The 57,671-nt window shown below is 30.4% G+C and carries 66 protein-coding genes (1 of these 66 running past the window's edge); 15 read left to right on the top strand and 51 right to left on the bottom strand.

The features are described 5' to 3' along the window. The 14 genes in view from sdhD to ffh are tightly spaced (at most 26 nt apart) and all read right to left on the bottom strand, a layout consistent with a single transcriptional unit that may run on beyond the window. On the bottom strand, positions 1-270 hold the 5' portion of the coding sequence (gene sdhD, locus ACTT83_RS01925) for a succinate dehydrogenase, hydrophobic membrane anchor protein (protein WP_440918512.1). 54 nt of this gene lie to the left of the window's left edge; 270 of the gene's 324 nt are visible here — the first part of the coding sequence; its start codon is at positions 268-270; its stop codon lies off the left edge, out of view. 1 nt (position 271) lies between these two features. Further along, the gene (gene sdhC / locus ACTT83_RS01920) at positions 272-655 is read right to left on the bottom strand and encodes a succinate dehydrogenase, cytochrome b556 subunit (protein ID WP_440918511.1); all 384 of its coding nucleotides are present in this window, start codon (positions 653-655) and stop codon (positions 272-274) included. Beyond that, complete coding sequence (locus ACTT83_RS01915) at positions 645-1,652, bottom strand: aspartate-semialdehyde dehydrogenase (protein WP_440918510.1); 1,008 nt, start codon at positions 1,650-1,652, stop codon at positions 645-647. The genes sdhC and ACTT83_RS01915 overlap by 11 nt, the downstream gene beginning before the upstream one ends. A 15-nt stretch (positions 1,653-1,667) precedes the next feature. Then, complete coding sequence (locus ACTT83_RS01910) at positions 1,668-2,777, bottom strand: dimethylsulfoniopropionate demethylase (protein ID WP_440918509.1); 1,110 nt, start codon at positions 2,775-2,777, stop codon at positions 1,668-1,670. Then, on the bottom strand, positions 2,774-3,550 hold the full coding sequence (locus ACTT83_RS01905; RefSeq protein ID WP_440918508.1) for an alpha/beta fold hydrolase: 777 nt from the start codon (positions 3,548-3,550) through the stop codon (positions 2,774-2,776). The genes ACTT83_RS01910 and ACTT83_RS01905 overlap by 4 nt, the downstream gene beginning before the upstream one ends. An 8-nt stretch (positions 3,551-3,558) precedes the next feature. Further along, positions 3,559-5,175: an acyl-CoA synthetase gene (locus ACTT83_RS01900; RefSeq protein ID WP_440918507.1), complete on the bottom strand. Its 1,617-nt coding sequence runs from the start codon at positions 5,173-5,175 to the stop codon at positions 3,559-3,561. Next, a complete protein-coding gene (locus ACTT83_RS01895; protein ID WP_440918506.1) occupies positions 5,176-6,939 on the bottom strand; it encodes an acyl-CoA dehydrogenase family protein in 1,764 nt (587 codons plus the stop codon). It abuts the gene before it with no gap. Between the two features lie 26 nt (positions 6,940-6,965). Further along, a complete protein-coding gene (gene leuB / locus ACTT83_RS01890) occupies positions 6,966-8,072 on the bottom strand; it encodes a 3-isopropylmalate dehydrogenase (protein WP_440918505.1) in 1,107 nt (368 codons plus the stop codon). Continuing rightward, on the bottom strand, positions 8,065-8,670 hold the full coding sequence (gene leuD, locus ACTT83_RS01885; RefSeq protein ID WP_440918504.1) for a 3-isopropylmalate dehydratase small subunit: 606 nt from the start codon (positions 8,668-8,670) through the stop codon (positions 8,065-8,067). The genes leuB and leuD overlap by 8 nt, the downstream gene beginning before the upstream one ends. After that, on the bottom strand, positions 8,670-10,073 hold the full coding sequence (gene leuC, locus ACTT83_RS01880) for a 3-isopropylmalate dehydratase large subunit (RefSeq protein WP_440918503.1): 1,404 nt from the start codon (positions 10,071-10,073) through the stop codon (positions 8,670-8,672). The genes leuD and leuC overlap by 1 nt, the downstream gene beginning before the upstream one ends. Positions 10,074-10,084: 11 nt before the next feature. Further along, on the bottom strand, positions 10,085-10,663 hold the full coding sequence (gene rplS / locus ACTT83_RS01875; protein ID WP_440918502.1) for a 50S ribosomal protein L19: 579 nt from the start codon (positions 10,661-10,663) through the stop codon (positions 10,085-10,087). Between the two features lie 16 nt (positions 10,664-10,679). Further along, entirely contained in the window at positions 10,680-11,366 is a 687-nt protein-coding gene (gene trmD, locus ACTT83_RS01870) for a tRNA (guanosine(37)-N1)-methyltransferase TrmD (protein WP_440918501.1), read from the bottom strand. Positions 11,367-11,380: 14 nt separating this feature from the next. Next, positions 11,381-11,863 (bottom strand): 30S ribosomal protein S16, encoded by a 483-nt coding sequence (rpsP, locus tag ACTT83_RS01865; RefSeq protein WP_440918500.1) that lies wholly within the window; start codon positions 11,861-11,863, stop codon positions 11,381-11,383. A gap of 13 nt (positions 11,864-11,876) precedes the next feature. Further along, positions 11,877-13,235, bottom strand: coding sequence for a signal recognition particle protein (gene ffh, locus ACTT83_RS01860; protein ID WP_440918499.1), 1,359 nt, complete (start codon positions 13,233-13,235; stop codon positions 11,877-11,879). Between the two features lie 182 nt (positions 13,236-13,417). Between ffh and dapF the strand changes: the two genes are divergently transcribed. Continuing rightward, entirely contained in the window at positions 13,418-14,221 is an 804-nt protein-coding gene (gene dapF / locus ACTT83_RS01855; protein ID WP_440918498.1) for a diaminopimelate epimerase, read from the top strand. Further along, complete coding sequence (ftsY, locus tag ACTT83_RS01850) at positions 14,221-15,138, top strand: signal recognition particle-docking protein FtsY (protein WP_440916694.1); 918 nt, start codon at positions 14,221-14,223, stop codon at positions 15,136-15,138. Before dapF ends, ftsY begins: the two co-directional genes overlap by 1 nt. Here the strand turns inward: ftsY and ACTT83_RS01845 are convergent. The 21 genes from ACTT83_RS01845 to hspQ form a co-directional block, all read right to left on the bottom strand. Continuing rightward, positions 15,131-15,694, bottom strand: a complete 564-nt coding sequence (locus ACTT83_RS01845) for a hypothetical protein (RefSeq protein ID WP_440917695.1) — start codon at positions 15,692-15,694, stop codon at positions 15,131-15,133. The genes ftsY and ACTT83_RS01845 overlap by 8 nt on opposite strands. 49 nt (positions 15,695-15,743) lie before the next feature. Then, positions 15,744-16,460 (bottom strand): alpha/beta hydrolase, encoded by a 717-nt coding sequence (locus ACTT83_RS01840; RefSeq protein ID WP_440916692.1) that lies wholly within the window; start codon positions 16,458-16,460, stop codon positions 15,744-15,746. Between the two features lie 85 nt (positions 16,461-16,545). Then, a complete protein-coding gene (locus ACTT83_RS01835) occupies positions 16,546-17,451 on the bottom strand; it encodes a DMT family transporter (protein WP_440916691.1) in 906 nt (301 codons plus the stop codon). A gap of 11 nt (positions 17,452-17,462) precedes the next feature. Beyond that, positions 17,463-17,639, bottom strand: a complete 177-nt coding sequence (locus ACTT83_RS01830) for a hypothetical protein (RefSeq protein WP_440916690.1) — start codon at positions 17,637-17,639, stop codon at positions 17,463-17,465. Position 17,640: 1 nt separating this feature from the next. Next, positions 17,641-18,969 carry an amidase gene (locus ACTT83_RS01825; RefSeq protein ID WP_440918497.1) on the bottom strand — a complete coding sequence of 443 codons (1,329 nt, stop codon included), beginning with the start codon at positions 18,967-18,969 and terminating at the stop codon, positions 17,641-17,643. Between the two features lie 6 nt (positions 18,970-18,975). Further along, complete coding sequence (locus tag ACTT83_RS01820; RefSeq protein WP_440916688.1) at positions 18,976-20,337, bottom strand: TRAP transporter large permease; 1,362 nt, start codon at positions 20,335-20,337, stop codon at positions 18,976-18,978. Continuing rightward, entirely contained in the window at positions 20,327-20,917 is a 591-nt protein-coding gene (locus ACTT83_RS01815; protein ID WP_440918572.1) for a TRAP transporter small permease subunit, read from the bottom strand. The genes ACTT83_RS01820 and ACTT83_RS01815 overlap by 11 nt, the downstream gene beginning before the upstream one ends. An 88-nt stretch (positions 20,918-21,005) precedes the next feature. Then, on the bottom strand, positions 21,006-22,160 hold the full coding sequence (locus tag ACTT83_RS01810; RefSeq protein WP_440916686.1) for a TRAP transporter substrate-binding protein: 1,155 nt from the start codon (positions 22,158-22,160) through the stop codon (positions 21,006-21,008). Between the two features lie 118 nt (positions 22,161-22,278). Then, positions 22,279-23,232 (bottom strand): 2-hydroxyacid dehydrogenase, encoded by a 954-nt coding sequence (locus tag ACTT83_RS01805; protein ID WP_440918496.1) that lies wholly within the window; start codon positions 23,230-23,232, stop codon positions 22,279-22,281. A 16-nt stretch (positions 23,233-23,248) separates the two neighbouring features. Beyond that, positions 23,249-24,622: an FAD-binding oxidoreductase gene (locus ACTT83_RS01800; protein ID WP_440917690.1), complete on the bottom strand. Its 1,374-nt coding sequence runs from the start codon at positions 24,620-24,622 to the stop codon at positions 23,249-23,251. A 38-nt stretch (positions 24,623-24,660) separates the two neighbouring features. After that, complete coding sequence (locus ACTT83_RS01795) at positions 24,661-25,827, bottom strand: pyridoxal phosphate-dependent aminotransferase (protein WP_440916683.1); 1,167 nt, start codon at positions 25,825-25,827, stop codon at positions 24,661-24,663. 5 nt (positions 25,828-25,832) lie between these two features. After that, complete coding sequence (locus tag ACTT83_RS01790; RefSeq protein WP_440918495.1) at positions 25,833-26,996, bottom strand: alpha-hydroxy acid oxidase; 1,164 nt, start codon at positions 26,994-26,996, stop codon at positions 25,833-25,835. Beyond that, on the bottom strand, positions 26,996-28,147 hold the full coding sequence (locus ACTT83_RS01785; protein WP_440916681.1) for an alpha-hydroxy acid oxidase: 1,152 nt from the start codon (positions 28,145-28,147) through the stop codon (positions 26,996-26,998). The genes ACTT83_RS01790 and ACTT83_RS01785 overlap by 1 nt, the downstream gene beginning before the upstream one ends. 17 nt (positions 28,148-28,164) lie before the next feature. Then, the gene (locus ACTT83_RS01780; RefSeq protein ID WP_440918494.1) at positions 28,165-28,680 is read right to left on the bottom strand and encodes an acyloxyacyl hydrolase; all 516 of its coding nucleotides are present in this window, start codon (positions 28,678-28,680) and stop codon (positions 28,165-28,167) included. Next, positions 28,677-29,048 carry a cytochrome c-type biogenesis protein gene (locus ACTT83_RS01775; protein ID WP_440918493.1) on the bottom strand — a complete coding sequence of 124 codons (372 nt, stop codon included), beginning with the start codon at positions 29,046-29,048 and terminating at the stop codon, positions 28,677-28,679. Before ACTT83_RS01775 ends, ACTT83_RS01780 begins: the two co-directional genes overlap by 4 nt. After that, on the bottom strand, positions 29,045-29,563 hold the full coding sequence (locus ACTT83_RS01770; protein ID WP_440918492.1) for a DsbE family thiol:disulfide interchange protein: 519 nt from the start codon (positions 29,561-29,563) through the stop codon (positions 29,045-29,047). Before ACTT83_RS01770 ends, ACTT83_RS01775 begins: the two co-directional genes overlap by 4 nt. Further along, on the bottom strand, positions 29,553-31,430 hold the full coding sequence (locus ACTT83_RS01765; RefSeq protein WP_440918491.1) for a heme lyase CcmF/NrfE family subunit: 1,878 nt from the start codon (positions 31,428-31,430) through the stop codon (positions 29,553-29,555). Before ACTT83_RS01765 ends, ACTT83_RS01770 begins: the two co-directional genes overlap by 11 nt. 1 nt (position 31,431) lies before the next feature. Further along, on the bottom strand, positions 31,432-31,851 hold the full coding sequence (gene ccmE, locus ACTT83_RS01760; RefSeq protein WP_440918490.1) for a cytochrome c maturation protein CcmE: 420 nt from the start codon (positions 31,849-31,851) through the stop codon (positions 31,432-31,434). Positions 31,852-31,861: 10 nt separating this feature from the next. Then, the gene (ccmD, locus tag ACTT83_RS01755; RefSeq protein ID WP_440917682.1) at positions 31,862-32,089 is read right to left on the bottom strand and encodes a heme exporter protein CcmD; all 228 of its coding nucleotides are present in this window, start codon (positions 32,087-32,089) and stop codon (positions 31,862-31,864) included. Continuing rightward, a complete protein-coding gene (ccmC, locus tag ACTT83_RS01750; protein WP_440917681.1) occupies positions 32,086-32,793 on the bottom strand; it encodes a heme ABC transporter permease CcmC in 708 nt (235 codons plus the stop codon). Before ccmC ends, ccmD begins: the two co-directional genes overlap by 4 nt. Positions 32,794-32,972: 179 nt before the next feature. Further along, a complete protein-coding gene (gene hspQ / locus ACTT83_RS01745; protein ID WP_440916673.1) occupies positions 32,973-33,293 on the bottom strand; it encodes a heat shock protein HspQ in 321 nt (106 codons plus the stop codon). A gap of 88 nt (positions 33,294-33,381) precedes the next feature. Between hspQ and ACTT83_RS01740 the strand changes: the two genes are divergently transcribed. Then, entirely contained in the window at positions 33,382-33,936 is a 555-nt protein-coding gene (locus ACTT83_RS01740) for a septation protein A (protein ID WP_440916672.1), read from the top strand. Continuing rightward, the gene (locus ACTT83_RS01735) at positions 33,926-34,267 is read left to right on the top strand and encodes a DUF2794 domain-containing protein (protein ID WP_440918489.1); all 342 of its coding nucleotides are present in this window, start codon (positions 33,926-33,928) and stop codon (positions 34,265-34,267) included. The genes ACTT83_RS01740 and ACTT83_RS01735 overlap by 11 nt, the downstream gene beginning before the upstream one ends. A gap of 7 nt (positions 34,268-34,274) precedes the next feature. Here ACTT83_RS01735 and ACTT83_RS01730 read toward each other — a convergent pair whose 3' ends face one another. Then, entirely contained in the window at positions 34,275-35,039 is a 765-nt protein-coding gene (locus tag ACTT83_RS01730; protein ID WP_440917679.1) for a Bax inhibitor-1/YccA family protein, read from the bottom strand. Between the two features lie 82 nt (positions 35,040-35,121). On the opposite strand from ACTT83_RS01730, the gene ACTT83_RS01725 reads away from it, so the two are divergent. Genes ACTT83_RS01725 through ACTT83_RS01700 form a run of 6 tightly spaced genes read left to right on the top strand, consistent with a single transcriptional unit; the run spans position 35,122 to position 39,901 of the window. Beyond that, positions 35,122-36,162 (top strand): aldo/keto reductase, encoded by a 1,041-nt coding sequence (locus ACTT83_RS01725; RefSeq protein ID WP_440917678.1) that lies wholly within the window; start codon positions 35,122-35,124, stop codon positions 36,160-36,162. Then, on the top strand, positions 36,153-36,665 hold the full coding sequence (locus ACTT83_RS01720; protein WP_440918488.1) for an invasion associated locus B family protein: 513 nt from the start codon (positions 36,153-36,155) through the stop codon (positions 36,663-36,665). The genes ACTT83_RS01725 and ACTT83_RS01720 overlap by 10 nt, the downstream gene beginning before the upstream one ends. Positions 36,666-36,668: 3 nt before the next feature. Further along, positions 36,669-37,856 carry an argininosuccinate synthase gene (locus ACTT83_RS01715; RefSeq protein ID WP_440918487.1) on the top strand — a complete coding sequence of 396 codons (1,188 nt, stop codon included), beginning with the start codon at positions 36,669-36,671 and terminating at the stop codon, positions 37,854-37,856. A gap of 60 nt (positions 37,857-37,916) precedes the next feature. Then, positions 37,917-38,375 carry a hypothetical protein gene (locus ACTT83_RS01710; RefSeq protein WP_440916666.1) on the top strand — a complete coding sequence of 153 codons (459 nt, stop codon included), beginning with the start codon at positions 37,917-37,919 and terminating at the stop codon, positions 38,373-38,375. Further along, positions 38,375-38,755 carry a phosphate-starvation-inducible PsiE family protein gene (locus ACTT83_RS01705; protein ID WP_440916665.1) on the top strand — a complete coding sequence of 127 codons (381 nt, stop codon included), beginning with the start codon at positions 38,375-38,377 and terminating at the stop codon, positions 38,753-38,755. Before ACTT83_RS01710 ends, ACTT83_RS01705 begins: the two co-directional genes overlap by 1 nt. 6 nt (positions 38,756-38,761) lie before the next feature. Next, complete coding sequence (locus ACTT83_RS01700; protein ID WP_440918486.1) at positions 38,762-39,901, top strand: FAD-binding domain-containing protein; 1,140 nt, start codon at positions 38,762-38,764, stop codon at positions 39,899-39,901. Here ACTT83_RS01700 and ACTT83_RS01695 read toward each other — a convergent pair. From ACTT83_RS01695 to ACTT83_RS01675, 5 genes are read right to left on the bottom strand one after another with little or no spacing between them, the layout of a single operon-like run. Beyond that, a complete protein-coding gene (locus ACTT83_RS01695; RefSeq protein WP_075519603.1) occupies positions 39,898-40,119 on the bottom strand; it encodes a hypothetical protein in 222 nt (73 codons plus the stop codon). The genes ACTT83_RS01700 and ACTT83_RS01695 overlap by 4 nt on opposite strands. A 6-nt stretch (positions 40,120-40,125) precedes the next feature. Further along, positions 40,126-40,815, bottom strand: a complete 690-nt coding sequence (locus tag ACTT83_RS01690) for a hypothetical protein (RefSeq protein WP_440918485.1) — start codon at positions 40,813-40,815, stop codon at positions 40,126-40,128. Beyond that, positions 40,812-42,257, bottom strand: coding sequence for a CRTAC1 family protein (locus ACTT83_RS01685; protein ID WP_440918484.1), 1,446 nt, complete (start codon positions 42,255-42,257; stop codon positions 40,812-40,814). The genes ACTT83_RS01690 and ACTT83_RS01685 overlap by 4 nt, the downstream gene beginning before the upstream one ends. Then, positions 42,239-42,367 (bottom strand): DUF2256 domain-containing protein, encoded by a 129-nt coding sequence (locus ACTT83_RS01680; protein ID WP_440916661.1) that lies wholly within the window; start codon positions 42,365-42,367, stop codon positions 42,239-42,241. Before ACTT83_RS01680 ends, ACTT83_RS01685 begins: the two co-directional genes overlap by 19 nt. Beyond that, positions 42,367-43,857, bottom strand: a complete 1,491-nt coding sequence (locus ACTT83_RS01675) for a cryptochrome/photolyase family protein (RefSeq protein WP_440918483.1) — start codon at positions 43,855-43,857, stop codon at positions 42,367-42,369. Before ACTT83_RS01675 ends, ACTT83_RS01680 begins: the two co-directional genes overlap by 1 nt. A gap of 27 nt (positions 43,858-43,884) precedes the next feature. Here ACTT83_RS01675 and ACTT83_RS01670 point away from each other — a divergent pair, with 27 nt between their 5' ends. Both ACTT83_RS01670 and ACTT83_RS01665 read left to right on the top strand, forming a co-directional pair. Continuing rightward, entirely contained in the window at positions 43,885-44,595 is a 711-nt protein-coding gene (locus ACTT83_RS01670; protein ID WP_440916659.1) for an SDR family NAD(P)-dependent oxidoreductase, read from the top strand. Continuing rightward, on the top strand, positions 44,570-45,664 hold the full coding sequence (locus tag ACTT83_RS01665) for a PQQ-dependent sugar dehydrogenase (protein ID WP_440918482.1): 1,095 nt from the start codon (positions 44,570-44,572) through the stop codon (positions 45,662-45,664). The genes ACTT83_RS01670 and ACTT83_RS01665 overlap by 26 nt, the downstream gene beginning before the upstream one ends. Before the next feature lie 10 nt (positions 45,665-45,674). Here ACTT83_RS01665 and ACTT83_RS01660 read toward each other — a convergent pair whose 3' ends face one another. Further along, on the bottom strand, positions 45,675-48,212 hold the full coding sequence (locus ACTT83_RS01660) for an ABC transporter permease (protein ID WP_440918481.1): 2,538 nt from the start codon (positions 48,210-48,212) through the stop codon (positions 45,675-45,677). Then, a complete protein-coding gene (locus ACTT83_RS01655; protein WP_440917666.1) occupies positions 48,196-48,861 on the bottom strand; it encodes an ABC transporter ATP-binding protein in 666 nt (221 codons plus the stop codon). The genes ACTT83_RS01660 and ACTT83_RS01655 overlap by 17 nt, the downstream gene beginning before the upstream one ends. Here ACTT83_RS01655 and ACTT83_RS01650 point away from each other — a divergent pair. Beyond that, positions 48,860-49,480, top strand: a complete 621-nt coding sequence (locus tag ACTT83_RS01650) for an arylesterase (protein WP_440916655.1) — start codon at positions 48,860-48,862, stop codon at positions 49,478-49,480. The genes ACTT83_RS01655 and ACTT83_RS01650 overlap by 2 nt on opposite strands. Before the next feature lie 5 nt (positions 49,481-49,485). Continuing rightward, complete coding sequence (locus tag ACTT83_RS01645) at positions 49,486-50,490, top strand: MBL fold metallo-hydrolase (RefSeq protein WP_440918480.1); 1,005 nt, start codon at positions 49,486-49,488, stop codon at positions 50,488-50,490. Here ACTT83_RS01645 and ACTT83_RS01640 read toward each other — a convergent pair. Genes ACTT83_RS01640 through hemC form a run of 7 tightly spaced genes read right to left on the bottom strand, consistent with a single transcriptional unit; the run spans position 50,487 to position 54,841 of the window. Beyond that, entirely contained in the window at positions 50,487-50,753 is a 267-nt protein-coding gene (locus ACTT83_RS01640) for an SHOCT domain-containing protein (RefSeq protein ID WP_440916653.1), read from the bottom strand. The two genes, ACTT83_RS01645 and ACTT83_RS01640, sit on opposite strands and share 4 nt — an antisense overlap. A gap of 3 nt (positions 50,754-50,756) precedes the next feature. Next, positions 50,757-50,960 (bottom strand): hypothetical protein, encoded by a 204-nt coding sequence (locus ACTT83_RS01635; protein ID WP_440918479.1) that lies wholly within the window; start codon positions 50,958-50,960, stop codon positions 50,757-50,759. 37 nt (positions 50,961-50,997) lie between these two features. Then, positions 50,998-51,843, bottom strand: coding sequence for a bifunctional 5,10-methylenetetrahydrofolate dehydrogenase/5,10-methenyltetrahydrofolate cyclohydrolase (locus ACTT83_RS01630; protein WP_440916651.1), 846 nt, complete (start codon positions 51,841-51,843; stop codon positions 50,998-51,000). A 5-nt stretch (positions 51,844-51,848) separates the two neighbouring features. Further along, positions 51,849-52,139, bottom strand: a complete 291-nt coding sequence (locus ACTT83_RS01625) for a YggT family protein (RefSeq protein WP_440916650.1) — start codon at positions 52,137-52,139, stop codon at positions 51,849-51,851. After that, positions 52,136-53,221 (bottom strand): mechanosensitive ion channel family protein, encoded by a 1,086-nt coding sequence (locus ACTT83_RS01620; protein WP_440916649.1) that lies wholly within the window; start codon positions 53,219-53,221, stop codon positions 52,136-52,138. Before ACTT83_RS01620 ends, ACTT83_RS01625 begins: the two co-directional genes overlap by 4 nt. A gap of 2 nt (positions 53,222-53,223) precedes the next feature. Continuing rightward, entirely contained in the window at positions 53,224-53,922 is a 699-nt protein-coding gene (locus tag ACTT83_RS01615) for a uroporphyrinogen-III synthase (protein ID WP_440918478.1), read from the bottom strand. A gap of 1 nt (position 53,923) precedes the next feature. Then, positions 53,924-54,841 carry a hydroxymethylbilane synthase gene (hemC, locus tag ACTT83_RS01610; RefSeq protein WP_440918477.1) on the bottom strand — a complete coding sequence of 306 codons (918 nt, stop codon included), beginning with the start codon at positions 54,839-54,841 and terminating at the stop codon, positions 53,924-53,926. Positions 54,842-54,897: 56 nt separating this feature from the next. Here hemC and tsaD point away from each other — a divergent pair, with 56 nt between their 5' ends. Further along, positions 54,898-55,971, top strand: a complete 1,074-nt coding sequence (gene tsaD, locus ACTT83_RS01605; RefSeq protein ID WP_440918476.1) for a tRNA (adenosine(37)-N6)-threonylcarbamoyltransferase complex transferase subunit TsaD — start codon at positions 54,898-54,900, stop codon at positions 55,969-55,971. A gap of 89 nt (positions 55,972-56,060) precedes the next feature. On the opposite strand, the gene ACTT83_RS01600 is transcribed toward tsaD, so the two are convergent. Further along, on the bottom strand, positions 56,061-57,479 hold the full coding sequence (locus ACTT83_RS01600; RefSeq protein ID WP_440918475.1) for a hypothetical protein: 1,419 nt from the start codon (positions 57,477-57,479) through the stop codon (positions 56,061-56,063). Positions 57,480-57,671: the final 192 nt, after the last annotated feature.

Raw genomic sequence — 57,671 nt, 5'->3', positions numbered from 1 at the left:
GTACAAAAAACCATTTGCGACATTTTTGATTTTATAATCTTTTATATAATCCTCAAAAACCTCACTAATACTTAATGCTGAAAAGAAATATGCAGTAATAATAAATAAACTAAATAAAAACTTAGATAATGGATTCGTAAAAAATTCCAATATTTCTGAATAACTCTGATCATAAATACTAATAAAACTTAGAATAAACCAGGCCATTAATGGAACTAATATTGCTCCACTTATTTTTAAAAAAATCCATTTTTTTGTTGCAGCAATCATCTTAAAATAAATTTTTTCCAATCAAATAAAAAATTATAGTTAAAAAGATTGACCCTATAATTACTAAAAGACCAGTTATTTTAGTTGTCTTAAGTTCAAATCCATAACCTAAATCCATTATTAAATGTCTTATCTCACTTAAAATTTGAAAACAAAAAGACCAGGTCAAACCTAAAGTAATAAATTTTCCAATTTGAGAATTTAATAGTAGATTAACAGCCTCATAACTATTTTCACCTAATAATAATAAAGATGCCCACAAACAAATTAACGTTATTCCAATTATATTTATTATGCCTGTAATTCTGTGTGAAATGGATACTAAAGACGAAATATGCCATTTATAAACTTGTATGTGAGGAGATAATGGTTTTTTATTTTCCATGATAATTGTTTTTAATTACTGTTTCTGCAATTTCTACTGCATTCAAAGCCGCGCCTCTCAAAAGATTATCTGAAACGATCCATAAATTTAATCCATTTTTAATTGTTTTGTCTTCTCTTATCCTTGAAATAAAAGTTTCATCCATTCCCTCTGCTTCAACTGGAGTTGAATAACCGCCATCATTTCTTTCATCAATAACTTTACAACTTTCAAAATTATTCAAAGCATCTCTTACCTTTTCCAGAGTAAAAGGTTTTTCAAATTGTAAGTTGACTGACTCAGAATGAGAAACAGAGATTGGTAATCTCACACATGTTGCTGTTAAATCAATTTTGGTATCTAAAATTTTTTTAGTTTCGTTCATCATTTTTAACTCTTCCTTAGTATAACCATCATCTGCAAATTGATCGATATGAGGGATGGCATTAAAAGCTATTTGTTTTGTAAAATTTTTAGATGATACTTTTTTACCATCTAAAACTAGTTTAGTTTGCTCAATAAGTTCATCCATGGGAGCTTTTCCACCTCCAGAAACTGATTGATAAGTAGACACAACAATTCTTTTGATAATAAATAGATCGTGTAAAGGTTTAAGAGCAATCACTAATTGAGCTGTTGAACAATTCGGATTTGCAATAATATTTTTTTTAATTTTTTTTAGATCATCTGAATTTACTTGTGGAACTATCAAAGGTACTTCTGGATCCATTCTAAAAAAACTAGAGTTATCAATTACCAAGCAATTTTTGGCTGCTCTTTCAGCAAATTTTTCAGAAATTTTTCCACCAGCTGCAAAAAAAGCAATATTAACTTTTGAGAAATCAAAATTTTCTAAATCAAGGACATCCATTTCCTTACCTCTAAAACCAATTTTTTTTCCAACACTTTTTGAGGACGCAACTAAATATAAATTATCTATAGAAAATTCTTTTCTCTCCAAAATTTCCAATGTTTTCCTACCAACATTTCCTGTTGCTCCTACAATTGCAATATTCATGATCTAAGTTTTATACTAGATGAAAGGTAAATCGCAAACTTTAAGAGCCAAAGAATTTCCATCAATTTCTATTGTTCCAGACGAAGATGCTTTGCAATATGGTTCTTTTATCATTGCAATACCAATAACTTTTTTAAAATGTGGCGAGTAACAAGCGGATCTTAGTTCTCCAATTATATTCCCTTCATTATTCTTGATATCTAAAGAACTAGTTAAAAGAATCTTGGTTAAATCTATTTGAACACCCATTAGCTTTCTATCAATTCCTTTTTCTTTGATTTTTTTAAGTTTATCTTTACCTAAAAAGTTTATATCGGTCTCTAAATCGATATATTTATCAAAACCGCATTGAAATGGATTATCATTGTTATCAAAATCATTCCCATAAGAAAGTAAACCACTCTCAATCCTTTCGATTAAATTTGGACATCCAGGTCTAACATTGAATTCTTTACCGATTTCAAAAAGATGATCGTATAACTTCAAACCTGAGTCGGTGTTTTCAACATAAATTTCAAAACCACCTTGTTTTGACCAACCAGATCTAGCTATTAAATGTTTTGCCCCATTAAAAGTGAAATAATCAAATCCAAAAAATTTTAACTCTTTTATTTTTTCACCAAAAACTTTTTCCATTAAATCAAAAGATTTGGGACCTTGAACTGCTAAGATATCTACGATTGGTTCAAAAATTTTAACATCAAATTTATTTCCTGAAGCAAGACCTTTTGCAAAAAAAATTACATCAGAGTCAGCAATTGAAATCCACCATTTATCTTCAGCTAATTTCAAAATAACTGGATCATTTACCAAATTTCCATTTTCATCGATCAAAGGGCAATAATAACATCTTCCTACTTTGGATTTCGATAAATCTCTACAAGTCATGAGTTGTACAAGTTTGGCAGCATCTTTGCCTGAAATTTCAACCTGTCTTTCTGCAGCTACATCCCATATCTGAACATTCTTTTTTAAATGATCACAAGACTCTTCCAAGGAACCGAAAGCTGCTGGTAAAAGCATATGATTATAAACAGTATAAGCGGTAACACCTTGATTCTCTATTCTAGAAGTATAGGGTGTACTTCTAACTCTTCTTGATTTTGCTATCGGATAACTTTTCATTTAATTAAAAATTCTAAAATCTTTTCTCTCATTTCAAATGCTTTTTCAATCATTATCATATGGCCACAACCTTTAATTACATGAGTAGATGAGTTTTTTACTAAATTTGAAAATTTTTTCCCTGCATCTAAATTGATCATTTTATCTAACTCTCCAAAAATAAGTAATGTGGGAAAGTCTAAAACTTTTGTTGCCTCTAACCCATTTGAGTAATTATTACACGCATTTAAATCGACTGCTAAAACTTCACTAATATCTCTCGGAGACTGAATTATTTTTTCTACTGGATTCCCACCAATAAATTTTTTTGAGCCTTCATAACCCCATTTCATCATTAATTTTACAGCATCAGGGTCGCCATTTTTTGCAAGTTCTATTAAATCAGGATGAACTGGCATTCTATTTGAGCCTCCAACAAAAACTAATTTATTTAACCTGCTTTTATATTTGAAAGCATATTCAAGTATTTCTAAACATCCTTGAGAATGACCAACTAAAATCAAATTTTTTAATTGTAATTTTTTAAATACACTTTCTAACCAATCAGCAATTTTTTCTATGGTATCTAAGCATGGTCCATCTGAATTTCCATGACCAGGAAGATCGATAGACAATACATTAAAATTCTTATTCGAAAAAAATTGTTCAGTTAATGACCAAACTATGTGTGAAAGGCCACTTCCATGAAGAAATACAATTGTTTGTTTTTTCGGATCTATGCCTTGACCTGCATCAGATGCATGAATAGTTTTATTTTCTATTTCAAATATCAATCAATTACCTAAAATTTTTTTCTCAATTCAAATTTTTGAATTTTTCCTGTCGATGTTTTAGGTAGTTCACAAAAAACAACTTGTTTTGGCACCTTGAAACCTGCGAGGGTTTCTTTACAAAAACCAATTAATTCTTTCTCGGTTGTTGGTTTATCCTTTACCATCTCAATAAATGCACAAGGTACCTCTCCCCATTTTTCATCTGGTTTAGCTACAACGGCTGCAATAGATACTGAAGGATGTTTTGCAAGAGTATTTTCTATTTCTATAGAGGATATGTTTTCACCTCCAGAAATTATTATATCTTTAGATCTATCCTGGATTTTTACATATCCATCTGGATGCATGACAGCTAAGTCACCAGAATGAAACCAGCCACCAGCCATCGCTTTATTTGTAGCATCCTTATCCTTAAAATAACCCTTCATGACTACATTTCCTTTAATCATTATTTCACCAATCGTCTTTCCATCTTTTGGAACTTCAGTCATTGTTTCTGGATCCATCACAGCAATCCCTTCTGTATTTGGGTATCTAACTCCTTGTCTTGCTTTAATTTCGTTCTGCTTTTCCTCATCGAAGTCATTCCAAGCATCATTCCACGCACATTGAGTTACATGCCCATAAGTTTCAGTTAATCCATAAACATGCATAACTTCAAAACCAAGTTCTTTCATTTTTTTGAAAATTATACTTGGCGGTGGGGCTCCTGCAGTAAGGACGTATACTTTTTGCTTTAATTTTTTTCTATCAGTCTCTGGTGCACCAGTTATCATATTTAGTACAATAGGCGCACCACCAAAGTGAGTAACATTATGTTTATCTATTAATTCAAATATTTTTTTTACGTCTATATTTCTCAAACAAATTGTTCTTCCATTTAACATGGGTATAGTCCAAGGATAACCCCATCCATTGCAATGAAACATTGGGACAATAGTTAAAAAATTAAGTCTGTTTGGCATGTTCCAGGCAACTGCACTACCCGTGGACATTAAATATGATCCCCGATGATGGTAAACAACGCCTTTAGGGTTTCCAGTAGTTCCGGATGTATAGCTCAATGATATTGCTTGCCACTCGTCCTCTGGCATTTTCCAATCAAAATTTTCATCACCAGTATTTAAAAAACTTTCGTATTCTAGATCACCAATTTTTCCACACTTTGATTGGTCTGCAAACTTATCAACTATATCAATAATTGTGATCTTCTTTTTTAAAGTGCTTAACGCTTTTTTAACTTCTATGTGTAATTGTCTATCAACAACAAGAACTTTAGCATCACTATGTTCTAAAATATAAGCAATAGTTTTGGCATCTAATCTTATGTTAATTGTATTTAATACTGCACCAGACATAGGAACAGAGTAATGTCCCTCGAAAATTTCAGGTGTGTTGAAAGCTAAAAATGAGACAGTATCTCCTTTTTTAATTCCAATTTTATTAAGGGCGCTTGAAAATTTAAGAGTACGTTTGTAAACATCAGCCCAGGTGTATTTACGATCTTCATAGATAATTGCTTCATAATCAGGATAAATCTCTTTTGCTCTCTTCAAAAAAGTCAAAGGAGTTAAAGGAACATAATTTGCACTATTCTTATCTAAATTAGTATCGTAATGACTCATTTAATTGAATTTAAAATTCATAATATTGGAGCTTCCAGAAATTGCTGATTTGTAATGTTGTTCAGCTCTTGGTAGAACTTTATCAAAATAAAACCTAGCGGTATCAATTTTGTCATCATAAAAATTTTTATTTTCATTATAATCTTTAAAGCTTACCTCTAGTACTTTTATCCATGCGTAAGCAATCGAAACAAATCCGAGAGTTTTAAGATAATCATTAGCAGCAGCACTTACATCATCTTTATCTGTTTTAGATTTCTCAATCATCCAACCACTAAATTTTTTTAATACATCTAAATAATTATTAAAATCTGAGAGGAATGGTCTTATTTTTTCGTTGTTAGAATTACATTCATTTTTAACCTGATCTAAAAATTTATAAATTACATTCCCATTCTTATTTGATAATTTTCTAAAAACTAAATCAGCAGCTTGTACAGAATTCGTGCCCTCGTAAATTGGTGTGATTCTATTATCTCGATACAACTGCTCTATTCCTTGATCTTTAGTATAACCATATCCACCATAAATTTGCATTGCATCACTAGTGATTTCCATTGCTAAATCTGTAAACAAGGATTTAACTACTGGAGTCATTAACGAGACATAATCAGATGCCTCCTGCCGAGCTTTTTCATCTGGATGATATAGGCTTACCTCAGTTTGTTGAGATAACCAAAAACATAAGGCTCTCTCGCCCTCAATAATAGATTTCATATTTAACAACGATCTTCTAATATCTGCATGCTCAATTATAAAATCAGCACCATTTTTAGATTTTGAATTATTCGACTTACCTTGCTTTCTCTCTTTTGCGTATGAAAGTGAATTTTGATAAGCAATCTCTGATATACCCAAACCCTGTATCCCAACAACGATCCTTTCAAGATTCATCATCGTAAACATTGCACTCAAACCTTTTTCCTTATCACCAATCATGTAACCAGTTGCTTCATCAAAATTAAGAACACAAGTTGCTGATCCTTTAATTCCCATTTTTGTTTCGATAGAACCAGTTGAAATTCCATTTCTTGGACCAACATTCCCATCTTCTTTTACAATAAACTTTGGAACTAAAAACAGACTGATACCTTTCGTGCCAGCCGGAGAGTCATCCACTCTTGCTAAAACCAAATGAATAATATTTTCAGTTAAATCGTGATCACCAGAGGTAATAAAAATTTTCTGTCCAGTTAATTTGAATGTACCATCAGATTGTTTTTTAGCCTTTGTTTTTAGTAGCCCTAAATCAGTACCGCATACTGGCTCAGTTAAGCACATTGTTCCACTCCACTTACCCTCTACAATTTTTGGTAAATATTTATTTTTTATTTCATCACTAGCATGATGATTAATACAATTATAAGCACCAATACTAAGTTCACTATAGAGTTTAAAAGAAAGGCTAGCAGAAGATAGCATTTCATCAAAAAATGCGCTCACTGTTTTTGGCATACCTTGACCCCCATATTTTGGATCACATGATAAAGATGTCCAACCATCCTCAATATATTTTTTATAAGCCTCTTTGTAACCTGGAGGCGTTCTAACAACTCCATTTTCTAAAATTGCAGGATTTTCATCTCCAACTTTAGCTAATGGTAAAATTAAATTTTGATTTATTTTTGCTGCTTCCTGTAAAATGTCTTTTACTAAATCTGGAGTAACTTCTTTATATTTTTCCAATTCATTATACTCTTTGTTGTTTCTTAGTTTTTCAAAAAGAAACATCATATCTTCAACGGGTGCAGTATAAATTGGCATAATTTGATTCTAAAATAATTAATTAATTATTGCAATTTTGAAATGATCGCATCACCCATTTGTGATGTAGTCACCTCTTTTGTGCCTTTTGATAAAATGTCTTTAGTTCTTAAACCATCATTTAATACATCCTGTACAGCTTTTTCCAGAGCTTCTGCCTCTTTATCTAAATCTAATGAATATCTCAAAGCCATAGCAAAACTTAAAATTGTAGCTATTGGATTAGCAATATTTTTACCAGCTATATCTGGAGCCGAACCATGAATAGGTTCATACATAGCCCTCATCTCTCCATCTTTATTTTTTGCACCTAAAGATGCAGAAGGTAAAAGACCTAATGATCCAGTCAACATTGAGGCTTGGTCAGATAACATATCTCCAAACAAATTATCTGTTACAATTACATCAAATTGCTTTGGATTTCTCAACAACTGCATAGCACAATTGTCTGCAAGCATATGACTTAGTTCAACGTCTTTAAATTCTTTATCGTGTAATGTCTGAACTTCTTCTTTCCAAAGTTGGCCTGCCTCCATAACATTTGATTTTTCACAAGAAGTTACTTTGTTTGATCTTTTTTTTGCTAAATCAAAGGCAACTCTAGCAACTCTTATAATCTCATTGCTTGTGTAAGTGTGAGTATTAATCCCTTTTCTTTCCCCGTTTTCTATTGGTTTAATTCCTCTAGGCTCACCAAAATATATTCCTCCCGTTAACTCTCTTACAATCATAATATCTAAACCTGAAACAATTTCAGGTTTTAATGTTGAGGCATCAACTAATTGTTTAAAACATATCGCTGGTCTCAAATTAGCAAATAATTTTAATTCTTTTCTTAGTTTTAAAAGTGCTCTCTCAGGTTTTTTGGAAAACTCAACATTATCCCACTTTGGTCCACCTACAGCGCCTAACATAACAACTGCACTTTCTAATGCTTTATAAAAAACCTCATCTGTAATCGGTGTACCATGCTTATCGTAAGAACATCCTCCCGCTAAATCCTCATCCATCTCAAAATCTAGAGACTTTTTATCATTGAACCAACTGATAATTTTTTTTACCTCACCAATAACTTCGGGACCAATACCATCTCCAGGAAGTAGTAGTATCTTTCTCTTTTTTACCTTAATCACTTATAATCCATGGCTTAGAGCTTTTTAATTTTTGCTCAAAACTTTTTATCTTATCAGACTTATTTAAAGATAGCGCAATGTCATCTAAACCTTCGAGAAGACATTTCTTTTTAAAGGAGTCTATTTTAAATTTAATTTCATTATTACCATAAACTATTTTTTCTTCTTTAAGGTCTACTGAAATTTCTTCTTTTCTATTAGCATATTCAGACAACTCTTTTATTTTTTCCTCATCAACAATAATTGGTAAAATTCCATTTTTAAAACAATTGCTATAAAAAATATCAGCAAAACTGGAGCTAATTACACATGTAATACCAAAATCTAATAATGCCCAAGGAGCGTGTTCTCTTGAGGATCCACAACCAAAGTTTTTTCCTGCTATCAGAATTTTTGAATTTGTAAATGGATCTTTATTTAATATAAAATCCACTATTTTATTTCCATTATCATCATACCTCATTTCAAAAAACAAATTTTTTCCAAGTCCAGTTCTTTTAATTGTTTTTAAAAACTGTTTTGGGATAATCATATCAGTATCGATATTTACTATTGGTAAATATGCTGGAATACTTTTTAATGTGGAAAATTTTTGCATTAATTTTGATACTTTCTTACATCATCCAAATTTCCAGAAATTGCTGCTGCAGCTGCCATTCCTGGGCTCACAAGGTGTGTTCTTCCACCTCTACCTTGTCTTCCCTCAAAGTTTCTGTTTGATGTAGATGCACATCTTTGCTCTGGTTTTAATTTATCAGCATTCATTGCTAAACACATAGAACATCCTGGTTCTCTCCATTCAAAACCAGACTCTTCAAATATTTTATGTAAACCTTCTTGCTCTGCTTGTTCTTTCACTAAACCAGATCCTGGAACAACCATTGCATGCACATGAGAAGCAATTTTTTTATCTTTTAAAATCTTTGCTGCTTCTCGTAAATCCTCAATTCTTCCATTTGTACAACTACCTATAAAGACCTTATCTATCTTAATATCTTTAGCAGCCATATCAGGTTTTAAACCCATATATTTTAGAGCTCTTTCAATAGAATTTTTTCTATCCTCATCCTTTTCATTGTCTGGGTTTGGTACTTTATCCTCAATAGTAATGACATCTTGAGGTGAAGTACCCCAGGTAATCATCGGTGAAATTTCATTAGCTTGAAGACTTATTTCTTTATCAAAATTTGCACCATCATCAGATTTTAAATTTCTCCAGTACGCTAAAGCTTTATCCCATTTTTCACCTTTGGGTGACATAGGTTTTCCCTCCAAATACTTGAAAATTTTTTCGTCTGGTGCAATCAAACCTGCTCTTGCTCCACCCTCTATAGTCATGTTGCATATAGTCATTCTTTGCTCAACACTCAATGATCTGATTAAATCACCAGCATACTCAATAACACATCCTGTTCCACCTGCTGTTCCTATTTTTCCAATTATTTGTAAAATTACATCTTTTGAAGTAACACCTAACGGAAGTTTTCCATTAACATTAATTCTGAAATTTTTTGCTTTTTTTTGCACTAAAGTTTGCGTTGCTAGTACGTGTTCAACTTCTGAGGTGCCTATACCAAATGCTAAAGCACCAAACGCTCCATGTGTAGCTGTATGACTATCTCCACAAACTATAACTGTTCCAGGTTGAGTAAATCCTTGTTCAGGACCAATTATATGAACTATGCCTTGACGCTTATCCTCCATTCCAAAGAGTTGGATATCAAATTCCTTACAATTCTTTTCTAATGTATCAACTTGAATTTTAGATTCTTTATCTGAAATACCATTTGTTCTATCAGTAGTTGGGACGTTGTGATCTGCAACGGCCAATGTAAGCTTTGGATGTCTTACTTTTCTTTTAGAATTTCGTAAACCTTCAAATGCTTGTGGACTGGTCACTTCATGAACGAGATGCCTATCAACAAATAATAAAGCTGTTCCATCATCTTGCTGATCAACTAAGTGTTCTTTCCAAATTTTGTCGTAAAGAGTATTAGGCATTGAAAAAAAAATTATTTTTTTTCTGGAGAAGTTTCAAGTTTTTCTTCAGTTTTAGGTTTTGTTTCAATTTTGGCTGTTTCTTCTTTTTTTGGCTCTTCCTTAGGAGTTTCTTCTTTCCTAGCCTCTGCCTTAGTTAAATCTTCTTTATTATCAGATGCTTCTGTTGAAACAGGAGCTAAATTTTCTTCAGTTACTGTTTCTGGTTTTACATCTATATCAATACCAATCTTCTTTCTTATTTTTTCAGCAATTCTAGCTGATTTACCAGTTCTATCTCTTAAGTAATATAGTTTAGCTCTTCTAACTTTTCCTGAACGAATAACTTTAATTGAGTCAATTACTGTACCAAATAGTGGGAATGTTCTCTCAACACCTTCACCAAAAGAAATCTTTCTAACCGTAAAAGAAGAATTTAAATCTCTGCTTTTTTTGGCAATACATACTCCTTCAAAATACTGAATTCTCTCTTTTTTTCCCTCTGTAATTCTTACACCAACTTTAACAACATCACCTGGAAAGAATTCTGGAATCTTTTTTTCCGAAAGAATTTTTTTTACATTATGTTGATTTATTTCTTCAATCGTTTTCATTTTAATATTTATCAAGTTAATCTTTCTTATATTTTTGCCACAAATCTGGTCTTCGGACGCGTGTTATAGCCTCAGATTGAGATAAACGCCAGTCTTTAATTTTGCTATGATCCCCTGATAATAAGACATCTGGTACTGATTTTTCCTCCCAAATTTGAGGTTTTGTATATTGAGGATACTCTAAAAGACCATTTTCAAAAGTTTCCTCCGAAGATGATTTATCATTACCTAAAACTCCAGGCAAAAGTCTTAACACACTATCAAGAACTACAAGAGCAGCTGTTTCCCCTCCAGAAAGTACATAATCTCCTATACTAATTTCCTCAATATTTCTTGTGGATAGTACTCTTTCATCAACACCTTCGAAATGTCCACAAATTAAACTGAATGATTTTTCTTTTGATAAATCTTGTGCAAGTCTTTGATCAAATTTTTTTCCTTTTGGCGAAAGATAAAAAATTCTTTCTCCCTTATGGATATTTTTATCAATTGATTTTGCTAGTATGTCTGCTTTTAACAGCATACCTGATCCACCACCATATGGAGTGTCATCGACAGTTTTGTGTTTATCTGTTGCTGCATCTCTTATGTTTACTACATTAAGACTCCATAGCTTTTTAGCCATTGCTTTTCCATATAATCCTTTGTTTAACGGACCAGGGAAAATTTCTGGATAAAGTGTTAACACTTGTGTCTTTAACATAAGTAAACCTTAAATTACTTTTTTTCCTCTTTTGGAGCGTCTGCTTTTGGAGCTTCCTCTTTTTTAGCTTCTGCTTTTGGAGCCTCCTCTTTTTTAGCTTCTGCTTTTGGAGCTTCTTCTTTTTTTGCTCCATCTGTCGGTGCTGCGTCTGCTTTTGCTGCTTCCTCCTTTTTAGCATCATCAGACCCTTCTTTTTTTCTATCTTTTTTTGGAATAGCTTTTTGAGGATTATTACCATTAGCAGGCATTGGCATTAACTCATTTTCACCTAAGATTCTTGCTACTCTTGTAGTTGGTTGTGCACCTTGGCCTAACCAATATTTAATTCTTTCAGCCTCTAATCCTATTCTCTCTTTTTTTTCTTTAGGTAATAGAGGATTAAAAAAACCAACTTTTTCTATGAAACGTCCATCTCTTGCAAAACGACTATCAGCTACAACAACTTTGTAAACTGGTCTTTTCTTTGTTCCACCTCTTGATAATCTAAGTTTTAACATTTACTCTCCTTTTTTATTTTAATTGATTAAATAATTCTGGTGGTATTCCTTTGTCAGACATACCTTTCAGATTTCCTTTAGACATCTTTCTCATCATTTCAGACATCATTTTAAATTGTTTTAACAATTTATTGATAGTGGCTGGATCAGTTCCAGAACCATTAGCGATTCTTTTTTTTCTAGAACCATCAATTATTTTTGGGTTCTCTCTTTCTTTTTTTGTCATCGATAAAATTATAGCCTCGTTCTTAGTGATAACACTCTCGTCAATACCAGCAGAATCCATTTGTGATTTAACTTTAGAAATACCTGGCATAAAAGACATGATTCCCTCTATTCCACCCATTTTTTTCATCTGTCTAAGTTGAGTTAAATAATCTTGCATTGAAAATTGTCCCTTTTTTAAATTCTCTTCTGTCTTTTTAATATTTTCTTCACCTAAATCTTGTGCTGCTTTTTCAACTAGAGATACAATATCTCCCATTCCAAGAATTCGGTTAGCAATCCTATCAGGATGAAACACCTCAAAATTTTCAATTTTTTCTCCTACCCCTAAAAACTTAATTGGAACCTCTGATACAAATTTCATACTTACCGCGGCCCCACCTCTGGCATCACCATCAGCTCTTGTTAAAATAATTCCTGATAAACCTACAGTATTTTTAAATTCTTTTGCAACTGATGCTGCTACTTGACCTGTTAAAGAATCTGCAACTAAAAAAGTTTCAGCGGGATTGATTATATTTTCAATCTGCTTTATTTCACTCATCATTTGAAGATCTATTTGTGTTCTGCCAGCTGTATCAAATAAGATAATGTCGGCACCATTTAAGTTTGCAGCACTTATTGCTCTCTGACAAATATCTGCTGGTTGTTGACCCTCTATAATTGGTAAAGTTAAGATATCATTGTGCTCACCTAAAGATTTCAATTGTTCTTGTGCAGCTGGTCTATAAATATCTAAGCTGACCATCATTACCTTCTTTTTCTTTGTATTTTCTAAATATCTTGCAAGTTTTGCAGTAGTGGTAGTTTTACCTGAACCTTGTAGACCAACTAACATCATTGGTACGGGAGGAACGGCGTTTAAATTTACATCAATGTTTTTTTCACCTAATAAATTAACTAATTCGTCATAAACGATTTTTACAACCATATCACCAGGAGATGTAGATCTGATAATTTCTTGCCCTAAAGCTTTAGGTTTAACTTTTTCAATAAAATCTTTTGCGACCTCAAGTGATACATCGGCCTCTAGTAAGGCTTGTCTAATAGCTCTAAGGCCTTCATCAACTTGGCTCTCATCAAGCGAAGGGGCTTTTTTCAGAGAGGAAAAAACTTCCTCAAATTTATTTGTTAAATTTTCAAACATATTTATTTCACACAGCAGTAATCGCACTAGTGGGCGAACCCTCGCTAACTAGTGTCGATCTCTTTGTTTCCAAAGACACCGCAAATTTAACGTTTTTGCGGAAACTGCCACAAACTATAATAGAGGTTCAAAAAGTCAATAAATAAGTTAAATAACTATATATGGATATTAGGGCTTTTAAAATGGATGGATTAGGTAATGATTTTGTAATAATTGATAATAGACAAAAGATTACCAATTTAACTAAAGATCAAATCATAAAAATTTGTGATAGAAATTTTATTGGCTGTGATCAATTAATATTTATTGAATCTAGCAAATCAAGTGATGCAAATTTAAAATTTTTTAATTCTGATGGAGGAGAGTCTGGTGCGTGTGGAAATGGTACTAGATGTGTTGCAAAATTAATCTCCGAGGAGACAAAATCTGAAAAAGTCATTTTGTCAACTTCAAATGGAAATTTAGAGTCAAAAATATTAGATAAAAACATTGTTACGACTGAAATTGGTAAAGCTAAATTACAATGGAACGAAATACCTTTATCAGAAAAACTAGATACAAAAAATTTAGATATTAAGATTATTGATTCGAATAACAAAGAACATTCAGGTGGGACGGCAGTTAATGTTGGAAATCCACATATTGTTTTTTTTGTAAACGAAATTGAAAATTTTAATATTGAAAAAATTGGACCCGAAATTGAAAATCATAAAATTTTTCCAGAAAAATGTAATGTTACAATTGCTACAATAATTAATAAAAATTTAATTAGAGTGAAGGTATGGGAGAGAGGAGCGGGGCTGACCAAAGCATGTGGAACAGCTGCATGTGCAACAGCATTTGCTGGTAAATTAAATGATCTTACTGAAAATAAAACAGACATAGAATTTCAAACAGGTAAATTATCAATTCTTATAGATGATAAAAATTCAATCCACATGAAAGGACCCGTTTCAGAAATAAAAGAAATTGAGTTCAAACTATAATGGGAATTTTTGATAAATTTAAGATAGGCTTTAAAAAAAGTGCATCTGCACTGACATCTGGACTAAAAGAAATAATTATAAAAAAAGAGATTGACGATAAAAATTTAAATAAAATTGAAGAATTTTTAATTGAGTCAGATGTAGGTGTCGAGGCTGCGTCTGAGATCAAGGAAATCATTTCAAGTAAAAAAATCGATCCAAATAAAGATTTATCAACCGAGATAAATCTTATTTTAAAAGAATATATTATTAATCTAATGAAACCTTTAGAGAATAATTCATTTTTCGAAAAAAAAGATAAACTCAATGCAACATTAATCTCAGGTGTGAATGGTGTTGGCAAAACAACAACTATTGGTAAAATAGGTAAAATTTTAAAAACTAACGGGAACAAAGTTATGTTTGCCGCTTCTGATACTTTTCGAGCAGCAGCTATTGAACAATTAGAAAACTGGGCAAATAAAATTGACGTTAAAATAACTAAATCATCTCAAGGTTCTGATCCAGCATCAGTCGCATATAAAGCAGTTGAAGAAGCAATCAAAAATAATTTTCACCAAGTATTAATCGATACTGCTGGAAGACTACAAAATAAAAAAAATTTAATGGAGGAATATAAAAAGATAGCCAATGTAACAAAAAAAATTGACCAGGATGCCCCTCACAACATTATTTTAGTTTTAGACGCAACATCGGGACAGAATGTAATTAATCAAGTAGAAGAATTTAACAAAATTATTCCATTAACTGGTTTAATCATGACCAAATTAGATGGAACTGCCAAAGGCGGTATTCTATTGGCGATAGCAAAAAAATATCAATTACCTATTATTGCTTTAGGCTTGGGCGAAAAAGAAGACGACTTACAATTATTTAATGCAGAAAAATTTGCTGAAGCTTTTACGCAGGTTAATTGATTAAATTACTCGAGATTAAAGGTTTATAAATGCTACACTTATAATTATCTTTAAATTTATAATGCCCACAATCCTTAGAAAAAGACGAAATAATAAAATCAAATTTTCCTGTAGTGGGGTAAAGTTCAAGTTTCTTGTTAAAAATATCATACTTAAAGTTTGCGTTTAAACTTTTAACTGCACTAATCATCACCAGTGTTTTATCATCTTTTAAAAGATAATAAGCAAAGTCGTCTGGAAATACAGGAAAGTCATATTCCTCTAAATGAAACTTGGCTTGAGAGGGAAACCAATCATAAGAGATCAATGGTGAAGAAGACTTTGTTGAATAATTATAGATATAAAGATCTTTTGGATAATCATTTATATAATTACTTTCTTCACCTCTAGCTAAAATCGATTTCTCTCGCCCCTTAAAATATAGCGCAAATTTTTTGTTGTGAGAGTCCATATGATCAATGTGAAATAAATCATCAGGATAAAATGAATTATCTTTGGAAAAAGCAAAGCTTTTTAAAGTTATGAATAAAATTATAATAATAAAAACATTTTTCACTTTTTAAACTTAATCTTAAATCTTGAAAAATATTTGTTTAGAATATGGCTTAATTTAAATTAATCAAAAAAGAGTTTAGTGCTTTTACAAGACTCTCGTCATACTCCATCATATGATTGTCATATTTGGTAAAATACGAATATTTGGGTTCATTAGCTATCTCAAACATCTTTTTACCCATCTCAAAAGGAACAATTTGATCTTTTTCACCATGCATTATCAAAATTGGAGATTTAATATTTTTAATTTTGTTTTTATTTTCAAATTTATCTTTGAGTAAAAGACCAACAGGTATATATGGATAAAATTTTTTAGCCGCATCAATCATTGATGTGAATGGAGTTTCTAAAATAACACCTGCGAACTCTTTGTTCTGGGATAAATGTGTTGCAACTCCTGTTCCTAATGATTCTCCATAAATTACTATATTTTTTTCATCTACACCTTTTTTTACCAACCATTTAATTGCACTTTCACCATCCTCATATAATCCAGACTCTGATGGTTTACCCTCGTTACCACTAAAACCTCTCCAAGCAATTATTAAAAAATTAACACTCATGTCTCTAAAATGATTTAATTTATGAATTCTATTTTCTAAAGATCCAGCATTTCCATGAAAAAATAGAATTGTTTTATTTTTTTTTATATCTTTTTCATGATACCAACCCAATAAATCTAATCCATCTTGGGTTGGGACTTTTACTTTTTCAATATAAACTGAGAGTTTGTCATCAAAATAATTATTTTCATCAGGATGATACATTAAGTTCCTTTGATAAAAATAAAGAAATACTAAGAGAAATAGGTAAACTAAAATTGTTAGTTGTAAAAATAATAACAAACTATTCCTAAACCTTTTTAACATTATTTTTCTTTGCTAAATATACGCCAAAAAATACCAGAATAGTCCCAATAATATGGTAATTTTCAAATTTTTCGTCAAATAAAAAGTATCCATAAATTGCACCGTAAACTGTAAAAACATAAAGCGTAAAGCCAGTTAAAGATGCACCTAATTTTTTTTGAGCTATAGTATAAAGTGTAAAGGCAATTATCCCTGGCGATATAGCAGCAAAAATCACCCATAAATAAAATTCTGTTACAAAAATAGTCTCTTTATAAAATAATTCCTCACCAACATAAAAGGGTAACAAACTTAAAGCACCAAAAAAGGAAATCATAGCAAATCTATCGAAAATTTTTAATTTTGATTTCCAATAAAATAAATAAATAGAATATAAAGCCCAACCAACTGCAGCAGCTAACATCCATAAATCACCAATTGTAAATCTAAGATTAATTAATAAATCAATATCACCTTTAATAATAATGACAAAAACACCAATCAAACAAGCAATTAAACCAATTACCTTTGTTAAATTTATTTTTTCTTGAAAAAAGAAATATGAAATTAAAATAATAAAAACTGGAGAGGATGTGTAAATTATCCCCATATTTGTTACAGTTGTTGTCTCACCAGCTAAAAAAGGGAAAGCGCCACATACACCACATCCCATTGACCCTAAAAAAAATAATTTTTTATATTCCTTTTTAATTATATGAAAATTATTTTTTAAAGTTACATAAGTGAATGGTAATAAAATCAAAAAAACTAATGTCCAACGCCAAAATGCAAGTGAAATAGGTGGAACAAATTCAACACCACCTCTAGCAACAACTAAGTTACTAGCCATAAAGATTGGTTGTATAAATAGTAATGATAATGGAAATATATCTGTCTTAATATTTTTCAATTTAATTGATATTAATCTTTATCAAAAAAGGCTTCGTATATCATCATGATGATAGCTGCACCCATTAAAAGATAGACTGGAATAACATCCAAGAAGCCGATCATCATTGATCTCGTTAAAGTTGTTGCTAAACCAATTAAAAAGAAAACTGCAAAAGATAATCCTATGATTGTAGTAATTTTATTCATTTTATTCCTGACATTCTTTTTCTAACCAATTAGCAACTCCTAGAAATCTATGGTCATCATATTTATTGCCAATTAATTGAACCCCTAATGGTAAATTATTTTCTCCTTCAAGTAAAGGTAACGAAATACATGGTGTGCCAAGATAAGACCAAACTTTATTAAATTCTGCTGTTCCTGTACTTTTTAAACCCTTTGGTGCAACACCTGGACTAGCTGGTGACAAAACTCCATGATAATCCTCAAAAACTTCCTCGTAAGACTCATAGCTTCTTTTCATAAAATCAATTGCTTCCGCGTATTCTTTCGCGGAATGTTTATTGCCTTTTGTAATTGCATCTTGCATATACTTAGACAATTTCTTTTTAAATTTTTTAAAATACACTGAAAAGTTATTGGCTAAATCAGTCTCATGAATAATTTGGTGATACTTGTGAATATCCTTAAAATAAGAAGGTGTATCAAAAATCTCAATATTTTTTTTGAATGAATTAATAAAATATTCAAATGACTCTCTAGACTTTTTATCTATTAATTTCCAATGTTCAGTTTTATAAAAAATAAATTTAGGATCAAATAAAGGTCCTTTTTTTGTCTCAGATAAAATATTCTCTGTTGAGTAATGTATAGTTGCTGGATCAAATTTATCTTTTTTTATCAATACTTTTGCTAGCATGGCCACATCCTCAACTTTTCGGCCAAAGATTCCTATATGATCTAGATTGTAAGAAGTTCTTAAAACACCATTTCTAGATATCAAACCATAACTAGGTTTATAACCCACTACTCCACAATAGGATGCTGGTCTAATAATAGATCCGCCAGTTTGTGATCCAATTGATGCAGGTGCCATAAACGAAGCCACTGAAGCAGCTGATCCGCTTGAAGAACCACCTGGTGTTCTTGTTTTATCATGTGGATTTGTGGTTGCCGAGGGTCCTAAATAAGCAAGTTCTGAGGTTGCTGTTTTACCCATTACAATCGCTCCAGATGCATGAAGCAGATCAATTATTTCAGCATTTTGTGAATATGATTTACCTTTTCTAATAACTGTTCCACATTCGGTTGGCATATCAACTGTCCCAATAATGTCTTTAACTGCAATAGGCACTCCATGAAGTGGACCAATTGGTTTACCAGATCTTCTATGATCGTCAGCTTCTGCAGCTTTTTCTAATAAAACTTTTTTATCAAAATGGGCCCAAGCCTTTATATCTTTGTCAAATTTATTGATTCTCTCGATATACTTTTCACAAACATCAACAGAAGTGAGTTGAGCATCTTTAATCTTTGTAGCAAGTTCTTCAAGACTTAAAGAAAATATATCTGTCATCTAAAATTAATTTGCAAATAATGTCTCTGGTAACCAAAGTGCTATACCTGGAAATAAATACATTAGAACCATAGCTAAAATTACAATACCTAAAAATGGCATTATTCCTCCAAAGATCTGCATCAATTCAACATTCTTTGATTGAACTCCCTTTAGATAGTAAGCAGACATTGCCATGGGGGGTGTCAAAAATGAGGTTTGTAAATTTAGAGCAATCAACATTGCAAAGAAATACGGATTTACTCCAAAAAATTCGACTAATGGTAAAAATATTGGTACAAAAATAATTAATATCTCCGTCCACTCCAATGGCCAACCTAATAAAAATATAATCAATTGTGTAATTACTAAAAATTGCCAAGGCTGTAAATTTAGAGATTTAAAGAAATGTTCGAAAACCTCGTGGCCTCCAAGATAAGAAAATACAGAAGCAAATGTCCACGATCCTATGAAAAGCCACATGATCATTGCAGTTGTTTTAGCTGTCAAAAAGACAGACTCTTTAAAATTTTTCCATTTAAGGGTTTTATAAAAATATGAAAGCACCAACGATCCAAATGCACCAACGGCTGCAGCTTCAGCAGGTGTTGCTATTCCAGCTAAAATTGTACCTAGAACTAAAATTATCAATGAAAATAAAGGTAAGAAGGAGACAAGAACCTCTTTAAGAATTACTGCAGTAGGAGGTATTTCCTCAGCTGCAGGTTTTGGCGCAATTGATGGATTTAACCAAGCTCTGAACACTGCGTATGCAATGTAAAGTCCCGCTAACATCAATCCTGGAAAAATAGCAGCTGCAAATAATCTTAGTGGTGATAGTTGAGCAATTACAGAGTAAACGATCAACATAATACTAGGTGGAATTAAAATTCCTAAACACCCGCCTGAACAAATTATTCCAGATGCAAATTTTTTATCATAACCGGCTTTAATCATAGCAGGCCATGCCAGTAGTCCCATTAAAGTAACAACTGCACCTATAATACCTGTTGCTGTTGAAAAGAGGGCACAAGTAATCAGTGCTGCAACTGCCATTGATGCAGGAAGCTTATGAGATGCTAATCTAATTGCAAAAAATAGTTTTGCTACAATACCTGCTCTTTCAACTAAATATCCCATGAATAAAAAGAGCGGGACAGCAGTAAGGACATTATTATCCATAACAGTGTAGGTATTTTGAACAAAAAGTTGGAATATCCTGTTATCAAAAAGGTGTTCCATCTTAGTTGGATCAAAGTAAGCATAATATCCAAAACCTAGTCCCATCGCCATTAAAGTAAAGGCAATCGGAAAACCTAATAGTACGGCAAATAAAAATATACCCATCATCATTATTGCCACTTCGGGATTTGTCAGACTAAATAACATCTTCTTTATTTCCTTCTTGTGAGGTTCTCATTAATACTTTTTCAGTTTCTTCAGCATCACGCTCTGTTCCTCTTTCTGGCCAACTACCAGTTTTTATACATATAATACATCTAAACACTTCACCTATTCCCTGAAGGGTTAACAGGCTACCAGATAAAGGTATTAAAGATTTCGCCATATAAATTTGAATTTGAGCTGGACTATTCCAACTTGTTTCTTTTATTTTCCAAGCTAGCGCAGCATACTCGTAGCCATAAAAGGCTAATGCAACTACGCCAGGAAAAAAGAAAATAAAATACAAAACTACATCAATCCAAGCTTGTACTCTTTGAGAAAATAATCTGTAAATAACATCTCCTCTTACATGTGCCTCGGTACACAAAGTATATGCACCAGCCATCATAAAAATCGCGCCATACATTTGGAGACTAAAATCGAAATTCCATAAAGTTGGTGCATTTAAAGCATATGCCATAAAAACTTCATAGCACGTTCCACCCATTAAAATTACAATACACCAGGAAAATGCTTTGCCCATTGAGACACTTAATCGGTCGGCAAATTTTATATAAGATCTCATCATAGATATAGACTCTTATTGAATTGTTTTGAATTAATCAAATAAAAAGGGGGCCGAGGCCCCCTCATTAAAATTTATGAAAAGTTAACTATAACTTAACTTTTGCTATTGGACCAAACTCATTTTCATACGCAAGTTTGTAATTAGGCTGATTCATCAGCAAGTATTTCATTACTCTCTTCGCATACGCTTTCTGAGAATCTACGACTTTCTTAAAGAAAGGATCTTTCTTATTGAAATCACCGATTACCTTATCCCAACCTTTTAATTGTTGAGCTAAGATTTCATCAGAAGTTTGGTAAACATTTACTTTATGCTCATTCATTAACTTAGCTAAGTCAGCTGAGTATCTTACTAAAGCTTTAAAGTAGTTATCACTATTTGCAGCATAAGCAGCATTTTTCAATATTGCTTGGTGTGCAGGTGATAAACTATTATATGTTTTTTTGTTAACTGGTATCTCAAACATCTCTTGAGATTGGTGGAAGCTTCCTAAGTGATAGTGCTTAGAAACATCTTGCATACCAAACTGAGAGTCTGAAGTAGGGTTGTTAAACTCAGCAGCTTCAATCAAACCAGTTTTCATCGCTGGTTGAATTTCACCACCTGGTAATTGTCTAACTACCATTCCCATTGCAGTTAAAACGTTAGTCGCTAAACCAACAGTTCTGTACTTCATACCTTTAACATCAGACACTTTAGTTACATTCTTTTTGAACCAACCAAAAGGCTGAGCTGGCATAGGCATATGGAAAAAACCAACATAATCGAAACCAACTTTTGCAAGTGTTTCGTCATATAATTTTCTTCCTCCGCCATACTCCATCCATCCCATAACTTCTTGAGATGACATTCCATATGAAGGACCAGTTCCAAATAATGATGCAGCAGGGTTTTTACCATACCAATATGCAGTCACCCAGTGACCCATATCTACTACACCGGAACTTACCGCTTGTCCGATTTCTGAAGTCTTTACAACTGCTCCAACCGGTTGAAGATCAATCTGAAGAGATCCTCCAGACATTTCTTTAACCATGTTACAATAGTCTCCAGCCATTTCGAAAAAGATGTTAGCTCCACTTGGCCATGCAGCTTGCATCTTTAAAGTTGTTGCTGCGTTTGCCTTCACATATGGCATTGCAACAGCGGCTGCAGCTATAGCACCAGTCTTAGCAGCAGTTTTAAAGAACTTACGTCTTGAAGATGTTTTCACCTTCAATGATTTATTTTCTTTAGTCATTATTACTCCTATTAAAGTTAATTAACTTGATTAATTAAAACATAGAATCAGATTAGAGTCTTTCTAAAAAAAGGCGTAGATGTCGCAATAGTTGAATTAGATTCAATCCTGAGTAGAATTAATTTACTTTATTTTTACAATTTCCAGTTTTAAAAAACTCATCAATATTATCGATTGCTAAGTTTGCCATTGCAATTCTTGTATCCTTTGTTGCGCTTCCTAGGTGAGGAAGAATAAATGCTGACTTAATTTTATTATAACCAGGATTTAAGTTTGGCTCATTTTTATAAACATCTAATCCAGCTGCATATATTTTTCTTCGATTTAATGCATCAATTAAAGCTTCGTCATCTACTATATCTCCTCTAGCGACGTTAGTGATAACTGCTCCTTTAGGAAAATATTCAACAGTTTCTTTGTTAATAATGTTTTCTGTTTCTTTAGTAGCGGGACAACAAATTGATAGGACATCAGAAACTGAAAAAAGACTCTTAATATTATCATGATAAATTGCTCCCTGTTCTTTTTCATCACTTAACTTTGATCTATTGTGATAATGAATTATCATGCCTAACGACTTTGCAATCTTTGCAATTTTTTGTCCTATTCTTCCCATGCCTAAAATACCAAGTCTGGAGCCTGTCAATTGCTTACCTATTAAATAATCTGCTGACCACTTCCAGCCGCCTTCTTGAGCAGATACTATTCCTTCGGAGGCTCTCCTGCATGCGCCTAAAATTAAAAGTATCCCAATTTCAGCTGTCGCATCAGATAAAACTTCAGGAGTATTGGTAACTGCAATGCCTCTTTTTTTTGCGGCATCTAAATCAATATTTCCAAATCCAACTGCAAAATTTGAAATAATTTTTATCGTGTCTGGCAATTTGTTGATTGTTTCTTTATCCATCTTATCTGTTAGAGAAGATAAAATTCCATCACATCCTTTGCTCATTTCTATTACTTTTGACTGAGAGTATAGCTCATCATTATTATTGAATATTGGATCAAAAGTTTTTGTGGCTTTATCCTCACTCTCCTTAATTAATCTTCTAGTGATTAAAATTTTTTTCATTTAAAGATAGAATTAACTAATTTAGATCAAATATCTTGCCAGGATTCATTATATTATTTTGATCAATGCTTCTCTTAATCAATTTCATTAATGGAATGTTGTCAGCATGTTCTTTTAAAAGATATTCTTTTTTATGTAACCCAACTCCATGTTCTCCAGTGATTGTACCTTTCAATTCAAGCGCTTTGTTAATTAACAAATCGTTAAATTCTCTTATTTTTTTGTATGTCTCTTTGTTTTCAGGGTCAAATGGCAAAAGTACATGAAAGTTTCCATCTCCTAAATGACCTACCATCGGAGCTCTTAATCCAAATTTTTTTGCCTGCTCTTCTGCGTAATTTACACATTCAGTTATATTTGAAATTGGCAAACATACATCGGTCGAATAAACTCTTCCATTATTTATCAATGCTTTAACAGAATAATAAACATCCCATCGTGCTTTCCAAAGCTTATTTCTCTCCTCTAGATCTTTTGCCCATTTAAAAGAACTTCCATTATTATCTTTCGATATTTCCTCAACAATTTTAATATTTTCATTATTAGATGCCTCGGATCCATGAAACTCAAAAAATAAAGTTGGCACTGCTTCGATATCCTTCAATTTAGAGTAATTAATACTAATACCCATTTGATCTTTGTTTAACATCTCAATTCTAGCGATAGGGACTCCATATTGAATAACTTGTTGAGCAGTTTGAACTGCATTTTCTAAAGTTGGAAAATGACAAACTGCAGACATAATGCTTTCTGGTATTGGCGATAATCTCAATTGAACTTCTGTAATTATTCCTAAAGTTCCTTCTGAACCTATAAATAAATTGGTTAAATTATAACCTGCTGATGTTTTTTTGGTTCTGCTACCAGTATTAACAATATCTCCATTAGGCAGAACAACTGTGAGTCCACTGATTACAGTTTTCATTGTTCCATATTTTACAGCCATTGTCCCTGAGGCTGATGTTGAAGCCATTCCTCCAATTGCTGCATTAGCACCTGGATCAATCGGGAAAAAAACTCCGTCTTCTCTCAAATAATCATTTAATTGCTCTTTAGTTACACATGCCTGAACTCGACAATCAAAGTCCTCAACATTCACACTTAAAATTTTATTCATTTTTTCAAGACATATGGTTATGCCTTTTTCATTACCGACAACATTTCCTTCTAAAGATGTTCCTGTTCCAAAAGGTACAACAGGAATTTTGTGCTCATTACATAAACGGAGCACTTTAGAGACCTCTTCATTTGTTTCAGGAAAAACTACAGCTTTAGACAAAACGGGATCATAAGTATCCTCACCTCTAGCATAATTTGCTCTTGTTGACTCAGAGGTAGAAAATCTTCCATTAAAAATTTTTTTAAACTCTGCTTGGACTTGCTCGTTCATTAAAATAATATTAGTAAAAATTTTATCAAAAATACAGCTTATTTAGTAAGCATTTTCTTTATGTTTTCTAAGGCCTGTAAAATGTTATCTCTTGATGCTGCAAAACTAAATCTTACGTAATCATTACAGGTTTTACCAAAGGCTGTTCCTGGAACTATTGCTACTCCAGCCTCATGCATTGCTTTTTTACAGAATTCAGATCCATTCATTCCTGTACCAATTACTTTTGGGAATGCATAAAAAGCTCCTCCAGGTAAACTACACTCCACTCCTGGTAGATCATTTAACCCCTGATGAATTAAATTTCTTCTTAAAGTAAACTTATCTAACATATCTTTGATGGAGTCATCGGGGCCATCTAATGCAGCAATACCAGCATATTGTGCAGCAGCATTTACACATGATACGCTATTTATTAATAATTTGTTTACATGCTCAATAAGTTCTTTAGGCCAATAACTCCAACCTAATCTCCATCCCGTCATTGAATAAGCTTTGCTCCAACCCTCTAATACAATTAGCCTATCTTTTAAATTTGGATAATGGAAAAAAGAAGGCATTTCTTTATAGTCAAAAATTTGTCTACTATAAATTTCATCACTTAAAATAGTAACATGAGGATGTTTTTCTAACTCCTTTGCAAAATAGTCAATTACAGGTTTCTCAACAAAACTTCCTGTTGGATTATTTGGATTTATTAAAATCAGTAACCTAGTTTTTTTAGTTATAAGAGATAAAATTTTATCCGGATCAAATTTAAGATCTTTATCTTCAGTTAAATCATAAGGGACAGGCGTTGAACCTGTATAATTAATCATAGACTCATATATTGGAAATGCAGGTGTAGGATGAATTATTTCTACTCCCGGTTCTCCGTAACATTGTATCGCGTAACTCATTGTAGGTTTACCGCCTGGCATGATTAAAATTCTTTCAGGATCTATCTCAGCTTTGTAACGTTTCTTAATCCATCTTGTTACAGCTTGTCGACACTCAGGTATTCCATTTGACATCACGTATCCATGATGACCATCATCCAAAGCTTTTTTTGCCGCTTCAACAACATGTTTAGGTGTTTTAAAATCTGGTTGTCCTAGACCTAAATGGATCATCGGCTTACCTTGGGCCTCTAATTTCTTTGCCTCTGCTAATACCGAAAAAGCAGACTCTGTTCCCAATCTATCTAAACTCTTTGCTAGTTCCATAACTTTTATATTTTATTAGAAGTTCTATAAATTAATTTTGAACTATTCAACTCTTTTAGGTTCTTACATCCCATTAAAACCATATTTCTATTGATTTCCTCGTGCATATTTTTAAGTAAATGCTCAACACCTTGTTGTCCCCCTGCGGCTAAAGAGAACAAAAACATTTTACCAAAACTACAGGCTTTTGCACCTGCAGCGATTGCTTTTAATACATGAGTTCCTCTTCTAACTCCCCCGTCTAATATGATTTCCAATTTATCTCCAACTGCATCTGAGATTGCTTTGACTTGATCGAATGGCGATCTTGATCCATCAAGTTGTCTTCCACCATGATTTGAAATCATGATTGCCGTACAACCAATATCTATTGCTCTTTTCGCATCATCAACGGACATAACACCTTTAAGTGCAAAGGGTCCATTCCATTTCTTTACACAATATTCTGCGTCCTTCCAGTTCATTGCTGGATCGTATTGTTCATTAATGTACTCTATAACTGATTTTGCAATATTGGTGCCCTTATCTGTTTTTGTAGCCACATTTGCTAATTTAAATTTCCCATGTGTAAGATAATTAAATACCCAACTAGGATGAAGAGCAAAACTCATTAAACTTTGTAAAGTTAACTTTGGCGGGGTTGTAAAACCTGTTCTATGATCTCTTTCTCTGTTACCTGCTACTAAAGTATCTACAGTTAAACACATTCCATCAAATCCTGATCTTCTACAACGATCAATTAAATCATCAGTGATTGATTGATCTTTGTGAACATAAAGTTGAAATAACTTTGGTCCACCTGAAATATTTGAAATTTCCTCTATAGTGTTATTTGCCATCGTAGACATACTATAAAATGTTCCAAACTTATCAGCTGCTCTAGCAGATGCTTTGTCACCGTCATGATGATAAAGTCTTTGCATGGCACATGGTGATAAAAAGAGTGGCATATCAATTTTTTTTCCAAAAATAGTTGTTGAGAGATCTGGTTTTCCGACACTTGCTAAAATATTAGGAACTAAATCGCATTCATCAAAAGATTTTGTATTTCTTTTGAGTGTTATTTCATCATCTGCACCACCATCAATATAGTGAAATATTGGTGAAGGTAATTTTTTCTTTGCAAGTTTTCTAAAATCGTCAAAATTATAGCAATTTTGTAAACTCACTATTTTCTAAATCTAAGATTATTTCTATTAAGATCTGAAATTTTTGTACATCCCATGAGCTTCATATCTCTAACTAACTCAGATTTATACAACTCAAGAGCTCTTTCGACGCCTGGTTGGCCTGCTGCTGCAAGCGCATAAAGATAAAGTCTTCCACCAGAACATGCTTTTGCACCAAGAGATAATGCTTTAAGCATATGTGTTCCTCTATGAATTCCTCCTTCACATATAACATCAAGTTTATCTCCAACTGCATCAACAATTTCTGCGAGCTGATCAAATGGTGATCTCGATCCATCAAGTTGTCTGCCACCATGATTTGAAACCATTATACCAGTACATCCAATATCAACTGCTTTTTTAGCATCTTCTACACTCATTATTCCTTTAAGTGCAAAATGACCTCCCCATTGAGAACAAAGTTTTTCAGCATCTTTCCAATTCATAGATTGATCTAACATTGTTGAAAAATAATTTCCTATGGAAGAGTTTGTACTTGTACCTTCTTTTACAAAGTCTTGGAGGTGAGGTAATTCAAATTTACCTTTTGTTAAATAATTTATTCCCCACATTGGTTTAGTCGCAAAACTAAATAAGCTTGATAGAGTCAATTTCGGCGGAGAGGTAAAACCAGTTCTTAAATCTCTTTCACGATTTCCTCCTGTAATGGTATCGACTGTTAGAGCCATTACATCAAATTTAGCAGCCTTAGCTCGCTCTAAACAAGAGTCATTTAAACCTCTATCTTTGTGAAAATAAAACTGAAACATTTTGGGTGTATCAATCAAAGAGGATATTTCCTCTACGCTAACTGTTGCTAATGCAGAAACACCAAACATTGTATTAAATTTTTTAGCTGCTTTTCCAACTGCTCTTTCACCATCATAATGAAAAAGTCTTTGTAATGCTGTTGGTGAAAGATAAAATGGTAAATCTAACTTTTTACCAAAAATTGTTGTGGACAAATCTACATTCTCAACACCTCTTAAAACATTTGGAACTAAATCTACATCGTCAAAGGCACTTGTATTTCTAGCATATGTAATTTCATCGTCAGCTGCACCATCAATATAATGAAAAATAGGCGATGGAAGCTTTAGCTTAGCAAGTTTTCTAAAATCACCAAAATTGTGACAATCTTTCAATCTCATTATCATAGAATGTTTGTTTAAAAGGTTTTAAGAAAATTAAACATATAACTATTTGCCCCAGGATTTTTATCTCCCAAACTTGCATTGGATAAATGATTATATGATAAGCCTAATTGGCTATTTTGAAATAAATCTAAAGAAATCTGAACTTCGCTTTTGAATTCTAATAAATGTCCAAGATCTTTGCCATCTCCCTGACTATAAAGTCCTGGGGCAAAACTTGGTATAATATTTAAGGCTCCTAAGGAATATTGTGCTTGCACACCAGTATACAGGTAAGCTGCACTATCAGCAGTAAACATAAATCCTGTTATTGGAGAAAGATTACCAAGAAAAGTATCTCTGTTTAAATCTGTATTTTGATGTTGAAACCCAATTAAAGCAGATCTCTTTCCATTATCACTGAAGTCAAACATCCCTGAATAAATATTAAACTTTGTATTATCATTACTTACTTTAGTGTCTTCTGCAATAATTGAAGAAGAAATTAAAAAAGACAATATTACCAAGTAACAAATTCTCAGATAATTCATAATTTTTTTTTTTTAAATATAACTTTCTTGAGTATTATTGCACCACCAAATACAAACATCAATATAGGTAATAACCAAAGAAAATAGGTATTTTTACTGAATCCTGGATCATAAAGGATCCAGTCTCCATATTTATTTTTAAGATAAGCATATATTTGTTTTTCATCTAAGCCTTCATTTAATTTTTTTTCTACTAAAATTTTTACACTATTAGCAAATTCAGAGTCTGAATCGTAAACTGATTGTCCTTGACAAATTAAACATCTTAAATTTTTTGTTATTTCAATTTCTAAGTTTTTAGCTTTTAAATCAGAAGAAAAACAATAAATCAAAAAAGTCACAGAAACTAAAAATTTTAAAATATTCATTGTGTCAATTCTTTTATCTCAGAAAGTAATTTTTCATTCAATGGACCAATAATTTTTTTAACAATTAGATTATTTTTAATTAGAAAGGTTTCAGGTACTCCATATGCACCCCATTCAATTGCTATTGTACCATCGTTATCAAAAAAAATTAAATCGTATGGATTATCTAAATTTATCAAAAAATTTTTTGCATTATCAAAATTATCTTTATAGTTTTGTCCAATAATTTTGATATTCTCTTTTTTACTTAAATCCATTAGATACTTATGTTCCTCTTTGCAAGGAACACACCACGAAGCCCAAATGTTTAATAAATAATAATCACTTCCTATAAAAATCTGATCTGAATTTATTTTGTCTTTTGAAAAAAACTCTTTTGTTTCAAAATTTGGAATTTTAATTTCTGATTTTGTTTCAGGAGTATAAATATTTGTATTTTGTAAACCTTTGTAAAAAACAAAAAAAATTATCGAGAATGTAAAAATTAAAAATAAAGGAAAAATTTTAGTTTTCATATTTTTTTCTAATTAAAGATAAACAGCCACTAAGGCACAATAGAATAGTAGAAATCCAAATCCAAATCATGAATGGCTTTACTTGATAACGAATATTAAAATAATCTTGATTTTGGACATAGTTCATTGTCATAAATTTATCAGTGAATATATTAGTTTTGATATCTGCTTCACTAGTAACAATATTTGGTTGATTATATATTCTTAATTCAGGCTGCATGACTTCAATTAATCCACTTTGATCCTCTACAATAAACTTTCCTCTAATTGCTTTAAAATTTTGTTTATTTTCTTGCTCAATGCTCTCAAAATTAATCTTCAAATTTTGAGCTTGGTAAGTTTCATTAATTTTTAAATTTGTAATAACTTCAGATGAAAAAATATTATTAAATAAAATACTAAGTATCAAAATGCTAAAACTAAAATGAGCAGTAATTTGCGACAGGTTTCTATATTTTCTGTGAAAAAAATCTCTAAGAGTTATAAAAAATAAATAAAAAGCTGCTGTAATTAGAATAGTATTGTAAAGAAAATTAATATCTAAATTTCTAATTATCAATACTGATAAAATTAAAGAAATTACAAAAAATGAAATTAAATAAATTTTGTCTTCAATATCTGATTTAATCCACTTTAATTTAGGTCCTATTGCCATTGCTAACATAAATGGGATTAAAAATGGTAGGATCAATTTGTTAAAAAATGGTGGACCTACAGATATTTTTTGAGATGAAATTACCTCTAAAAATATTGGATAAATTGTTCCAATTAAAACAACTGATAAAAAATACATCATAAACCAATTATTAACTAAAATTGATGTTTCCTTACTTAATAAGTAGAAAGTTTTGGAATTGTCGTTTTCACTTTTATGAAAAATTAAAAATATAAAAAAAGATAAGAATATCAAAATAAATAAAAATATTAGAATATACAAACCTCTCTCTGGATCATTAGCAAATGTATGAACAGAATTTAAAATACCTGATCGAACCAAAAAAGTACCACACATACTTAGAGTAAAAGTTGCAATAGATAACACAACAACCCACGAGGTAAGAATAAGCTTTTTTTCTAAAACTAATACACAATGTAATAAGGTTGTTAATGCAAACCATGGCATTAAAGATACATTTTCAACTGGATCCCAGAACCAAAAACCTCCCCATCCTAACTCATAGTAAGCCCAAATAGATCCAAGTAAAATTCCTAAAGTTAAAAAAATCCAAGAAACTAAAACCCATTTTTTGATATGTGATGCCCAAATTTTTGTAATATTATTTGAACAAACTGCTGCTAGTGCTGAGGAAAAAATTATAGAAGTTCCAACGTAGCCAAGATATAAAATTGGCGGGTGAATTGCTAATGCAGGGTCTTGCAATATAGGATTTAAACCTAATCCCTCTTTTGGAACTGGAAAAACATGATTAAAAGGATTGGAGGTTTGTATTAGAAAAATAAAAAAACCAACTATTATTATCTGTTGGAATAATAAAGTTAAAATTTTATATTGTTTTGGTTGATTTTTTGACCTCAGTAAAAAGACAAATATAAATAATGTTAAAACTAACAACCATAATAATAGACTACCCTCATGATTACCCCAGGTCCCAGAGATTTTATAAAACAGCGGCTTAGTTGTGTGGGAATGATTAAAAACTGTCTCATTACTAAAATCTGAGTTAACAAAAGATAAAATTAAGCCTGAGAAGCTTATTATTACAAATAAAAGTTGTAAGAATACTAAGGATATTACTTTAGTATCTAACTTCTGAGTATCATTAAAATTTTTAATAGAAAAAAATATAACTAAAATTGAAACACCGACACCAAAGATTAAAGAATAATATCCAATTAAACTCGACAATTTATTTCTCCTCTAAAGCAGCCTTTACCTCAGGTGGCATATAATTTTCATCATGTTTAGCTAAGATTTTCGTTGCTGAAAAAAAATTCTCATCTTTTAAAAATCCCTCTGCAACAACACCTTTACCTTCTTCAAAAAGATTGGGTATTAATCCTGAGTAAACAACATTAATTTCACTTTTAAAGTCTGTAATAACAAAACTTAATTCTTTATTTACAATAGAAATTGAGTCAGTTTTTACCATTCCCCCAATTCTAATCTTTTTCTGCTGCATTTCAGATAAAGTTTTTATTTCAGATGGAGATTTAAAATATACAACATTTTCCTCTAATGATTTTAGAATAAGGAATATCGTTAAACTTAATGTAACAGCGATTAAGAATATAAAAAAAAATCTTAGTTTAACTTTACGACCATACATGGTTTAAAAGTTAAATAGTTGAAGTGTTGGATAGAATCTCTCTATTAATTCTTTGTAGTCTAGCAGAGGCAGCTCTTTCAGAGTTTAGGTTTCCAAATTTAACAATAAACTTATTTTTTTCTCTTTCATATTGATTTTTAATTACCAGATACAATGACATAAAACTTAAAAAAGTAAAAGCAAATGAACCCCAAACATAAATTCCGTATCCGTCCATGTAAAAAATTTCACTTATCATAATCTGTCTAAACCCTTATTTTTAATTTTTATCAGTTCTGTATTATATTTCATTAAAAAAATTAGCAATGAGAATAGGGCAAATGCCGCAGTCATAATTAGTAAAGGAACGAGCATCGAAGAATGAATAGTAGATTTTGATAATATATTAATTGATGCTGGCTGATGAAGTGTGTTCCACCAGTCTACAGAATATTTAATTATAGGAACATTTATTATTCCTAAAATTGTAATAATTGAGGTTACCTTAAAAACTTGTTCTTTATCTTCATAAATTCTCCAAGCAATTAAATACATCAAATAAAATAATGCCAATATTAACATAGATGTAATCCTGGCATCCCACGCCCACCATGTTCCCCACGTGGGCTTTCCCCAAATAGAACCTGTTACAAGAGCAATTACATTAAAAACAAATCCTGACGGAGCCAAACTCTTTGAAATTAAAAAGAAATTTTTAATTTTAAATATATAGCCAACGATAGAAAGAATAGTAATAGTAGAAAAGATACCTAGTGAGATCCATGCCGCGGGAACATGAACATACATTATTCTTACAGAGTGACTTTGTTTGTAATCTTCTGGTGAGAGAATTAGAGCCTCAGTTAAACCTATAGAGACTACCAAAATAAATAATAATAAAACGTATTTTGGTGCTTTAGAAGTTATAGAAAAAATTCTATTAGGTTCTAGTAATTGAAACATAAAATTTTATTTTTAAAATAAATATTAGGGTTATTTAGTACGAAATAATTATCTGATCAAGAATGTAGAGGGAGATAATAACGAAGGGTAAAATTTAACACTCTTGATCAGAATTAATTAGACTTAACAATGCCCTGTGACAAAGATTTGAGCTAAATGTGTTTAAAAAGTGAATTTACTTAATTTGACGGCTTAAAATAGCTTGAACCTTTTTTACCAGAGAAAATTTCCTCAATTAATGGATGTTTGATTGGCTCATCAGAGTCATCGGTCAATAAATTTTGCTCTGACACGTAGGCTTCATAAGTTATTTCATCATTTTCAGCTAACAGATGATAAAATGGTTGATCTTTTCTTGGTCTAACATTCTTAGGTATAGATTGATACCATTCCTCAGAATTATTAAACTCAAAATCTACATCATAAATCACACCTCTAAACTCAAAGTGTTTGTGTTTTACAATATCGCCTATTGAAAATTTAGCTTTTTGAATTGCCATTAAGATTAGTATGGGTATTTAAAAATAAAAATCAATAAGAAAAATTTATAGTTTTTGTGAAAATATTATTTATGTTAATATTCTTCAAGTGAATAAATCTTTTTTAAAGTTTCTTACTGATTTTGGACCTTTAGTAATTTTTTTTTACTACTATTACGATAGTGGAAAAGATTTAAGAGTAGCCATTCCACCATTTATAATTGCGACAATTATAGCATTAGCGATTGTTTGGTTTTTAGAAAAAAAAATACCCAAAGTTCCTTTGTTGAGTGGAATATTAATTACTTTTTTTGGTGGCCTTACAATTTATTTTGATAACCCAGTTTTTATTTACATCAAACCAACAATCATTAATATTTTATTTGGTCTGGCTTTAATATTTGGAAGGTATTTTACAAATGAACCTGTGTTAAAAAAATTAATGGGAAAATCAATACCACTTACAAACGAAGGTTGGGAATTGTTAAGTAAAAGATGGATATACTTTTTCTTTGGACTTGCTATTTTAAATGAATTAGTTTGGAGAACACAATCTGAGGAATTTTGGGTCAACTTTAAAGTTTGGGGTTTACTTCCAATAACTTTCATTTTTACAGCCTTTCAAATCGGTTTAATAAATAAATATAAAACTCATGAAGAATAATTTAAGACTGGTTGTTAATAATCTTGATAAAAAAAAATTTAATGAAAATCATTTTTTTGAAAAAAATGAGCTTAAAATAATATTAGATTTATATGCAAAAATGGTTTCAGAGGGTTCTTGGAAAGATTACGGTCTTAATATTTCAAGCAAACAGGTGGGATTTAGTGTTTTTAAAAATGCAGCTGAAAATGCTATTTATAAAATTTGCAAAAACTTTAAGCCAAAAAATAAAAATTTAAAATATTTAATTACGGATACCAATGGTAAAATACTAAGGAATTCCTCAGACCTTAATTTGTTGTTAAAAAATACTAATTGGAAAAAACTTTAAAATAAAATTATCTTCTTTGACCGAAAAGTCTTAAGAGCATAATAAATAGGTTAATGAAATCTAAATAAAGAGTCAGAGCACCCATTACCGCTTTTTTACCCATTAACTCGCCAGTATCACTAGCAGAGTACATGTTTTTTATTTTTTGAGTATCATAAGCAGTAAGGCCTACAAAAATTAAAACTCCTAAAATTGAAATCACGAAATACATCATTGAAGATTTTAGAAAAATATTAACTAATGATGCAATAATAATTCCTATTAGTCCCATCATCAAAAATGATCCGAACTTAGTTAAATCTCTCTTTGTTGTATAACCATAAATGCTCATAGCACCAAAAGTAGCTGAACAAATAAAAAATACTCTTGTTACACTTAAACCTGTGTAAACTAATAAAATTGAAGATAGTGATAAACCCATTAAAGCAGCAAAAATCCAAAAAGTTGTCTGAGCTTTTGATGCACTCATTTTGTTGATCCCAAAACTCATATAAAATACGACACCCAAAGGAGCTAACATAACTATCCACTTAAGTCCTGATAAATAAACGGCATTTCCAACCTCAGTTAAAGCCACAATAGAACCACTTGCATCAGTAACAACTGACATTTTAAATGTTATCAACGCTATAATTCCTGTAAGTAATATTCCAGTCGCCATGTAGTTATAAACTTTTAACATGTAGGCTCTTAAGCCCTCATCAGTAACCGCAGTGGTTTCACGTGCTGCTGCTCTTGCTCTTGCTAGAATACCTTTTTTGTCTGTTGCCATAATTTCTATAGATATATAGTCTTTTACTAAATATTCAAGATACCTTAAAAGATTAATAAAAAATTATACTTTAAAAATCACTATGAATTATAAAAAATTAGGCAATACGGATCTTGATGTGAGTACAATTTGTCTCGGTACTATGACCTGGGGCGAACAAAATACTCAAGAAGAGGGATTTCAGCAAATGGATTATGCTTTAGATCATGGTGTAAACTTTTGGGACACTGCAGAAATCTATTCCATACCGATGAGAGAAGAAACATATGGGGAAACAGAGAGAATAATCGGTAACTGGTTTCAAAAAACTAAAAAAAGAGACAAGGTTGTTATAGCAACAAAAGTTTGTGGTAATACTTCAAACAAATATATCAGGGGTGGTGGTTATAATTTTGGGAAAAAAAAAATTTCTGAAGCTTTAGAGGAAAGTCTCAAAAGATTGAAAACAGACTATATCGATCTCTATCAACTTCATTGGCCAGAGAGAAATACAAATTTTTTTGGAAAACATGGTTATGAACATGACGAAAACGATAATGATTGGACACCGTTTGAAGAAATTCTTGAAAGTTTAAAAAAATTTATTGAACAAGGTAAAATTAGATACATTGGTCTATCTAATGAAACTGCATGGGGTTTGTCAAAATTTCTTGAGATATCAAAATTAAAAGATTTACCAAAAATGATGTCGGTGCAAAATCCATACAATTTACTTAATAGAACTTATGAAGTTGGACTTGCGGAAATTTCTGTTAGGGAGAAAAGTGGTTTGTTAGCCTACTCGCCTTTAGCATTCGGATACTTAACAGGAAAATATAGAAATAATAATTTACCAGAAAAATCTAGAATGAAACTATTTAAAGATTTCACAAGATATAAAAATGAAAATGGTCAAAAAGCTATCGAAGAGTATTATAAGTTATCGCAAAAATTCAATATTGATTTTACTCAAATGTCATTGAAGTTTTGTGAAATTCAGCCATTTATGACAAGTGTGATAATAGGTGCAACGACAATCGAACAGTTGAAAACAAACATAGAAAGTGTAAATGTAAGTTTAACAAGCGAAATTTTAAATGAGATTAATAAAATTCAAAAAATGTTCCCAAACCCATGTCCATGATTAAAAAGATTTTATTCATATTTATGCTTTTTACTTTTTTATTCACATCGAAATCTTTTGGAGAAGATCTAAAAAAAATTGGTAAATATAAAGATTGGGAAACAATGGTTTTAGCGGAAGCATCTGGTAAAGTATGTTTTGCTCAGTCTTCACCAATTCTACAATCTCCTAAAACAAATAAAAGAGATGCTAGGTTATTTGTAACATTTAGACCTGGCGAAAAAATTTCAAATGAAATCAGTACTACTGCTGGTTATGAATTTAATAAAAACAATACTGTATTAGCAACCTCAGGAAATAACAAATTTAAATTTGATATTAAGCAACAAGGTTTTGCATGGATGACTAGTAATAAAAAAGAAAATATTATGGTCAAGATTATGAAAAAAGGTTCAAGAATAATGGTAACTGGATACAATGAAAAAGGCTCTCAAACAATCGACCATTATTCATTATTGGGATTCACTAAAGCATATAACACTGCAAAAAAAGCTTGTAGCTAGTTAATGAAATCAAAAAAAAGAATTGTATTAGCTTACTCAGGCGGTTTGGACACATCCATTATTCTTAAATGGCTTCAAGAAAATTATGATGCAGAAGTAATTTGTTACACCGCAGATATCGGACAAGAAATAAATAGAAAAAAGATTATTTACAATGCGAGAAAATTTGGTGTTACAAAAATAATTATAAATGATTTAAAAGATATTTTTGTAAAGGACTATGTATTTCCAATGATCCGTGGTCATGCAATTTATGAGGGTGTTTATCTATTAGGAACCTCAATCGCCAGACCTCTGATAGCAAAGGATCAAATAAAGGTTGCAAAAAAATTCAAAGCATATGCAGTATCTCATGGGGCTACTGGAAAAGGAAACGACCAAATAAGATTTGAGCTTGGTTATCATTATTTTGGTCCCAAAATAAAAATTATTGCACCATGGAGAATATGGAATTTAAAATCTCGATCAGATTTAATTAATTATGCGAAGAAACGCAATATTCCTATCCCAAAAGACAAAAAAGGTGCATCTCCTTTTTCAGTGGATGATAATTTATTTCATACATCAACTGAAGGTAAGTTACTAGAAAATCCAAAAAATTCTGCACCAGAATTTATTTTTCAAAGAACTGTTTCTCCAGAAAAAGCTCCTAGCAAAGCTACTCATGTAACAATTAATTTTAAAAATGGTGACCCCATTGGTCTTAATGGAAAAAAATTTGGACCAGCAAAATTATTATTTAAACTAAATCAATTGGCAGGAAAAAATGGAATAGGAAGAGTTGATCTTGTTGAAAATAGATTTTTAGGCATCAAGTCTAGAGGAGTTTACGAAACTCCAGGTGGTACATTGTTAATCCATGCACATAGAGCGATTGAGTCAGTTACACTTGATAAAGAAACAATGCACAAAAAAGATGCAATAATGTCAAGGTACGCAGAATTGATCTATAATGGATATTGGTTTTCAAAAGAAAGGTTTAAACTTCAAAAAATTGTGGATTTGAAAAAAAACAAAATTAATGGATCTGTTAAACTTAAACTTTATAAAGGCAATGTTACAATTCAATCAAGAATGACAAAAAGCAATGCTTACTCAATGAAAAAAGTTTCGTTTGAGGAAAATAAATCATTTATTAAATCTAATGTTGAGAAATTTATAAATTTTCACAAAAAAAAGTTAAGAAACTAGCTAATTATTCGGTGACAAATTGGGGATTGTTTATTTTTGAAAAAAACTTAATTTAAATTTATGGAATCGTTTAAAAATTGGATGAAAGATACAGCAAACATTTTGTTTGATGATAGCAAAAATGATCTTAGATCATTACCTAAAACAGTAAGATTGCAAATTTTATTGGTGTTAAGTTTTATCTGGACTACTGTTTTTAGTTTGTACGTATTCTCATATACAACTTTTGTATTTGGGTGGACTGGACTTTTTTTAGCCCACATTGGATTAATATTTGCGGTATATTTGACATTTAAACATTTTCATAGAGCTGAGGAAAATTCTGCCAGCGTTTTTAAAACAAAAAATTTTGACCCCTTTAAGATAATGGTGCTCGTTTTTGTAATTGTTTTTATATTCGTGTTTTCAAAAGGAATCGAAGTGTTGACAAGTCCAAATCCATATTCTTATTCAATTCCGTATGATGGTTCCTCAAAATCAGTATTTGAAAAATGGTTACCATTTAGTAAAGATAAATAATGGAAAAGATAGCTAAAAACCTACAACTTCTTCTAATGTGTATCATTCTGGTAAGCACTGTAATTGCAGTTGGAATAGAGATTTATAAAATGTTTGAAAATCGATCGGTTACCTTAGCTGATTTGCTGCTAATGTTTCTTTACTTAGAAGTGCTAGCGATGGTAAGAGTTTTTTGGAACCAGCAATCCATAAGTATTACATTACCACTACTTATAGCTATTACAGCATTAGCACGATTTATTATTTTACAAGGAAAAGAAATGGATCCAAGTGCATTAGTATATGAAGCGGTAGCAATAGTTTTAATTGCAGGTGCTATTGTAATCTTGAGATTAAGACATAGCGATAAATTAGGTCTAAAGAAAAAAAAATCGAAATAATTAAAAATGAATTTTGAAGCTTCAAGGGCTAAGGCCTTAGATAAACTAAATAATTTTGTGGAAAACAATCTCTCAGAATATTCAAAACTTAGAAACTTTGATTACGGACCTGATAACAGGTCTAATATTTCTTGTTTATCTCCATATATTACTCACGGTATTATTAATGAAAAAGAAGTTATCAAAAAATCTCTTGATAAATTTTCATTTGCAAAAAATGAAAAATTTATTCAAGAAGTATTGTGGCGTACATATTGGAAAGGTTGGTTAGAATTAAGACCCAGTGTTTGGACAGATTTTTTAATTGAATTAAAAAAGATTAAAGGGGATTTTCAAAACAATCAAAATTATAAAAACGCGATTGAGGGAAAAACAAATGTTGAGTGCTTTAACTATTGGGTCAACGAACTCAAAGAAAATAATTATTTACATAATCATACTAGAATGTGGTTTGCCAGTATTTGGATTTTTACACTAAATTTGCCATGGCAATTGGGTGCGGAATTTTTTATGCAACATCTTTATGATGGAGACGCTGCATCAAACACTCTTGGGTGGAGATGGGTTGCAGGTGTTCAAACACAGGGAAAACATTATTTAGCAAGTGAGTGGAATATCAAAAAATTTACAAATAATAGATTTAGCAATATTAAATTAAATGAAAACGCTCCACCCAAGATTTCTGAAAAAAAATACTCAATTTTAAAACAGAATTTTACTAATCCTGAAAATATTGATCAAAATAATTTGATAATATTCGAGAATAACCTCTGTTTTGAAACAAGTGATTTTAAAAATAATAAATTTAAAAAATTTTATATAATTTCGAATAAAAATGAAAATAGATGCATCAAACTAAGTGAAAAAGTTCTTAAATTTAAGTCATCACTTATTCAAGACCAGGAAAAAAGATTTAAAAATCAATCTATTGATTGTGAAGTTATAGATATTAGCGAAATTAAAAAAATAGAAAAAGCAGTGGGGTTGTATCCAACTATTGGAGAAAATTTAGATTACTTGAATTCAAATACTTTTAAAATCAATTTCCTTTATAGAGAACTTGATCAAAACTCTTGGCAATATTGTAATAAAGGTTTCTTTAACTTTAAAAATTATATTCCAAAAATTATTTCAACACTTAACTAAAACCATCTAAACATTCCAATAATCCCAGCTGTAGCATAAAAGAATTGTAAAAATAATATTCCTCTATGACCGCCTCGATAAGCCCAAATTCCAATTAGAATTGCAGATATTAGTAGTAAACAAAAACCAAAAAACTCTATACCAATATTCATAGCTACAAATAATGAGTACAATATTGCAGTGATAACACCTGCCCACTCAAAAATTTTATTATTCATATTTATTTATCTCGCGAGTTTTATAAAAATATCACCCATTCCAGCATCTAAATTTTCTAAAGGTGTATTATTTCTCAACTCGCAATATCTACCCGTCACTTGATGACTTTTAACAAAGTCTACCTCATCTTTCGCACAATTTTTTCCATTGTGCAATAAACCTATTACTATTCGATCGTTAAGACTATACACCTCTGATTTGTTAATTTTATCACCATTACAAAAATAATCTTTATTTACTCTATTGGGAAAATCTTTTTTAGAACAAGGATTTTTTATTGTTAAAACATAGAATTCTTTAAAACCATCCTCAAATTTATGTTTCATCTTTTGAGCTTCAGAATACTTCATAAGATCACAAGAACATGGAACACAACACCTATAATAGTTTCCACAAATTTTTTTATTCGTTTTACTTTCTTTAATAAATAAGAATTCTGAGTCACTATTTGGGTCAATTAAAGACCCAGAAACTGCACAATATAATTTGTTAAATTCAACAAAGTCTTTGTAAGTAATTTTTTTATCTATGATATATTTAAAAAATTTTGGTCCTGCGGCATTTCTATTTTTATCAGGGAATATTCTAGACCAATCAGTAATAAGCTCTTTGTGATAATTTTTTTCTCCAGCAAACGACTTGAGTTGAAATGATATTAAAAATACAATTAAAAATATATTGAATATTTTTTTCATTTCTGTCTTACAATAATTGTTTGGTTAAGTTTCTTTATATCAATCATTTCTTTACTTCCATTTGTCCATCTAATTTCTACTTTAAAATTTTTTTCTTTTTTTCTAATTCCATAATGTGCCACAGGTTCCATTTGGCATAAGTAACCAGATCCTGAATCAATTGTTTTTGAATGTTTTCTTTGATTAGTTATTAAGGTAACAGTGGCTCCTCTTGCTGGTGCACCATACTTATTTAATGGTTTAATCCTTAAGTATTTACTTCCTTTATCAACTTTTGCTTTATACAAAGTTAATGTTTGTGCTTTACTTTCACCACGAGAAACTAATAATTCTAAAATTCCATCATTATCTATATCCGCGACTGCAGCACCAGTTCCATACCCATTAGCTTCGAGTCCTACCTGAAAATTTATCTGCTCAAATTTTCCATTATCTTTAATACGAAATAACTTATTTGGTTCTGCTATATTGTTCATGAAAACTTCATCAAAACCATCATTATCAAAATCTGCAGAAATAATTGTTCTTATTCTAGAGGGTTCATCAAAATCTTTATTTCCAATGTCTTTAAATTCATTATTTTCCAGGACCCAAGCTCTGTGATATCCAAGCCAATTACCACTTAAAATATCTAATCTACCACGGTAATATATGTCTGATAAAGCTGTACCCCGTCCATTTTGGATTGCATCATCTAATCTATAATCAAATGCAACATCATCAAAATTTCCATTATTATTTTTAAAAAGAAAATTTGCTCCTCTCTCATTGGCCGCAAAGATATCGGCTCTTTCTGTCAAAATATGCCCAGATACAACTGCTCTTCCACCAGTAATATTATCCAGATTTAAATTCTCAGCTTTATCTTTGATAAGTTCATTTTCAATCTCATAAAACCTTGTTGGTCCTCCGTAGTTTGCAACATAAATTCCATATTCACCATCTCCCTTTCTATCTACACAAACAACAGATCTTCCTGCTGTTAAATTTAGATTTTCTTTATTTTTTTCTAATTCAAATAAATCAAAATAATTATTATCTTTTATATCCAATAATCTGTCTGAATATTTTTTAACTCCACTATATGTATCGGTATTTAAAAAGTAGATTTCTTCAAAGCCATCTTTATCAATATCACATGCAGCAACTCCAATGGTTTTCTTTGAAATATCTGAAAAAATTTTTTGTTGGTTTATATTCTTCAATTTTCCATCTTGAAAAGATAACGCTAAATTCGGAAAACCAAAACCTGTGACTAAAAACTCATTATTTCCATCCATATTAAAATCTGTCACTGAAATACCATAGCTCAGTCTTTTTTCATTATTCTCAATAATTTTTGATAGATCCTCAAAAAATTCTGCACGAGCGTTGTTTGTAAGAATTATTAATAAAAATAAAATTGAATATTTATAAAAATTTTTTATTTTTTTGATGAACATTTTTTTGAACAATACTTAACTTTTTCCCAATTAAGTCTCCATTTTTTTCTCCATTTAAATGGCCTTTGACATATTGGACAAACTTTAATTGGTAAATTTTCTTTTTTCACTAAATTGTATTTTCTTTAATGAATTTATCTGCAGCTGACAAAATCAATTTTTTTCTATCAGTTTTCATCTTATCGAAAATTCTCACCATCATTGAAAGCCTTGGATTTTTTAAAAAAAACTTTCTATTTCGATCTATAAATCTCCAATAAAGCCCATCCATTATATTGCACCAATCACCCCTCTTAAAATCCATCATCTTCATAAAATAACTTGATCCACAAATGTATGGTTTAGTTGCAAATATTCCACCATCACTAAACAATCCCATTCCATAAACATTTGGAACCATCACCCAATCTGAGGAGTCCACAAACATTTCCATAAACCACTTGTAAACAATAGTGGGTTTGATCTCACAAAGGTTCATTATGTTCGATAAAATCATAAGTCTTTCAATATGATGAGACCATCCATGATTTAATGCGTTCTTTATTGCATAATCCAATGGTGGTAATCCAGTAGTGCCGTCATACCAGGATTTTTTCATCTTACGATTTTGTTTGAAAAAATTTCCTGTCTCCATTTCACTAGAATAACTTTGATAAATTCCTCTCATAAATTCTCTCCAACCAATTATTTGACGAACGTATCCCTCTAAAGAATTTAGTCTTATTTTTTTACTTTTATGGAATTCTAAAATTTTTTTAATTATAAATTCTGGAGTTATAAGACCTAAATTTACATATGGACTAAGTGCACTATGAAACAAAATATTATCTTTTTGATCAACTGCATCCTCGTAATCACCAAATAAGTTTGATTTTTCTTTAATGAAAAAATTTAAAAGCTTCAAAACATCATTGTGTTCTGTAGCAAACCAGAAATTTTTGGTACTGCCAGGATGATCCTTAAATAGCTTTTCAACAATAGGTTTTAGCTTTTTAGTATGATAAGTTTCATTTATTTTTGGAAATTTCGGGATTGAAATATTTTTTGGTAATTTATTTCTATTATCCTCATCAAAACTCCACTTACCTCCTGTAGGATTCCCATCAGCACCTATTAATATTCCAGATTTTTTTCTGACATCTTTGTAGAAAGTTGCCATAAATGGTTTTTTGGATTTAGATAAATATTTTTTAAAATCCTCTCTTGAATTTAAAAACATTGGCGTCTGGATAATATTCCATTTTATTTTTTCTTTATTAACAAATTGATTAATTTTTTTTTCAAAAAACTTATCCTCAACTTCAAAACTGGATATTTCCTTAATCTTTTTTGTGCTAATTAATTTTTTAAGCTTTTTAAAATAACTTTCCTTAAATTCTTTATCCTCTATTTTTGAGTATTCTATTTTAAATTTATCTTTTTTAAGTACATCTGCGTGAGATCGCATTGATGATAAAAATAGAAGAATTTTTTGTTTATGATGTTTTTCATAAGTACAAAGCTCGTAATCTTCAGCCATGAAAAAAAGGTGGTCTTTTTTGAAGCGGTCTAGGTATTTTGATGGAAATAATTGATTGCCCAGTATAAAAAATAACTTCATAATTAAATATAACTAATTAAATTTTTTATGTCAGAAAAATATCTTATTTTTGGTGCGACAGGTTCAATCGGATCAAGCTTGGCTGAACAATTAGTAAATTCTGGAAATAGTGTACATTTAGTAGGTAGAGATGAAAACGAGGTTAAAAATATTTCAGAGAGATTAGGGTGTCCTTTTACTATCGCAGATGTTTTGGAAGAGGGATTTATAGAAAAAGTTAAAAATGATATTTCTGATGTAAAAGGTGTTGCTTATTGTGTTGGGTCAATTGACTTAAAACCTGTGAGAATGGTAACAGAACAAGATTTTGTAAAATGTATGAAATTAAATCTTTATTCTGCGGTGGAAGTTATTAAGGGTTATCAAGAGAGTTTGAAAAAAAATAAGGGCTCAATAGTTTTATTTTCAACTGTTGCTGCTCAAAGAGGATTTACCAATCACGCAATTATTGCATCAACAAAAGCAGCTGTTGAGGGTTTAACAGTCTCACTTGCAGCTGAATTTGCTCCAAACATAAGAGTGAATTGTATTGCGCCAAGCTTGACTAATTCAAAAATTGCTGAGCCCATGTTAAAGAATAAAGCCCTAGCAGATGGTATTGCAAAGGCCCATCCTTTAAAAAGATTGGGAGAGGGAAAAGACTCTGCCTCTTTAGCTAGATTTTTAATAACTGAAGATAGCTCTTGGATAACAGGTCAAATTATTGCAGTAGATGGTGGAAGATCTAAACTTTCATAAGGTGAAAAAACTTTTTTTTGTAATTATATTTTTTATATTTTTTTCAACTAATTTATTTGCTCAAAATTTAAAATTTAAAAAATTAGTTGTTCTTAACGACCCATGGGGTTCGTCTTTTTTAAATAATAAAGAACTAATTATTACTGAAAAAGGTGGAAAAATTAAGATCATAGATATACTTCAAAAAAAAGCTGTTGAAGTTGATCATAACCTAAATTTTCTAGAACACGGACAGGGTGGTCTTTTAGATATTTTATATAAAGACAATTTTATTTATGTTTCATATTCTGAAAACAGAGGTAATGGGAAAACAAGTACCTCTATTGCTAAAGCTATTTTTGATAAGAAAAAATTAAATTTTAAAAATATTTTTCAAGCTGAACCTCCTATTGATTCTGGTTATCATTTTGGTTCAAGGTTAGCGATCAAAGATAATCACTTATTTGCCTCTGCCGGTGAAAGAGGTAAAGGCATGATTGCCCAAGACCCCTCAAAACATCCTGGGAGTATTATAAGAATTAAACTTGATGGAAGTATTCCAAATGACAATCCTAAATTTGTTGATAAGCCAGATTGGCTACCTGAAATTTATCAAATTGGTATCAGAAATCCTCAAGGTTTAACTTTATCATCATACGATGGTAAAATTTATATGAGTAACCATGGTGCCAAAGGTGGTGATTGGTTTGGTGAAGTAAAAAAAGGTGAAAATTATGGTTGGAAAATATTAGGCTGGGGAGGAAAAAATTATTCTGGCTTTCCTATTGGTCCAAAATGGAAACCTGGCTTTACAAAAGCAATCCAGTATTGGGTGCCTTCAATTGCAACAAGTGCAATTACAATTTATGAAGGAAACGAATTTAATGAATGGAATGGTCATGCTTTAATTACATCATTAAAAGATCAATCCTTAAGAAAACTAATCTTTAATGATTTGTCCAACATAAAAGAAGATGTAATTTTTAAAGATGAGATCGGACGAATTAGAGATATCCAGGTTCATCCAAAAAATGGAAAAATTTACTTTTTGGCGAGTGATAACCTTTGGCTGATGGAAAAGGCTAAATAGATCTTAGTGATTATTGATTTCTTATAAGAGGATAAACCTTTGGATTTAAATATTTAATATTAGTTAATAATATTAACACCAACGTTACTAAACCAATGGATAAACCAAGATAAATCAAAACTTTAAGATCAAACTTCCAGAATAACTCAAATATATTTTCAATAATAAATTTTGAACCAACTACAGCAAACAAAACTGCAATCATTATTACAGATATAAAAATAATCATAAATTCAATCAGCGAAGAAAAAACAATCTCTTTTCTTGAAAAACCTAAAATTTTAAAAACCAAATTTTGGTATTCTCTTACTTTTCCTTGAACCATTATTGCACTTGATATTACAATTAAACCAATGACGATAGTGACTGTTGAAATTACAATAACTGCTATGAAAACTTTATTTAAAACATTAGTTACTTTATTTAAATAATCAGCAATTTTAATCATTGATAAACTAGGGAAAATTTCAAGCATTTTTGTTTCATCAAATTTATTTAAATTATTGAACTTTGTTGTTGCTAAATATTCGTGAGGAATATTTTTTGCAAAGTCAGGGTTAAAAAGCATTGCAAAATTTATATTTAGATCTCTATAATCAACTTGTCTAAAGTTGACTATTTCACCATCAATTTCTCTACCATAGATATTTAAAGTAAATATATCCCCTAATTTAATATTAAAATCTTTTGCAACCTTAGCGTCTAATGATATCTGAAGTTGGTTTGGTTTAGACAAATCCCACCACTTACCATCAATAATTAGATTATCCTCAGGAACTTCTTTTGTCCAAGATGATCTCCGTTCACTGCCAATAACCCAATAACTATCATTTTCAGGTTTAATATATGTGTTTGGATTTATACCATTAATTTTTACTATTCCTGAGGAAACCATTGGCACAATTTCAATATTTGCACCAGGATCCATTGATAAAATTCTTTGTTCAAACTTTTCACGCTCTCCATTTTGAATGCCCACAAAAAAATAATCAGGAGCGATGTCAGGTATTGATTTTGCTATCTCTCTTTTAAAATTAGTTCCAACTAATGCCAAAGTCAAAAGTAATGTAACACCAAGGCCTAAAGACATAATTGTAATAGGTGTAATACTTTTTGATTGTGTAATATTTTTAATAGATACTTTCAAAGGAGTGCTCGAATTAAATTTAAACTTTTTAAGAGAAAATATGATTAACTTTGAAAGTAGAAAAAAGATAATTAAACAAATAAAAAAAGCCCCAAAATACCCAAGACTATAAACAAGATTTTCTGATCTATAAGTAAATATTAAAATCAAAATCGATAACATTATAATACTCATACCAATTAATTTTTTTGAATAATAAAATTGTAAGTTTTGGAATACATTTCTAAATAGACTTGAAGCTTTGACTTGATCGATAGAACTAATTGTAGGAATCGAAAAAATTATCAAAACTAATAAACCTATTAAAAATATTTTTAAAAAATTAAAAAAAGAAAAAAATAAATTTATCTTAAGTCCAAAGCTACTTGACAAATATTTGTCTGCTAATGGCACAATTAATAAACTACTTAAATATGCTGAAATAGTAATTATAAATAATAATATTACCAATTGAAGATAATAAAGTTTTTTAATATTACCGGAATAAAAACCTAAGGCCTTTCTTACTGCTATAGACAAGTTATTTTGATTTATAAAAGACAAAAGAGTATTAGCAATACCAATACCAGCAATAAGCATCGCACTTATTGAGACAAGGGATAAAAATTGTGAAAAGTTACCAATTACTCTTTTTAATCCACTTGCTGCATTTTCTGGATATCTAATTTTTACCTTTTGATCATCTTTAAAAATACTTTCGATTTTTTTTATGATTGTTTCTGGATTATCATTGGTATTAAATTTTACTTTATATTCATAATTTAAAAAATTTCCTATTCCGTTAAGTTTTAAGATATCTAAGGTTTGTTTACCTGTTAAAACCCAATCTCCAAAAGTCACAAATCCACTTACATCTGGAACAGATCTTACCTTACCAATAACAAGAAATTCTTGATCTTGAATTTTTACAATTTCATTTGTTTTGATATTTAGGGTTTTTGATAAACTCTCATTAATTAAAATTGTATAAGGTTCAGTTTGCATTCTTTCATAAGCATCAGCAGGTTCATAAGTTACTTCACCATATAAAGGATACTTTTGGTCAACTGTTTTTATTCTAGTAAATAAAGATTTATTTTTCTTTCGATTTGTTGTTGAAAGCATTGTGCTGAATTCAACCATCTCTGATATAGTTGTAAACTCTTCAACTTTATTTAATAAATCTATATTTCCTTGATTTCTGTTATAATCAATTTCTAAGTCTCCACCTAAAAGCTCTTTAGCATTTTCTTTGAGTTCCTTTTTTAAACTATCCTCAATAGTAAATATTGCGCTTAATATAAAAAGACTGATGAACAAAGTGATGATTATACTAGAGATTTTTTTATAGTTCCTTTTTAAATCTCGCAGAGCATATATTAAGATGAACTTGTATTGATAAAAATTATTTAATTTTTCCATCTTTAATTTTAATTTTTCTACTTGCACGGTTAGCGAGTTTTGGGTCGTGTGTTACCATAATTAGTGAAGAACCCTCCTCTTTAACATACCTAAATAAAATTTTAGAAATCATATCGGAATTTTCTGTATCTAAATTTCCAGTGGGTTCATCAGCTAGAATTAGCTCTGGCTTCATAGCAATAGCTCTTGCGATAGCGACACGCTGTTGTTCTCCTCCAGATAACTGACTGGGTAAATTATTTAGTCGATGTTTTAAGCCAAATCTATCTAAAAGAGATTTTGCTTCTTTTTCAGGATTTTTAAATTTATTCAATTCAAGAATTAAGGTTACATTCTCTAGGGCTGTATAATTTGGGATTAAATAAAAAGACTGAAAAATTATACCAATATTTTTTTTTCTGATTTTTGATACTTCATCCTCACTTAATTTTGTAATTTCGTGGTCTTGAAAGTATATCTTGCCTGAAGTTGGACGCTCTAAACCACCAATTAACATGATTAAACTTGTTTTTCCTGAACCACTTTCACCTACTATTGAAATAGTTTCTTTTTTTTTTGTGGTCAAATTTATATCTTTTAAAACACTAATATTGTCTTTACCAGTTTGGTATTTAAGATTTATCTTTTTTAATTTAAGAAGAGTGCTCATGAACAGAAGTTTTATTATTAAAATTATTATTATCTGTCTACTAACCATTAATGCATATGCAATCGAAAAGATTGTATTATTTGGTGATAGTTTGATGGCTGGTTATGGTTTGTCTGATGACAATAGTTTACCAGTTGTTTTAGAGGAGAATTTAGAAGCAAAGGGTTATAATATTGAAATTGTAGATGGCAGTGTTTCTGGTAGTACATCGTCAGGGGGATTAAATAGAGCTGATTGGACTTTGAGTGAGCCAGATATAGATCTAATAATTTTATGCTTAGGGGCTAATGACATGTTAAGAGGCATCCAGCCAAAAGAAACAAAAATCAATTTAGAAAAAATTATAAAAATTGCTCAAAATAAAAATATTGAAATTATCCTAGCTGGGATGATTGCTCCAACCTCGCATGGTTTTTCTTATAAAAAAAAATTTGACAAAATTTTTCCTGATCTAGCCAAAAAATTTAAAATAGAACTCATTCCTTTTTTACTTGAGGGAGTGGCAATGAAGCCCGAGTTTAATCTAAGTGATGGTATACATCCAAATGAAAAGGGCACCATAATAATAAGTAGAACTTTAGAGAAGACAATTATAAAAACTTACAATAAAAAAAATTAGTTTTAGTGGAAAAAAAACCTTATCACCATTTACCAGACGGTACTTTTAGAAATCCCGAAGGTTCACCAAAACCAGATCCTAATGTTAAATGGTCCTTCAAAATTTTTAATAGAGAGAAAAAAAAGCTTGATATGACAGTTCCCAAAGAACATGTTATTGAAAAAGAGAAAGTTTTAACAGACTTAAAAAAATTTCAAGAAGACGATTATGTAGCATGGATTGGCCATGCAACATTTTTAATAAAGCTTGGTGAAACAACAATTATTACAGATCCGGTATTTTCAAAAAATGCTGGGCCGCTAATTTTTGGACCTAAGAGATTTACCGAACCAGCACTAAAATTAAACGAAATTCCGAAAACAGATATTTTTTTACTCACCCATAATCATTATGATCATCAAGATATGATGACGATCCGGCGATTTCCTTTTAAAAATTCTAAAGTTTTACTTCCATTAAAACTTGGTAAATATTTTACCAGAAATGGTTATAGCAATGTGAATGAAATGGACTGGTATGATAAAATTGAAATAAATAAAAATTTAAAAATTACTTTTTTACCTGCTGTGCATTGGTCAAAAAGAAGTCTAACAGATACTAATAAAACTTTATGGGGAAATTTTTTGATCGAATATAAAGATATAAAGTTATTATTTGGTTGTGACACTGGAGTAGGAAATATTTATAAAGATATAGGTAATAAGTATGGTCCAATTGATCTTACATTTATAAATATTGGTGCCTATAATTTTTATCCAATAATGCCTTATAAAGATAAGTCGGTTTATCACACTAATCCAGAAGAAGCTTTAGAGGTTGCAAAAAATTTAAAGAGCAAAAAAGTGATTGGAATGCATTGGGGCACGTTTGTTTTATCCCTAGAACCAATCATGGAGCCACCTGTAAGATTTAAAGCTGGTGCGGAAAAATATGGATTTAAAAAAGAAGATACAATTATTTATAAAATAGGCGAATTTGGATCTTTAAAAAAATTACTTAATTATAATTAATTATCTAAAATTTTTTTTTTAGCTTTTTTAAATTCTTCTTCAGTTAAAACACCATCTTTAAGGAGTTGATTTAATTTATCCAGTTCATCTGTTAACTTATCATTATTATCAGATAAGTTGTCTTCATGGTCCTGATCTTCTAAGCTCTCATTGGATTTATTTTCTCTTTTAGCCTCAAAGCCTTTCATGATAGCTGTTCCGCCCAAGTAAAGGACAAATGCTAAAATTGGTATCGCTAATCCGAAAAAAATTATTTTTTCCACAATTTAATCCTCATCATCTTCTCTCCAATTTTTTTCATACATTAACCATGCAGCATAAATTACTGAAAATGTTCCAACTATCATACCATAATCAAATCCAGTTTGTTTATCATATAAATACCAACCTAATTGTGTCGCGCCAATTGGTGGAACTGTCAGTATGAGCATAAGAAGTGCAATTCTATAGGGGTATCTAGGTTTTTTCATAACTTATCTTATCAAAAAAAATTTATGGAATTCAATATTATGCTTGCGATCTTTTGAAACAGTCAATCGTATTTTTTAGCAAGCAAGCGATTGTCATTGGACCAACTCCACCAGGAACAGGCGTGAGTGCTTTAGCATTTTTTGAAACTTCATCAAATGCAACATCACCAACGATACCTTTCTCAGTTTTATTGATTCCAACATCGATCACGATAGTATCTTTTTTAACCCAATCACCTTTAACTAACTCGGGAATACCAACGGCTGCAATAATAATATCAGCTTCTAAACACTCTGCTTTTAAATCTTTTGTTTTAGAGTGTGTTATAGTAACAGTGCAATTTTCTTTTAGTAAAAGTTGAGTCATTGGTTTACCATTTAAGTTAGACCGACCAACAACAACTGCTTTTTTGCCATTTAAGTTAGGTTCGATCTTTTTAATTAACAAATAACATCCTAATGGTGTGCATGGAACGGAACTCTCATAACCTGATGAAAGATTTCCAACATTCATTGGATGAAATCCATCTACATCTTTTGATGGGTCAATCGCTTCAATAATTTTTTGTTTATCAATATGTTTTGGTAATGGTAATTGAACTAAAATACCTGACACAGAGTTATCTTTATTTAATTCATCTATCTTCTCTAAAATAACTTTTTCCTCGACACTATCTGGATATTTAATTACATCTGATTTAAGTCCAACTTCGTTAGCAGATTTTTCTTTATTTCGAACGTAAATCTGACTAGGAGTTAAGTCTCCAATCAAAATTACTGTTAACCCTGGAACTTTATTATACTTAATTTTAAGATCAGATACTTCTTTTTTAAGCTGTTCCCTTAATAGTGCTGCTTCTTTTTTTCCATCAATTAAAATCATAAATCCTAGAATATCATTGGTGCAATGTAGAGCTTCATACACATTTCTATAAACCAAATCAATAGCAGTAAAATAATTGGAGAAATATCTAACGCTCCCAAATTTGGTAAAAATCGTCTTATTCTTCTTAGAAATGGTTCTGTTAATCTGTAAGTAAAATCTAAAACTGCATAAACAAATCTATTTTGAGTATTCAATACATTAAAAGCGATTAACCAGCTGATGATAACATTGGCAATCACTACATACGAATAAAGTTTTAATAATTGTAAAACTAAATAAAAGATAGCAATCATTTTTTTTCAATATAAATCGAAGAACTCGGAAATGCGAAAGAGGCTTTATTGTTTTCAACAATTTGTTTTATTGCAATTGCAAGTTTTTCTTTTACTGAAAGCCATTCGTTCCAACTATCCGATTTTGTGAAACAACGCACATACATGTCTATAGAACTATCTGAAAACTTATCGACCCTAACTGCAATTCCTATATTAGTGTCAAAGTCATCACTTTTTTTTATGTGATCTTCAATTTGATCTCTAATATTTTTTAATTGATCAACCGAAGTGTCATATTGGAGAGTAATAATCCAACTAATTAACCAGTTTGAAGTTTCACTTACATTTACCACAGCATTTTCTGCAAATTGAAAATTTGGAATTATTGCTAATGATTTATCGAATTTTCTGATTGTTGTTGATCGAAAACCAATTTTTTCAACAATACCCTCAATTATTCCATCGACAGAAATCCAATCACCGATTTTAAATCTTTTTTCAACTAATACCAAAATCCCAGAAATTAAATTTTTAAACAAATCTTGAGCACCCAATGCAACTGCTACTCCAAACAAACCTAAACCAGCAATAATTGGTCCAATCTTTATTCCCCATAATTCTAAGACTGCTGCAAGCCCTAGTATGAATATTAATATCTTTAAAGATTTAATGATCCATCCAATGAGTTCTCTTGTTAATAATTTATCAAGACCACTTAAGATATATGAGACTGGTTCTATAATTTGATGAATAACCCAAAAAATTAATATGGTTATTAGAGTTCTATTTATAGTATCGACAATTTCTCTACCTTCCATAGAAAATGTCATGTAATAACTTGCTATAAAAAAACCTAAAACAATTGGTAAAAATCTTGCAGGACCAATTAAAGATTTTACGAAAGTATCATCTAATTTATTTGTTGTTCTTTTTGAGATAATTTCTAACTTTTTGATTACAAGTTTACTAATAAGACCTCTGAAAATTAAAAAAATTAAAAAAATTCCTAAACCAATTAATATTTGTAAGATATCAACACCTAAAATACCTTTGTTCCATACAGATAAAAATATTTCAGAAAAATTATTAAACAATTCCATAATTAAATTTTATATAACAAAAACTCTTCTTCTCCAGGATTAAAAAGAAATATTTTTTTCCATTTAATTTCATTCAATATAGATGAAGTTTTCTCCCCAATACACGATAAATTAGTATTCATCCATAAGCTTTCAAATTGGTGATTTTTGACAAAACTCAAAAAACTTTGAGCACTATTCTGTGAATAAATATAAACCATATCAGGCATGTTCAATTTTAAATCTTTTACAAAACTTTCATTGAATTTTTGATTATGTTTTACTCTATAATTAATCACTCTTTTTATTCCATAGCCCTCTTTGATGAGTTGTTGATCTAAATCAACAGATATAATTTCACCGCTGACATAAAGTAACTTTTTACTTTTTGTCTCGTAAGTTTGTAATATTAACTCTTTTAAGTTAGAAACATTGCCCTCTGCAGCTATTGTGTTTTGAAATCCTGATGATCTAGCCTTTTTTTCAGTTAAATTACCAACACAAAAACATTTGATATTTTTGTCTATGTTATTTTGATCTAAATATTTCACTGCATTAGCACTAGTAAAAATAATTCCTCCATATTCAGAAAATTTAATTTCCTCATAATTAACCTTTTCAATATTAATCAGTGGGATATGCGAAACTTGGTGACCTAATGATTTAAACTTTAAAATCATTTCTGAACAATCTTCCAGTGGTCTTGTTAATAAAATATGCATATTATCTTTTGTAAGAATTATTTGATTGCATTTTTAAATTCTGCCCAATTTGTTTACCTATCTCTTTAAATTTATCAATCTGGCCAGATTTCTTTTCATAAAATCTTTGAGAGCCATCTATTGAAAAAAGTTCTGCCTCAACTACAATTGTATCACTTTCTATTTTTGAATAAACGCCTATTGCTGTTTCACAATCTCCCTCTAGAACTTTAAGAACATTTCTCTCAGCATGAGCTCTTTTATAGGTTTCTTCATGATTTACTTTTTTTAAAATTGAAATAATTTCTTTATCTGCTTCACGACATTGGAGTGCAATTATTCCTTGTCCAGCACTTGGTATGATTTCTTGTGCTGAGAAAATTTCAGCTATTTCATTTTCAAGATTTAAATTTTTAATCCCTGCATAAGACAAAATTATTGCATCATAATTTCCATCTTTTAGTTTTTTAATTCTAGTATCCACATTACCTCTAATTATTTTGCATGTTAGATCAGATCTTAATTTTTTAATTTGAAATTCCCTTCTAAATGAAGATGTTCCTATAATTGATTTCAGCTTAAGATCATTTAATTTTTTCTTATCATTTGTTATCAAAATTTCTCTTGGATCATTTCTCTCTAAAAAACAGTCTGTTTTAAGTCCGCTAGTTTCTGTTGCTGGCATATCTTTTAATGCATGAACTGCAATGTCGATACTTTTATTCTCTAACTCTTTTTCAATTTCAGTTGAGAACAATCCTTTGCCACCTATATCAGACAACTTAGTATCTTTAATCTGATCACCTTTTGTTGAAATAGATATAATTTCAATATCATTCTTATCTAAAGTAGTTTTTTTAATAATTTGTTCTTTAGCTTTTTGAGCATACAACAATGCTAATTTACTACCTCTTGAACCTATGATAATTTTTTTAGTCATAAATATATTTATTTCTTTCTTGTATTTGAAATGTACAATTATTAAAAACTATTTGTATGAGTAAAAAACCCTTAATTCTCGGAATTGAAACTAGTTGTGATGAAACGGCTGCCTCAGTTATAACTGAGAATGACCAAGGGAAACCTATAATTTTATCAAACATCGTCTCTAGCCAAACTAATGTCCACAAAGAATTTGGTGGAGTGGTTCCAGAGTTAGCTGCCAGATCACATATCGGAAAAATAGATTTAATCGTGAAGAAAGCTTTGGATGATAGTGGAATAAAAATAAAAGATATTGATGCAGTGGCTTCGACTGCAGGTCCTGGTCTAATCGTTTGTTTGTCAGTAGGCTTAAGCTTTGGGAAAGCTTTTGCCTCTTCAATAAACAAGCCTTTTATAGCTGTAAATCATTTGGAAGGACATGCATTGAGTCCAAAATTAGTTTCAAACTTAGATTATCCTTACCTCTTGCTTTTAATTTCGGGTGGTCATTCACAATATTTAAACGTTCAAGGTCTTGGAAAATATAAAAGACTGGGAACAACTATTGATGATGCACTAGGTGAGGCTTTCGATAAAACTGCAAAACTTTTAGGAATAGAATTTCCTGGAGGCCCCAAAATTGAGCTTTGGGCAGAAAAAGGTGATCCAAATTCTTATGACTTACCAAAACCAATTATCAACAAGGGTGGTTGTAATTTATCATTTGCCGGTCTTAAAACTGCAATACTTAAGATAAGTAAAACTATTAAAACTGAGCAAGATAAATTTAATTTAGCAGCTTCCTTTCAAAAAACAATTGAAGAAATACTAAAAAAAAAAACAAAAATTGCTTTTAATGAATTTAAAAACCAAAATGACATACAAGATAAAATTTTTGTCGTTGCAGGTGGTGTCGCAGCAAATAGAAAAATAAGATCTATGTTAATAAACTTGTGTAAAGAAAATAATTATCGAAGTGTTTTCCCACCAATAGAAATATGTGGAGATAATGCTGCGATGATAGCAATGGTAGGTTTGGAAAAGTATAAATTAAAACTATTTAATGAACTAGATTATCCAGCAAAGCCTAGATGGCCTTTAGATGAAAGTGCAGCTTTTCTTAAGGGTGCTGGAGTTCAATTATGATTCAATATTGATTAATAAAAACAATTAGTGTTATTTACTCTCCTACTTTCACCAACTTCAAGTAACGTTTTACTTATATTTAAAATCTCTTAGATTTTACTATATATGTGATTAAATTTACCTGTGTATATTAATTGAAAATCTTTTAGCTGGATTTTTTTTGCATTAATTTTATTAATTATCAAAAAATCGTACAATTCAACATCTTTTTTTTTTAGATAAAAGTCCTCAATATTTTGCTGTTTATTTACATGCTGTTCTAATACCATTATGGTGCCAAAACTATGTATTTCGTTATTATCACTAATTAAAAATGATGAAAATAAACTTTCGTCATCTGTTAAAATACGGAGGTCTTTCCCTTTTACTGATTGTAAAACTTGATTTTGCATTTTCTTTGTTTCGATATAATTATTTGAAGATGCTTTTAAATTTGGTAATTCAGACACCAATAAAGCCAAAGTTGTAAAAATTAAAATATTTTTTCTTAAATCTCCTAAAAAATAAATTATTATTGGTGTGAAAACAATCATAGATAAGGCAAAATTTCCATAATTTCCTCCCACTTTAAAAAAGCCTGGTACGGCAGAAATTGATAAAAAGAAAAAAATATAAAGCCATATATTTTTTTTATATCCAAAAAATGTATTTTTAATTTTGTCTTGCAAATTATTGAAACCCAATTTTTCTACATTACAGGCTAGTAAGAAAAGGACAAATATAATTGTTTTAATTATAAAGATATAATTATCTCTGATAATCTCACCTAAAGTGTAAAAATCAGTTTCTGAGTATATCAATACATTAAAAAACCATAAATCACTATCCTGAGACATTATAAAATAAAACAAACCTATAGCAGAAATTATGATAAAACTAAAAATTCTAAAAAAATAATGTTTATTGAATAAAGCGTATAGACCTATGGCAAGAACAATTAAAATTGTTTGCTGCTTTAGAGCCACCGCATATAGTATTAAAATAAAACTAATAAATACCTTTAAAAAATTAACTTTATAAATTTTGTTATCTAGATCTAAAATATAAATTGCGTAAAAGATTAAGGCGTAAGATAATGTGTCTGTTTTAAATGTAATAGCATAAAATAACCAAAACCTACATGGCCACAAACTCAATAATATTATAATTAACCAGCAAATATTATAGTCAGGAATTTTTTTATAAATTTTTTTGGATATTTTGATGGAAATAAAAAAGAAAAAAAAAACACTTAATATTGCTAAAACAGTTAAAAATTCAAATAAAAAGTAATCAGGTATAACAAATCTAAGAAAATAAATGATATAAGCTAACCCTGGAAAATATGCACTAATAGGATAAAAGTCGCTGCCATTAATATCTGGAAAAAAATAACCATATTTTAAGTAGTTTATAGACAAGCCAAGTTGCCCAGCAATTGGATATCTATAAAATTTTCCTAATGCATCAATTAAAATAAATAACCAAAAACAAACAAAAATTATATTTTCAATTTTATTTAATTTCATATCTAGAAAATTTATTAACTTATTACATAAATCTTTAAACTATATACTCAAAATTTATAATACTTTTTCCATAAGTTAATATTGTAGAGTTTTGTACAAATCATATCAATTTTAATCTTATTCTTATTAAGATATTTTATATATTTAAGCGTTTTAGAAACACTACCATCGATTAAATCAGGAGAAGTTAGG

It is taken from the genome of Candidatus Pelagibacter sp. (assembly GCF_052049775.1).
GTDB lineage: Bacteria > Pseudomonadota > Alphaproteobacteria > Pelagibacterales > Pelagibacteraceae > Pelagibacter.
The sequence above is the reverse complement of the archived record's forward strand: the minus strand, read 5'-3'. Positions and strand labels throughout refer to the sequence as shown.

What these genes read in the sequence shown, in the direction of transcription:
- ACTT83_RS01725 (WP_440917678.1), top strand. Translation starts at nt 35,122, where the DNA reads ATGAATTATAAAAAATTAGGCAATACGGATCTTGATGTGAGTACAATT.
- ACTT83_RS01840 (WP_440916692.1), bottom strand. Translation starts at nt 16,460, where the DNA reads ATGTATCATCCTGATGAAAATAATTATTTTGATGACAAACTCTCAGTT.
- ffh (WP_440918499.1), bottom strand. Translation starts at nt 13,235, where the DNA reads ATGTTTGAAAATTTAACAAATAAATTTGAGGAAGTTTTTTCCTCTCTG.
- ACTT83_RS01775 (WP_440918493.1), bottom strand. Translation starts at nt 29,048, where the DNA reads ATGAATATTTTAAAATTTTTAGTTTCTGTGACTTTTTTGATTTATTGT.
- ACTT83_RS01675 (WP_440918483.1), bottom strand. Translation starts at nt 43,857, where the DNA reads ATGAAGTTATTTTTTATACTGGGCAATCAATTATTTCCATCAAAATAC.
- ACTT83_RS01625 (WP_440916650.1), bottom strand. Translation starts at nt 52,139, where the DNA reads ATGATTGCTATCTTTTATTTAGTTTTACAATTATTAAAACTTTATTCG.
- ACTT83_RS01785 (WP_440916681.1), bottom strand. Translation starts at nt 28,147, where the DNA reads ATGAGATTGAAAGATTGTCACAATTTTGGTGATTTTAGAAAACTTGCT.
- ACTT83_RS01800 (WP_440917690.1), bottom strand. Translation starts at nt 24,622, where the DNA reads ATGAACGAGCAAGTCCAAGCAGAGTTTAAAAAAATTTTTAATGGAAGA.
- ACTT83_RS01615 (WP_440918478.1), bottom strand. Translation starts at nt 53,922, where the DNA reads ATGCATATTTTATTAACAAGACCACTGGAAGATTGTTCAGAAATGATT.
- ftsY (WP_440916694.1), top strand. Translation starts at nt 14,221, where the DNA reads ATGGGAATTTTTGATAAATTTAAGATAGGCTTTAAAAAAAGTGCATCT.
- ccmD (WP_440917682.1), bottom strand. Translation starts at nt 32,089, where the DNA reads ATGATAAGTGAAATTTTTTACATGGACGGATACGGAATTTATGTTTGG.
- ACTT83_RS01705 (WP_440916665.1), top strand. Translation starts at nt 38,375, where the DNA reads ATGGAAAAGATAGCTAAAAACCTACAACTTCTTCTAATGTGTATCATT.
- ACTT83_RS01820 (WP_440916688.1), bottom strand. Translation starts at nt 20,337, where the DNA reads ATGTTATTTAGTCTGACAAATCCCGAAGTGGCAATAATGATGATGGGT.
- ACTT83_RS01770 (WP_440918492.1), bottom strand. Translation starts at nt 29,563, where the DNA reads ATGAAAACTAAAATTTTTCCTTTATTTTTAATTTTTACATTCTCGATA.
- sdhC (WP_440918511.1), bottom strand. Translation starts at nt 655, where the DNA reads ATGGAAAATAAAAAACCATTATCTCCTCACATACAAGTTTATAAATGG.
- rpsP (WP_440918500.1), bottom strand. Translation starts at nt 11,863, where the DNA reads ATGTTAAAACTTAGATTATCAAGAGGTGGAACAAAGAAAAGACCAGTT.
- ACTT83_RS01600 (WP_440918475.1), bottom strand. Translation starts at nt 57,479, where the DNA reads ATGAAATTAAATAAAATTGAAAATATAATTTTTGTTTGTTTTTGGTTA.
- ACTT83_RS01805 (WP_440918496.1), bottom strand. Translation starts at nt 23,232, where the DNA reads ATGAAAAAAATTTTAATCACTAGAAGATTAATTAAGGAGAGTGAGGAT.
- tsaD (WP_440918476.1), top strand. Translation starts at nt 54,898, where the DNA reads ATGAGTAAAAAACCCTTAATTCTCGGAATTGAAACTAGTTGTGATGAA.
- ACTT83_RS01735 (WP_440918489.1), top strand. Translation starts at nt 33,926, where the DNA reads ATGAAGAATAATTTAAGACTGGTTGTTAATAATCTTGATAAAAAAAAA.
- dapF (WP_440918498.1), top strand. Translation starts at nt 13,418, where the DNA reads ATGGATGGATTAGGTAATGATTTTGTAATAATTGATAATAGACAAAAG.
- ACTT83_RS01825 (WP_440918497.1), bottom strand. Translation starts at nt 18,969, where the DNA reads ATGACAGATATATTTTCTTTAAGTCTTGAAGAACTTGCTACAAAGATT.
- ACTT83_RS01635 (WP_440918479.1), bottom strand. Translation starts at nt 50,960, where the DNA reads ATGAAAAAACCTAGATACCCCTATAGAATTGCACTTCTTATGCTCATA.
- ACTT83_RS01780 (WP_440918494.1), bottom strand. Translation starts at nt 28,680, where the DNA reads ATGAATTATCTGAGAATTTGTTACTTGGTAATATTGTCTTTTTTAATT.
- ACTT83_RS01695 (WP_075519603.1), bottom strand. Translation starts at nt 40,119, where the DNA reads ATGAATAATAAAATTTTTGAGTGGGCAGGTGTTATCACTGCAATATTG.
- ACTT83_RS01720 (WP_440918488.1), top strand. Translation starts at nt 36,153, where the DNA reads ATGTCCATGATTAAAAAGATTTTATTCATATTTATGCTTTTTACTTTT.
- ACTT83_RS01670 (WP_440916659.1), top strand. Translation starts at nt 43,885, where the DNA reads ATGTCAGAAAAATATCTTATTTTTGGTGCGACAGGTTCAATCGGATCA.
- ACTT83_RS01655 (WP_440917666.1), bottom strand. Translation starts at nt 48,861, where the DNA reads ATGAGCACTCTTCTTAAATTAAAAAAGATAAATCTTAAATACCAAACT.
- ACTT83_RS01715 (WP_440918487.1), top strand. Translation starts at nt 36,669, where the DNA reads ATGAAATCAAAAAAAAGAATTGTATTAGCTTACTCAGGCGGTTTGGAC.
- ACTT83_RS01900 (WP_440918507.1), bottom strand. Translation starts at nt 5,175, where the DNA reads ATGAGTCATTACGATACTAATTTAGATAAGAATAGTGCAAATTATGTT.
- leuD (WP_440918504.1), bottom strand. Translation starts at nt 8,670, where the DNA reads ATGCAAAAATTTTCCACATTAAAAAGTATTCCAGCATATTTACCAATA.
- ccmE (WP_440918490.1), bottom strand. Translation starts at nt 31,851, where the DNA reads ATGTATGGTCGTAAAGTTAAACTAAGATTTTTTTTTATATTCTTAATC.
- ACTT83_RS01815 (WP_440918572.1), bottom strand. Translation starts at nt 20,917, where the DNA reads ATGAGATCTTATATAAAATTTGCCGACCGATTAAGTGTCTCAATGGGC.
- ACTT83_RS01665 (WP_440918482.1), top strand. Translation starts at nt 44,570, where the DNA reads ATGGTGGAAGATCTAAACTTTCATAAGGTGAAAAAACTTTTTTTTGTA.
- hemC (WP_440918477.1), bottom strand. Translation starts at nt 54,841, where the DNA reads ATGACTAAAAAAATTATCATAGGTTCAAGAGGTAGTAAATTAGCATTG.
- ACTT83_RS01690 (WP_440918485.1), bottom strand. Translation starts at nt 40,815, where the DNA reads ATGAAAAAAATATTCAATATATTTTTAATTGTATTTTTAATATCATTT.
- ACTT83_RS01830 (WP_440916690.1), bottom strand. Translation starts at nt 17,639, where the DNA reads ATGAATAAAATTACTACAATCATAGGATTATCTTTTGCAGTTTTCTTT.
- ccmC (WP_440917681.1), bottom strand. Translation starts at nt 32,793, where the DNA reads ATGTTTCAATTACTAGAACCTAATAGAATTTTTTCTATAACTTCTAAA.
- ACTT83_RS01650 (WP_440916655.1), top strand. Translation starts at nt 48,860, where the DNA reads ATGAACAGAAGTTTTATTATTAAAATTATTATTATCTGTCTACTAACC.
- ACTT83_RS01630 (WP_440916651.1), bottom strand. Translation starts at nt 51,843, where the DNA reads ATGATTTTAATTGATGGAAAAAAAGAAGCAGCACTATTAAGGGAACAG.
- trmD (WP_440918501.1), bottom strand. Translation starts at nt 11,366, where the DNA reads ATGTTAAAGACACAAGTGTTAACACTTTATCCAGAAATTTTCCCTGGT.
- ACTT83_RS01710 (WP_440916666.1), top strand. Translation starts at nt 37,917, where the DNA reads ATGGAATCGTTTAAAAATTGGATGAAAGATACAGCAAACATTTTGTTT.
- ACTT83_RS01810 (WP_440916686.1), bottom strand. Translation starts at nt 22,160, where the DNA reads ATGACTAAAGAAAATAAATCATTGAAGGTGAAAACATCTTCAAGACGT.
- ACTT83_RS01895 (WP_440918506.1), bottom strand. Translation starts at nt 6,939, where the DNA reads ATGCCAATTTATACTGCACCCGTTGAAGATATGATGTTTCTTTTTGAA.
- ACTT83_RS01910 (WP_440918509.1), bottom strand. Translation starts at nt 2,777, where the DNA reads ATGAAAAGTTATCCGATAGCAAAATCAAGAAGAGTTAGAAGTACACCC.
- ACTT83_RS01915 (WP_440918510.1), bottom strand. Translation starts at nt 1,652, where the DNA reads ATGAATATTGCAATTGTAGGAGCAACAGGAAATGTTGGTAGGAAAACA.
- leuC (WP_440918503.1), bottom strand. Translation starts at nt 10,073, where the DNA reads ATGCCTAATACTCTTTACGACAAAATTTGGAAAGAACACTTAGTTGAT.
- ACTT83_RS01700 (WP_440918486.1), top strand. Translation starts at nt 38,762, where the DNA reads ATGAATTTTGAAGCTTCAAGGGCTAAGGCCTTAGATAAACTAAATAAT.
- ACTT83_RS01795 (WP_440916683.1), bottom strand. Translation starts at nt 25,827, where the DNA reads ATGGAACTAGCAAAGAGTTTAGATAGATTGGGAACAGAGTCTGCTTTT.
- ACTT83_RS01660 (WP_440918481.1), bottom strand. Translation starts at nt 48,212, where the DNA reads ATGGAAAAATTAAATAATTTTTATCAATACAAGTTCATCTTAATATAT.
- ACTT83_RS01620 (WP_440916649.1), bottom strand. Translation starts at nt 53,221, where the DNA reads ATGGAATTGTTTAATAATTTTTCTGAAATATTTTTATCTGTATGGAAC.
- ACTT83_RS01685 (WP_440918484.1), bottom strand. Translation starts at nt 42,257, where the DNA reads ATGTTCATCAAAAAAATAAAAAATTTTTATAAATATTCAATTTTATTT.
- ACTT83_RS01730 (WP_440917679.1), bottom strand. Translation starts at nt 35,039, where the DNA reads ATGGCAACAGACAAAAAAGGTATTCTAGCAAGAGCAAGAGCAGCAGCA.
- hspQ (WP_440916673.1), bottom strand. Translation starts at nt 33,293, where the DNA reads ATGGCAATTCAAAAAGCTAAATTTTCAATAGGCGATATTGTAAAACAC.
- rplS (WP_440918502.1), bottom strand. Translation starts at nt 10,663, where the DNA reads ATGAAAACGATTGAAGAAATAAATCAACATAATGTAAAAAAAATTCTT.